A 55,816-nucleotide genomic window follows, 5' to 3' on the forward strand; every position below is an offset into this window, starting at 1 on the left:
CGTCATTGGTGACATAGACGGCCGAGACGATCATCGTCACGATCGGCAGCCAGGCCAGCGGCGAGACCGGTTTGAACACCTGGATCAGCGGGTTCAGCGCCGCGTTTGCGGTGGGCGACAGCCCCGCCGCGATGCCCAGCGGCACCGCCACGACCGTGGCGATCAGGAACCCGAAGAACACGGTTTTGATCGAGGTCCAGATCTGCTGGTAGTAGGACGGCGCGCCGGTATAGGCGACCTGCTTGACCTCGTCCGCGCGTCCGGCCTCGATCAGCTTCTGGTTCCGCTTTTCGACCATCGCCTCGAACTTGGCACGTTTGGCGGCCTTGGCCTGAGCGTCCTGATTCAGGTTGACCATTTCCTCCCAGACCTGCGCCGGGCCGGGTACCGCCCCAAGCGAGGTCTGCACCTTTGGCGCCAGCGTCGCCCACAGGAGCAAAAAGGCGCAGATCGACAGGATCGGCACGATCAGCAGCCGCCAGATCTCGGCCATCTGGGCGCGGGGATTGTCGCCGGCGGCGGCCTTCAGAACCGGGGTGGCCCAGCTGAGGCCCAGCACCTGGAACCATTTGTCGGCGGCGTTGATGCGGGTGAATAGACGGGCGCGGCGCGCGTCCCGTGCGGCGTCTGCGTTGAATTCCGGATCGACCGTTGTCATCTGATGCGTCCTTGCGATGGCGGGGCGTTTCAGGGGCCCTGCCCGACCGCAGCCGGGCAGGGCGGTTCGGGGTCAGCCTTGGATTTCGGTCCCGACGACCTTCTGGTCGCCCTTCAGGCCGATCGGCAGGCTTTCGAGATAGGCGTTCGGCGCGTGGCCATCGAAGGGAATGCCGTCGATGATGTCCTCGGCTGGGGTGGGCGCCTTGTAGCCGTCGCTGTCCCAGGGGAAATCGGCCTCGTCCGCCAGGCCTTCCTCGACCAGAAGGCGCGCGGCCTGCAGATAGATCTCGGGCTTGTAGACCGACTTGGCGACCTCGTCATACCAGCTGTCTGCCTTGGCTTCGGGGATCTGCCCCCAGCGGCGCATCTGGGTCAGGTACCAGACCGCGTCGGAATAGAACGGATAGGTCGCGTTGTAGCGGAAGAACACGTTGAAATCGGGCACCTCGCGCTTGTCGCCCTTTTCGTATTCGAACGTGCCGGTCATCGAGTTGGCGATCACCTCGTAATCGGCCCCCACATATTCCGGGCGGCTGAGGATCTCGACCGCCTCGGGACGGTTGGCATTGTCGTTCTCGTCCAGCCACATCGCCGCACGGATCAGCGCCTTGGTCACGGCCAAGGTGGTGTTCGGGTATTCCTCGGCGAATTCGGCAGTGATGCCGAACACCTTTTCAGGGTTGTTCTTCCACAGCTCGTAATCGGTGATGACCGGAACGCCGATGCCCTTGAACACCGCCTGCTGGTTCCACGGCTCGCCTACGCAATAGCCATGGATCGTGCCGGCCTCGAGCGTCGCGGGCATCTGCGGTGGCGGGGTGACCGACAGGAACACGTCCGCGCCGATCTGACCGGTCACGTTTTCAGGGCTGTAATAGCCCGGGTTCAGCCCCCCGGCGGCCAGCCAGTAGCGCAGTTCGTAATTGTGGGTCGAAACCGGGAACACCATGCCCATGTTGAAAGGCTTGCCCTCGGCCTTGTACTTCTCGACCACCGGAGCCAGTGCCTCGGCGCTGATCGGATGCTGCGGGCGGCCGTCGTCCATCACCGGGATGTTGGGTTTCATCTCCGCCCAGACCTCGTTGGATACCGTGATGCCGTTGCCGTTCAGGTCCATCGAGAAGGGCGTGATGATATGCGCCTCGGTTCCATAACCAATGGTCGCCGCCAGCGGTTGACCGGCCAGCATATGCGCACCGTCCAGCTGGCCGCCGATCACGCCGTCCAGCAGAACCTTCCAGTTGGCCTGCGCCTCGAGCGTCACGAACAGGCCCTCGTCCAGGAAATACCCCTGCTCATAGGCAACGGCCAGCGGCGCCATGTCGGTCAGCTTGATGAAGCCGAAGGTCAGTTCGTCCTTTTCCAGCTCCAGCATTTCTGCGGTGGCCGGCGCAACAAGGGCTGTCGTCGCAACAAGACTCAGAATGAGTTTTTTCATCTTTGTTCCTTTCGGTCCGGCCCAAACCGGGCTGGGTGGCGACCCGAGCAACGTTCGGGCCAAAAAAAAGCCGCCGACACACACCGCCGGAAGGAGAAGGCGGTTGGTCGAGCGGCTTTGCTCAGAAGTTTTGCCCAAGACATCGGGCGAATTCCTACGGTGGGCGACGTTGCCTGCCGTTGTCCTGATAAAGGCACCGGTGAGCAGATGAGTCATCCGAAATTGACGGCCATCAGGTGAAAATTCTGCAACGCAGCATAATTTGACGCTGCAGTGCAAAAAAATTAGGCGCACTTACTGGGAAGGCTCAAAAATCCGACTGTCGAAAAAGACGTTTTGCGGCAACATCAACTTTCCACCCGGGCCGGACACTAGCGTCGGGTCGTTGCCGGCACCCTCGGGCTTTTCAGAATCGGCGGGCATGACAACACCGATTCCCTGCAGCTCGCGCCGATACAGGTCACTTTGGAACACATCGGCTGCCGTACGCTCGGCATCTGACGGATCCAGTCCATATCTTCGCGCCATGTGGTGCGCGATCCATTTGGCCTGACTGCGCCACGGAAAACCCGTCGCGCCTTCATGAAAAGTGACAAAACGGTCGACCTGACGCTGGTCGCCGCGCGCTGAAATCGCAAATTGGCCGGTCAATGCCCGGTCGACCAGGTCCGCGGGAACATCAAGATAGAGCCTTTGCGCCAGCATCTCCGACGCCGTGGTCAGGCTTTCGGAATTTGAAAGCCATCGGCCCGCCCGCCAGATCGCCCGCAGCACCGCGCCCGTCAGATGTGGTTCCGTCTGCGCCCATTCCGTTCGCACGGCCAGCACCTTTTCAGGGGCGCAGGACCAAATCGCGTTTCCCGGGAGCAGGAGCGCACCCACCCGGTCATCGACGGAAAACGACCCCCAGGGCTCTCCCACGCAGAAAGCATCGATCTCCCCGGCGGCCAGGGCCTGGGCCATCAACGGTGGGGGAACAGTGCGGATCTCAACCTGGGTCGAGGCGAGTTCCGTGCCGCTGACCCAATATCGCAGCAGTTCCACATGCATGGAAAACGGAAACGGAACCCCGAAGGTCAGCGTTCCACCGGCCGCCTTTGCCAAGGCCGCTCCGGCCGCAAAAGCATCGCTGAAGTCGAAGGCATAGCCATTTTCGCGCAGCCGCGCCTCCAGTTGGCGGCCAACGCCGATCACGTTTCCATTGACCGACAGGACCGATACGGCCGAAAGGGGCGTGACGATCCCCCCAAGCCCCAGCGCCATGGCCACCGGGACAGGGGACAGCAGATGTGCCGCATCAACATGACCGAAGGCCAGCATGTCCCGCAACGAGGACCAGGACGGGGCGGGGCGCAGGTCCAGAGAGATGCCCTCGGCCTGATCATATCCCATCTCGTGCGCCACGATCAGGGGGGCTGCATCGACCAACGGCATATACGCCGCTCGGAGCGAGACCGCCCTCATGACAACAGCCCCGAAGCGGTCACCAAAGCCTCGGCCACATCGGCCACCCGACGATTCTGATTCATGGCGGTCTTGCGCAGCAGGGCATAGGCTTCATCTTCCTGAATGCCTTTTGCTTTCATCAACAGCCCTTTCGCGCGGTCGATCACCTTGCGCTCTTCCAATGCGCGTCTGGTTTCGGCCAACTCGGTCCGCATCTGGCGCAGTACTTGGAAACGGGCGATGGCGGTGTCGATGATGGGCTTGACCCTTTCGGGATGCAGACCGTCGACGACATAGGCCGAGACACCTGCTTCGACCGCAGCTTTGGACAGGCCGCCTGCAGCCCCGGATACGAACATGGCAACCGGCCGCTCCATCGGGCCGGAGGCGGTTGTCAGTTCTTCAAGCATGTCCCGAGATGGATTGTCGATGTCGATCAGAACGACATCGGGATTGTGGACAGCAATCTTGCGCGGCAATTCAGACACGCCATCGATCACGTGCGCCTCGACGCTCCCCGCCGCTTTCAGGGCCTCGAGGATCGCATCGGCGCGGTCCGGGTTCTGTTCGACTACAACAACGGTCAACGTTTGGTTCATAACATCGAACTGACCAAGCAGGCAGAGCGAGGCAATGCCACCCTCGGAGCGCTGCGCTCAATTCCCTGGGAAGCGCCTATCCAGATGGCAGATCGTGCGCGGATGCCGAATAATTCATCACGTTGCTGCCCCGGACATGTTTGGAGATACGACCAACCAAAAAAAGGCGCCACAGGGCGCCTTGTTTTATTGGTCGGAGTGAGAGGATTCGAACCTCCGACCCCTGCCTCCCGAAGACAGTGCTCTACCAGGCTGAGCTACACTCCGACCGTGGCGCGTGATCTATACCCAGTGGATTTGATGCGCAAGAGGGATTCTGTGTGCTTTTTGTCCGAACTGACTCTGCCGCTTGGACCCACAGGAATTGACGGGTCAGGGCAGGGCCTCGGTTTGATAGAGGCGGATCTTCGTGCCGCCATGATCGACGATCGGACCCGGCGGGAGCAACGGCAGGCGGGTGGCGCGCGCCAGAGACTGGTTGCTGGTGACGACGCCGACACGCCAGCCGGAAAACCTGGACAACATCACCTTGCCAAAGCTGCCATACAGCGACCGCAGGCGTTTTTCATCGCCGATGCGTGCCCCATACGGTGGGTTGACGATTACCAGGCCCGGCCCGCCCATGGGCGGTTTCAGGTCAGCGACTGCGCGTTTTTGGAATTGCGTCGCGCCGTCCACTCCGGCGCGGCTGGCATTTGCCTGCGCGGCCGCGATCGCCCCGTCATTCCGGTCCGAGCCATAGAACGCGGTATCTGTCTGCGTCGCGACCCAGTCGGCGCGGAGTTCCGCCCAAGCCTTGGGGTCGAATCCGGCAAATTCCTGAAAGGCAAAGGCTCTGTCGCGGCCGGGCGGCAGGCCCAGAGCGATCTGGGCGGCTTCGATCACGAAAGTGCCCGAGCCACACATAGGGTCCAGTACCGGCTCAGATCCGTCAAAGCCGCAATTGCGCAGAAACATCGCCGCCATCGTTTCGCGCATAGGGGCCTTGGCCACCGCTTCCTTGTGCCCGCGCTTGTGCAGCGCCTCTCCGGAACTGTCGAGGGAAAGTGTGCAGATGTCTTTCTCGATTCGCAGCAGAACACGGACCGTCGCCTCGGACGAGATCGGAGCCCCCAACGTGTCAGAGATTGCGCCTTCAATCCGTTGCCGTGCGGCGCCGGCATGATAGATGCGGGATTTTCGGCTAGTGGCCTCAACCCGAACCGGGACGTCGGGTTTCAGAAAATCTCCCCACGGAAACCTTCGTGCCCGCTTGTCCAGCTGAGCCAGATGCACAGCCGGGAACGAACCCACCCGAACCAATACCTTGTTGGCCCCGCGCAACTGGAGATTGGCCCGCCAGACCTCGCGCAGGTTGCCACGAACCGTGACACCACCGGGCGCCAGCCGGGCCTCAGCGAATCCGGCCTCCTGCGCTTCGGCGAGGAGGGGAGCCTCCAGACCGGGTGTCGCGACCAGAAAAATCTCAAGATCGGTATTCTCCATTCCGGCTGCTTATATCAGCAGGGCCATCCGTGCGACACGAAATTTCCTACCAAGTTTTTGGTACTCCGCCCGTGGTTTCGGGTAAAAATAGCTACACGACGCGCGATTTGGGCGGTAACAGGTTTGCGTTTGGCCGCTTCGCCGCGTAAAGGGGCCGTAATCAGAGAGACGCCCGCGGATTTCGGCCGGTCCTCGTCGTTTTTACGACGGGCTTGACGAAACTCCGCGCTATTCAGTGCCCAAAGCAAAGGGCCCTGTATGACGGGCGCAAGAAAAAGGCTTGGAAGAACGTAGCGACATGCAAACTTTCAAACTGAAAAAGGGACTGGACCTTCCGATCGAGGGATCGCCTGAACAGGTCATTCAGCCAGGGCCAGCATATTCTTCGGTTGGCGTGCTGGGTGGAGACTATATCGGTCTGAAACCCCGCATGCTGGTTCAGGAAGGGGACACCGTCCAGCGCGGCACGCCGCTGTTCTGCCACAAGGACGCGCCCGAGGCGATGATGGTTGCGCCGCTGACCGGCAAGGTCGTGGCCATCAACCGCGGTGCGCGGCGCGTGTTGCAGAGCATCGTCATCGAAGTGTCGGACCCCAACGACCCCGGCGTCGATTTCTCGGGTGTGGGCGATGCCGAGACCGCACAGGGCCTCACCGCCAAGCTGTGCGCCGCCGGCCTATGGACCGCGTTCCGCACGCGGCCCTATTCCAAGATGCCGCAACCGGGCACCGCGCCCGCCGCGATTTTCGTCACCGCCATGGACAGCGAGCCGCTGGCTGCCGATGCCGCGCTGATCATCAATGACGCGAGCGAGGCCTTTGCCGCCGGTCTGGCCGCCGTGGCCAAGCTGACCGAAGGCAAGACCTATCTGTGCCAGAAGGATGGCGACACGATCCCCGGCGCCGATCTGCCGGGCGTCGAGGCTGCGGCCTTCAGCGGCCCCCATCCGGCGGGCCTGGCCGGGACGCATATCCATTTCCTCGAACCCGTGACCGCCGCGAAAACCGTCTGGACCATCGGCTATCAGGACGTGATCGCCATCGGGCGGCTGCTGCAGTCGGGCCATCTGGACCCGAACGTGGTGGTGGCCCTGACCGGCCCCGGCGCGCGTCAGCCGCGTCTGATCCGCACCGTCATGGGGGCCTCGACCGAGGATCTGACCCGCGACGAGAAAAATGTCGACGGCGAGGCCCGCGTCATTTCCGGCTCGGTCCTGTCGGGGCGTCACGCCACCGGGCCGTTCGCTTATCTGGGACGCTTCGCGCGCCAGATCTGCATCATCCGCGAGGATCACGACCAGATCCCGATGGGCTGGATCCGTCCGATGCCGTCGAAATACGCGGTGCAGCCGGTTCTGGGTTCGGCCTTTGCCAAAAAGCTGTTCGCCTTCACGTCGAACCTGAACGGTGGCCGCCGCGCCATGGTGCCCACCGGTACCTTCGAAGAGCTCATGCCGCAGGATTACCTGCCGACGCAACTGCTGCGGGCGCTGTTGGTGATGGATACCGACACGGCGCAGGCCCTGGGCGCGCTGGAGCTGGATGAAGAGGATTTGGGCCTTGTGGGCTTTGCCTGTCCGGCCAAGTATGAATACGGGCTGGCGCTGCGCGACTGCCTGACCAAGATTGAAAAGGAGGGCTGATCCACATGGGTTTGCGCAGCTTCTTTGACCGGATCGAGCCGAACTTCACCAAGGGCGGCAAGTACGAGAAGTTCTTCCCCATCTACGAGATGGTGGAAAGCTTCATCTACACTCCGAAAACCGTAACATCCGTGGCACCGCACGCGCGGTCCTACGTGGATATGAAGCGGATCATGACCTATGTCGTGATCGCCACGATCCCCTGCATCCTGTGGGGCATGTACAATACCGGGTTCCAGGCCAACTCGGCAATCGCGACGCTGGGCCCGGAGTCGGCAACCGGTTGGCGCATCGCCGTCCTGCAGGCCTTGGGCATTTCTCTGGACCCGTCCAGCATCTTTGCCAACGTGATGCACGGGCTGATGTATTTCCTGCCGATCTACATAGTCACGCTGGTCGCGGGCGGCACCTTCGAGGTGATTTTCGCCACCGTGCGCGGGCATGAAGTGAACGAGGGCTTTCTCGTCACCTCGATGCTGTATACGCTGATCATGCCGGCCACCGCGCCGCTGTGGCAGGTGGCGCTGGGGATCATCTTTGGTGTGGTCATCGGCAAGGAAGTGTTCGGGGGCACCGGCAAGAACTTCCTCAACCCCGCGCTGGTGGGGCGCGCCTTCCTGTATTTCGCCTATCCCGCATCCATGTCGGGCGACGCGGTCTGGACCCCGGTCGACGGCTTTTCCGGCGCGACCGCGTTGGCCGTTTCGGCCGCTGACGGCTATCAGGCGCTGGCGGCCGAGGGCATCACATGGTGGAACGCCTTCTTCGGCTCGATCCAGGGCAGCTTTGGTGAGACATCGACCCTGGCATGCATGATCGGGCTGGCCTTCCTGCTGATGACCAAGATTGCCAACTACCGCCTGATCGTGGGCTGTCTGGCAGGGACCATCGGCTTTACCCTGCTGCTGAACCTGATCGGGTCGGACACCAACCCGATGTTCGCGATGCCTTGGTACTGGCACGTCGTGCTGGGCGGTTATGCGTTCGGTCTGGCCTTCATGGTGACCGAGCCGGTCTCGGCCAGCCACACCAATATGGGCCGCTATATCTATGGCGCGCTGATCGGGGTCATGGTCGTGATGATCCGGGTGGTGAACCCGGCCTTCCCCGAAGGCATGATGCTGGCCATCCTGTTCGGCAACGTCTTTGCGCCGCTGATCGACCATTTCGTCGTTCAGGCAAACATCAAACGGAGGGCGCGTCGCCATGTCTGATACGCAATCCCCTGAACCCAAAGGCGCCATCGCCCGGTTCCTGGCGGCCTCGCCGGACTCGGTAGGCAAGACGATCTTCATCGCGGTCGCCGTGTGCCTGGTCGCTTCGATGATCGTGTCGGCAGCGGCGGTCAGCCTGCGCCCGGTGCAAGAGGCCAACAAGCTCAAGGACAAGCAGATCAACGTTCTGCAGGTCGCGGGGGTCTATGAGCCGGGCATCGACGTGGCCGAGGCTTTTGCCGCTTTCGAACCGCATGTGCTGGAGCTGGCGACGGGTGAATTCGTCGACGACCAGTTCGACCCGGCCACGTTCGACGACATTGCCGCCGCCAGTGACCCCGAGTTGAGCGAGCCGCTTGCCGACGACCCTGCCGGCATCGGCCGCAAGGCGAAATACCGCGTGATCTACCTGCTGCGCGACGAAAACGGCGCGCTGGACAAGGTGATCCTGCCGGTCCACGGCTATGGGCTGTGGTCCACGCTCTATGGCTTCATCGCGCTCGAAGCGAATGGCAACGACATCTTCGGGCTGCAATTCTACCAGCACGGCGAAACGCCGGGCCTGGGGGCCGAGGTGGACAACCCGCGCTGGAAAGCCCTCTGGAGCGGCAAGAAGCTGCGTGACGATGCGGGTGATCTGCAGATCACGGTCGCCAAAACGATGCCCGCCGCAGGGCCTGACTTCTATATCGATGCGCTGGCCGGCGCGACCCTGACGACGGTCGGCGTCGACAACCTGGTGAAATTCTGGATGGGAGACGCGGGCTATGCTCCGTTCCTGGCCAAGCTGCAAGCAGGAGAGATCTGATGTCACAGACCAAGAAAGATCTGCTGGTCGACCCGCTTGTCGACAACAACCCGATCACGTTGCAGGTGCTGGGCATCTGCTCGGCGCTGGCGGTAACTTCGTCGCTGCAGGTGGCCTTCGTGATGTCGCTGGCGGTGATGTTCGTGACGGCGTTTTCGTCCTTCTTCATCTCATGCCTGCGCAACCAGATCCCTGGCTCGATCCGGATCATCGTACAGATGGTCATCATCGCGTCTCTGGTGATCCTAGTCGACCAGATCCTCAAGGCCTATGCCTTCGAGATCTCGAAGACGCTGTCGGTTTTCGTGGGCCTCATCATCACCAACTGCATCGTGATGGGCCGGGCCGAGGCCTTTGCCATGAAGAACCCGCCCGTGGCGTCCTTCATCGACGGCTTGGGCAACGGCATGGGTTATGGCCTGATCCTGATGCTGGTCGGCGTCATCCGCGAGCTGTTCGGCTCGGGCTCGTTGTTCGGGGTGACCATCCTGGAAACCGTGAACAATGGCGGCTGGTACGTCCCCAACGGCCTACTGCTGCTGCCGCCGTCGGCCTTTTTCATCATCGGCCTGATCATCTGGGCCTTCCGCACGTGGAAGCCGAACCAGGTCGAGGAACGTGAATACAAGATCCAGCAGGTAGAGGCGCACTGATGGAAGGTCTCATCTCACTGGCCGTAAAGGCCATCTTCGTCGAAAACCTCGCGCTCAGCTTTTTCCTGGGCATGTGTACCTTCATCGCCGTGTCGAAAAAAATCTCGACGGCGCTGGGGCTCGGGATCTCGGTCATGGTCGTGCAGGCCATCACCGTTCCGGCCAACAACCTGTTGCTGAACTACCTGCTCAAGCCGGGTGCGCTGGCGTGGGCCGGGTTCCCGGATGTGGACCTGACCTTTCTCGGCCTGATTTCATATATCGGCGTGATCGCGGCGATGGTGCAGATCCTCGAGATGGTTTTGGACAAGTATTTCCCGCCGCTTTACAACGCGCTGGGTATCTTCCTGCCGCTGATCACGGTGAACTGCGCCATCCTGGGCGGCTCGCTGTTCATGGTCGAGCGCGACTACAACTTTGCCGAGGCCACAACCTATGGCCTGTCCTCGGGCTTTGGTTGGGCGCTTGCGATCACCGCCATGGCGGGCGTGCGCGAAAAACTGAAATATTCCGACATTCCGGACGGACTGCAGGGCCTCGGCATCACCTTCATCACCGCAGGTCTGATGGCGATGGCCTTCATGTCCTTCTCGGGCGTCAAACTGTAAAGGGGCAGGGGCATGGAAACTTTCTCGCTCGGCGTTGTCCTTTTCACCCTGATCGTTCTGGCCCTGGTCGCGCTGATCATGGCGGCCCGGTCTCGGCTGGTTTCATCGGGCAACGTCAACATCACCATCAACGGTGAGAAAACCATCTCGGTTCCTGCCGGCGGCAAGCTGCTGCAGACGCTGGCAGCCGAAAAGCTGTTCGTTCCGTCGGCCTGTGGCGGCGGCGGTACCTGCGCGCAGTGCCGGGTGCGAGTGCTGGAGGGCGGCGGGTCGATCCTGCCAACCGAAGAAAGCCACATCACCAAGCGCGAAGCCACCTGCGGTGACCGTCTGTCGTGCCAGGTGGCCGTCAAACAGGACATGAAGATCGAAGTTCCCGAAGAGGTCTTTGGCGTCAAGAAATGGGAATGCACCGTCCGGTCGAATGACAACGTGGCGACCTTCATCAAGGAACTGGTGCTGGAACTTCCCGAAGGCGAGGATGTGAATTTCCGCGCGGGCGGGTACATCCAGATCGCCGCCCCGGCTCACAAGGTCGACTACAGCGATTTCGACGTCGCCGAGGAATACCGTGAGGATTGGGACAAGTTCAACCTGTGGCAGTACAAATCCACGGTTACCGAACCGATCGAGCGCGCCTATTCGATGGCCAACTACCCCAACGAAAAAGGCATCATCATGCTCAACGTGCGGATCGCCTCGCCCCCGCCGGGGTCCGAAGGCATTCCGCCCGGGCAGATGTCGTCCTACATCTTCAACCTGAAGCCGGGTGACAAGGTTACGATCTCGGGTCCGTTCGGGGAATTCTTCGCGTGCGACACCGACAAAGAGATGGTGTTCGTCGGTGGTGGCGCAGGTATGGCCCCGATGCGCAGCCACATCTTCGACCAGCTCAAGCGTCTGAACACCAAACGCAAGATCACCTTCTGGTATGGTGCGCGGTCGCGCCGCGAGATGTTCTATGTTGAAGATTTCGACCAGCTGGCCGCCGAGAACGAAAATTTCGAGTGGCACGTTGCTTTGTCCGACCCGCAACCGGGCGACGCTTGGGATGGCTACACAGGGTTCATCCACAACGTTCTGTTCGAGGAATACCTCAAGAACCACCCGGCGCCCGAAGACTGCGAATTCTACATGTGCGGTCCGCCAATCATGAACCAGTCAGTCATCAACATGCTGCTGGATCTGGGTGTTGATCGCGAAGACATCATGCTGGACGACTTTGGTGGCTAAGACAAAACCGGCGCAATCTTGCGCCGGTTTCATTTTGTAACATCAAAACCCAAAACGTTGCGTATTGCCGTCAGTGGGTCAACGCGGTTGTCCCGCAGGCTGCGTTCTACCAACGCCAACGTCCGTTCGACACGACGACGATACCCAAGACCCTGTAGCCGGGGAAAACGCCGCCCTTGGCGGCTATCCAAAAATCCCAGCCAGATCACGTATCGCAACAGGAAATAGGCTCCGGCCCTGAGCCCACCCGACGAGAACGTGCTGCATTCCCCATCGCAATCAGCGCGGTGGTCGCTGCGCCATTCAGCGTGGACACAAAAGCAAGGACGCAGAGCACAGCGGACCAAGCACCAGCACGCCAGTCAGAAGACTGAACAGGCCGGCGGCAACCCACAGGGCCTGGGACCTTGCGGACAGTGGTTTCACAGTCAGAAAATGTCTCTCATTTCAGTGTGCTGCGCGGGTCAGAGCCGCAGATCACTGACGCGGCGCGGCAGGCAGGATTTGACGTCGAACAGGACATTCCGGGCCTTTCCGAACGCTCGGATTTCGGCCGGATCCATCGCAAGATATGCGTCATGGGCAACGGCAAGGACGATACCGTCATAGGTGCCGGGCTTGGGCTGCTCCAGCAGGTCGATCCCATACTCGTCACGTGCGGCTTGCGGGTCGGCATGGGGATCGTGAACGTCCACGGTCACGCCGTAGCTCTGCAACTCGTGAACGATGTCCACGACCCGGGTATTTCGCAGATCAGGGCAGTTTTCCTTGAAGGTTAGCCCCATGACAAGGACCCGGGCGTCCGTCATCTCAATCCGCTCGCGGATCATCCGCTTGACCAACTGGGACACGACATATGCGCCCATTCCATCGTTCAGGCGCCGCCCCGCCAGAATGACCTGAGGATGATGGCCAACGGCCTCGGCCTTGTGGGTCAGGTAGTATGGGTCGACCCCGATGCAATGCCCACCGACAAGGCCGGGGCGGAAGGGCAGGAAATTCCATTTGGTGCCCGCCGCCCGCAGCACCGCATCGGTGTCGATGCCGAGGCGCCCGAAGATCATGGCAAGTTCGTTCACCAGGGCGATATTCAGATCGCGCTGTGTGTTCTCGATCACCTTCGCAGCCTCGGCCACGCGGATGCTTTCGACCTTGTGCGTTCCCGCCCTGATGATCCGCGCATAGAGCGCGTCCACCAAATCGGCGGCCTTAGGCGTCGATCCGGACGTCACCTTGCAGATATCGGCGATGCGATGCGCCTTGTCGCCGGGATTGATCCTTTCAGGACTGTACCCGGCAAAGAAATCCACGTTGAAACGCAAGCCGGATTCCCGCTCGAGGATCGGGACGCAGTCTTCCTCGGTCGCGCCGGGGTAGACGGTTGATTCATAGATGACCAGATCACCAGGCTTCAACACCCGTCCAACCGTTTCAGAGGCGCCTAGCAACGGTGCAAGGTCTGGCTGTCTTTGTGCCGTGATCGGTGTGGGCACCGTTACGATATACGTGTCACAGTCAGCCAGATCGGCGGGGTCAGTGGTAAACCTAAGACCCCCGGCGGCGGACAGCTCGTCTTCGCTGACCTCATGCGTGGCGTCTTTGCCCTGGCGCAACGCGTCGATGCGCGTGGGATTGATATCAAAGCCCAGAACCGGTCCGATCTTGCCAAAGGCGGCGGCCAGCGGCAGGCCGACATAGCCCAGACCGATCACGGCGATCCGACGGGAATTGGGGTTCGTTTCAAGCATACGTCAGGTCCGGGTCACTAGATCATTTGCCGTGGTATTCGCGGAACCATTCGACAAACTGAGCGATTCCATCCTTGAAATCGGTCTGCGGACGATACCCGGTCAGGCGTTGCAGCAGGTCGGTATTGGCCCATGTCGCCGGAACATCACCCATCTGCATGGGCATGTAATTCCGGATCGCCTTCTTGCCCACGGCTTCCTCGATTGCTTCGACGAAATCCATCAGACGCACCTTGTCACCATTTCCGATGTTGACCACACGATAGGGCGCGACCGGCGAAAGGCTGTCACCCTCCTCGATATCCTCAGGGCTGTCCGGACGGACGGGGACCGCATCGATCAACAACCGGATCCCGCGCACCAGGTCGTTCACATTGGTGAAGTCGCGATACATTTCGCCGTGATTGTAGATGTCGATCGGGCGCCCATCCAGAATTGCATCGACAAACTTGTACAGGGCCAGGTCTGGACGGCCCCAGGTGCCGTATACGGTGAAGAACCGGAACATGGTCGTGGGCAGATCCCAGAGATGAGCATAGGAATGTCCCATCGCTTCGTTCGCCTTCTTGGTGGCAGAATAGATCGTCAATTGGGTGTCGGCCTTTTCCACCTCGGTAAAGGGCATGTCTTCGTTTGCCCCATAAACCGAAGAGGTAGATGCCATGAGCAGGTGACCGACCTTGTGCTGACGGGCCACCTCCATCACGTTGAACGTACCCACAACGTTTGAATCGATATAGCTGCGCGGGTGTTCAAGGCTGTAACGCACACCCGCCTGGGCGGCGAGGTGAACGATAACCTCGGGCCGGAATTCGTCTGCAACCTGCATGAGGCGTTCGTGGTTTTCCAACAAATCCTCGGTTGCCGAGAAGCCGGGCGTCTGCAACAGCATCTGATGGCGGCGTTGTTTGAGAGTGACGTCGTAGTAATCCGTCATCCCGTCATAGCCATGGACCTGAAATCCTTCGGACAACAGCAGCTTGGCCAGGTGGAACCCGATGAAGCCCGCAGTGCCCGTAATCAATACCCGTTGCATGAAACCCTCGAACGCAAATCAACAATCCCGACCATCAGGGACCCTTTCGACCCGTCAAGGTCAAGGGGATTATCGGTCGGTGGGGCCTCATATCCGATGCAGGGCGGGGCGCGTCAACCATTTGCCGCGTCCAACCCCGCATTGACCAGCGAGGGCAGAAATTGATCCAGCGCCCGACCCAAGGTCGTGATCGGCTGTTCCTGGATGAAGACATTATCGTTGGGGCGCAGTTCCATACGGGTCGCGATCGACAATGCCGAGGGATTGCGCGCATCCAGGTGCCAGGCAGTGACCGCGCCGAAGCCCTCAGGCTTGGGAGAGGCACGCAGTACATAGATTTGCGACGCGTCTGCCGTTCTGGTGCTGTAACCGCCTTCGCCGAACAAAGCATCGGCCTGGCTCAGTTGCTGGCTGTAGGGCAGGGGAACACGAGCGTTCTTGCGGAACTCTCCCCCAGATAGACATAGTCGCGCTGTTCGGCACCCAGTCGGCTGCGAACCGTGAAATTGTCGCGTGTTTCCGTCAGTTCGGCGCGGCGCAGTCCGACCTCCTGTTCAAGTTCGGTCAAGGCAGCCCCCTTAGCCTGACGGTTCAGGCTGATGACTTCGATCTGATCGCGATAAAACGCAAGAGCCCGGTCCAGGTCATAGCTGGTATCGGCAAACACCGCGTCTCCGTTCAAAAGGACAAGTTGACGAAACTCCGGTCGGGCCAAATTGTCGCGCAACGGAATCTGATACAAATCCCAACTGCGGTAGATGCGGATCGTGCCCAGCTCTCGATCCCGGGTCGTCAGGCCTCCGGCCGCGGCAATCGCCTGACCGGGCGTCAATGGAGCGACGGTCAGCGGCACCACGACCGACGTTGCAACCTGCCCGCCTACCGCGACGTGTTTCGAGTTGTACGCCACCACCTCCAGCAACACGGCCGGGTTGCGCTGGCCTCTGGCCAGCGCGTCGAACACAGCCGTTTCCGCCTCACTTATCGTCCGGCCGGCGACTTGAACCCGACCGGCGCCGGGGATCGAGATCGTGCCGTCATCGCGCACGGTGAAGGTATCCCGCTGAGCGCCTGAGCCAGCAAGTTCGGCAACCCGTGCGGGGCGTATGCTCGCCACCACATCACCCGTTCCCAGGTGGAAAGGTGGAGCCTTCACACGCGGAGGCGCGCGCCACATCCGCCACCACATCGGCATCTGCAAAGACATCGTCGGAATGCAGCATTCCGATGACATCGCCCCGACAACGCCCGATCCCTCGGTTCAAGGCGTCGTACAAACCCTGATCCGGCGCAGAATGCCAGTTCAATGGGCGCTCGCCCTGCCAATTGAGGAGCACATCAAGCGTCCCGTCTATCGAGCCTCCATCCTGTTCCAGATGCTCGATCTGCGAATGGCTTTGCTCGCCAACGGATGTCAGCGCTTGGGTGAGCGTGTCAGCCCGGTTCGATACAGCCGTAACAATGGAAATCCTCATATGTTCGACCGGATGTCAGGCATCGGGCAAACGAATGTCGAACAACAACCCAAAGGAGGACCGTCTGTCGCTGACAAAACGGACACCGCTGGCTTCAAAGGCTCGCCACAATTTGCCCAGGTTCTCCTTCCGCGACCGAGGTACCCCGTCCACCTTTTCGTACCGAGTGATGGTGGCAGCACCCACACCGGACCGCTCGGCCAATTCCCGAACGGACCAATTCAGTACACCACGCGCCGCGCGCAACTGCATTCCGGTCAAGATCTCTGCGTGACTGTTCCGCACTACCGCGGCAGCCCGCATTCTGCAATGGTTTTTGTTTGGCAATAGCTACCGCACCGGAAGAGACTCCAGTCAATCTTTACGCGAGCGCAACTCATGCACCACATCTCTCAGATGAGAGATCGATTTTCAATCGCAAATGTTGTTGCTCAAAAAAACGGAGGGCACGGCATCAGTTTTTTTGACGAAATGACAACCACAAGACCGAGATCGGATCTTCATCTTAGGTGCGGCGAATAACGGTTTGTTAACCATTTCCGCTCAGTCTCCGAGGAGATTACGTAGGGCAGATCAGTGAAGCAGTGGACCGTTCTTGTTGGTGTTTGGGCCGCGGTGGCCCCTTGGCCGGTAAAGGCGCAGGATCAGTCGGCGATAGAGTCCGCGGTCTCCATTCAAGTGTTTGGATCGCGCAACGTGGTCCGAGCGCGGTGGATGCGCGATGGCGGTCTTAAAGTCAGATGCGACAGGACAAGCAGGGCGGAAACCAACCCAGAGGTTCCGCATGTCACACCTGCATCAACGAACCTTGTCGGCTTATTGGCGCCTGCGCTCGGTCTAGGAGCGGCGGTGGCAGCGATCGCGTCCGGTTCAGCTACTCCCACATCGACCAGCAGCACGGGGCGCAATTGATGGCAACCATCAATCAGAGCACTGCTGAATGCCTAAACCAATCAGTTCGCGTCCAAATACGCGGTAGTGCCCATTTTCCCGATGGCGCGCGACCTGCATGTACCCTGGTCGCAACCCGTCCGGGTAAGAACTGGCTACAACTCGGCTCCAGTATTCGAAACTGGCGTCATTCACGGGCAAGCCCCAAAAGCTGGGGCCATGAAATCCAAAGACCGTATCAGGCTCGGTACAAGCGCTCTCGGCCCCCAGATACATTATACAGGACGACAGGCAATAATGCCCGCGGATTTCCACCAGGTCGCCGCGCGCGCGCAGGTGATCCAGCTGTTCCGCGCAGCGATCAATGCGACCGCCGATATCATTCCTTGCGACAAGGACATGCAGACCCGCCCGAACAGGGACTGAGGCTAGTGGAAACGCGATCAGCGCGATGGCCAATGCACCGGCTTGCAACATCTTGCTCAGCAGAATCCGTGAATTGCCCGCCTTCATGTCGACTTCCCAAACAATCATTTCCACCTGACTGCAAAGGTGTGCCGAGAAAGATTAACAGCCTGATAAATTGTCATTTTTCAGAAAACGCGAGGCTGAAACCGTGACGACTTCGATTTCGACAGACCTTCAGAACACTGCCCGTTGCCCCGACAGCTGGTTTGCTGCGCAATTGCGCCCGAACATGAACCTGATTGCCGAACGGAACCTTGCCCGACAAGGATTTGAAACCTTCAACCCCGCAAGGCTCGAAACGCGCAGAAACCGTGGGCGCTTGCGGACCGAGGCGCGGCGATTGTTCCCCGGCTATGTCTTTGTCCGATTCAATTCGGCCGAGCCTGGATGGGAGGCCATCAACAGCACCCGCGGCGTGATTCGGCTGGTGACCGGACCAGCCGCCGTGCCACAGGCCTTGCCGCTCGCATTTATGGCCGAGTTGTTCCGCCGATGCGACGGAACCGGCTTGCTGCACCCGGATCCGTCCCTCAAGCAGGGTGATGCGGTTCGGATTTCGCACGGGCCGTTCTCGGGCATTCTAAGCCGGATCGCGGAAATGGACACTCAGGAGCGCGTGCACCTGCTGATTCACATCATGGGTCGGAAGGTCCGAACCGCCGTACCCAGATCCGCGGTACACAAGGTGACCCAAGCCGTGCCCGCATGAATTGGTCAACCGGCTGCTTCGCCCAGTCCGGCGGCTCCGACATCTGCGTACAACATCCGGATGTCGGCGATATGTCCGAGCATTCCAGACCGATGAACAAGGAACCGTTTACCAGCCGCGGCATCCCTTGGACCGGCGCATTCTCGGGCAACGACCCTGATGCAGCAATGCCGCATTCAGTTGGCGTGTGGCGGGATGCAATCGACACAGGATGGTCTCGACCCGCAACAATGACGCCCATCCCGGAAGCCACCGAAGTGGCTGTTCCACCAGCGGTTTGTTAGACCACCAGTTGCCCGGTCGTGACCGTGTCAGCCTCGACGTGGAACTCGATGCGTTCGCCTGATGGATCGGTCCAGTAAAGTAATGAGACTGGTCCTGTCCCCTGAACAATCTGCAGATTCCCTGACAGAGTGAGGGACACGACGACGGATGCACTGGGATCTGAAAGATGGCCGCAAAACATGGATAGAACATCACCCGCCCGCTGGACTGGGGTATCCTGTGTCGCGATGTATGACGAGGGGCCGTGACCTTTCTCCAAATGAGCGCCCCAGATCAGCACGTATACCGGTTGGGTCGAGCTGGTATCGTAGTCGTCCTCAGAGCTGTAAATCTCGAAGTCTGTACCTGCCGACTGGGTGGCTACTACGGTGATCGCGCAGTGATACCAACCGTTTCCAGCATTCTGGATCTGCGCGGTATGCACATAATTCACCGTGCCGGTTACCCCGTTCGTCAGATCGAAATAGGTATCCTTAAATAATCCGCGCGTTCGTTCACGTAAAAAACATAGGGCCGGTCTCCGGCCTTGGCGTAAATCGAAAACGTCAGAGTGTCGCCCGAAGTGTAGCTCACGGACTGCCGAACCGCGCCGTCGTATGTCGAGGCGGTGCTGGTCAAGCGCGTTGCCGACATTGACCCATCCGTACTGAAACCCGCGTTCGGTGTAATGCTCGACCGTGTGCGGGACCAGGCGGAATTGCCAAAATCACTTGTCCAACGCAGCAGGTTTGTCCTTGCGTGGCCCTCGATCAACAGCCCGCGGCTGAGCCATTGCCCATCCTCGAACACGTGGTCGTACCGCGGCTTTCCAATAGCCGCGGTCGACACCACACCGGACGAATTGGTGCAAGTAACGACGGTGGAGCGCAAAAAATCAAACAAGTCCGCGAACGCAACCGCTTGGCCGTTCAACCCGCGATGCAGATTGGTCCGGAAATCCGAAACCACATCTGGTACAAGACCGCCAGCTATGTAGGGGCCCCAAGGGTTGGGCAAAGACTACCTTCGACCGTTGAAGGCAAGCCAGCCTCTTTTGAAACGTCCTCCTGGTTTCATGGCTTATCCAACCAAAACAGTTCCAACCAAAACAGTTGCCTTGGCATTGTCACCGACCAGCCATAGACGCTCGCCAGCTTTCATCTGCATCGCAAAAGACCGCCCCGATTGAACCGTGTGACTCAAAGCCGCTTCCAATTCAGGGATGGCATCGTCAGCGGTGATTTCAAACCGGATCGATGCACCACCGACGTTGCTGAGAAGAATATCCTGGTCCGCGGCCGCATCGTGGCGGTTTTAGACAGACCACTGCGCGGCCGGTTTGTAAGTCATCGACAGCATGGAAAGCTCCTGTTGTTTTTCGGCGGCCACTCTAATGCCGAGGACCCTTGCGTTACCCGCCCGCCTCAATAACCTGTTGTTCAAAACTACGGCGGTGGCGTCAGCCGGCCCTGTCCGCCATTGCTGCCTGGGCCACAGCGCGATAGGGAACAGGTCTGATGATAGGATCGTGGATCAAAAAACTCAGGCGAGGCACGGACGAGCCTGAGCAGGAATCGCTGCTGGAGACCCTCGCACCCGATCAGCGGTTCTATGTCGTTGGTGACATACACGGGCGACTGGACCTGTTGCAGCAACTGCTGACCCGGCTCGATCCAGACATTCCTCTGGTATTTGTCGGGGACTATGTCGACCGTGGAGATTACAGCGCTCAGGTTTTGCATCACCTGCGGCATCTTTCGGAAAACGGCGAGCGTGAAGTGATTTGTCTGCTGGGCAATCATGAAGAGATGCTGCTTCGATTTATCGAGGAACCCAAGCGGACCAGTCGCTTGTGGCTGGGAAACGGTGGGCTTCAGACACTCGCGTCGTTCGGCCTGACGGGAATAACCGAAGCGACAATGGGCGAAGATGCTGTCCAAATCTCGCATCAGTTGCGGTCTGTGATTGGCGACCCGGTTCTGACTTGGCTCGAGAACCGGCCACTGACCTGGTCAAGCGGGAATGTCTCGATCGTCCACGCGGCCCTTGATCCGGCTCTGCCAATCGATGACCAACCGCGCCATGTCTGTTTGTGGGGGCACCCCAATTTCCTGCCCACCGCTCGATTGGATGGCCAATGGGTCGTGCACGGGCATACCATCGTCCCAGATCCAAAAGTCAGTGGGCGGGTGATTTCGATCGATACCGGCGCGTTTGCGACCGGTCGGCTCACGGCGGCAGACATCAGCCCGGGCATCGTCAATTTCGTATCAACCGGCCCCGGCAATGAAGCCTCGGACACCGCCGGTCGGGCATGATGGCCATGGTCAAATGATGATCTCTAAATACTCTATTAACATTAGCTCGGTATTTACCATTCCGCAGCGAAACTCTCGCTGAGCCTACGCGATATCAGACGCTCAGGGTGGGATGGATGAGCATCGATATTGTTAGTTCCCAGGCAGCTTTTTCCGGTTTTGCCGCGCCGCGCGTAGGTCTGACATTCAGTATCACCAAACGCTTCATGGATGTTGCTGTTTCTCTGGCCCTGTTGCCACTCCTGGCGGTTTGCGCAGTCCTGTTGCTCGTCATGAACCACATTCTAAACCGAGGGCCCTTGTTGTTTTGCCAGATCCGCACGGGCAGAGGAGGAAGAGCGTTTGTCGCCTACAAATTCCGTTCAATGAAGCCTGGTCACGGTAAGATCAGGGGGCCCCTATGGCCCGGTTACCGCGCCCGGCTTGGCGTCCGCCCCGGAATCAGCGGCTATGCCCAGACCGAAGTCGGGCACGCACAAAGTCTTGAAGATATTCGGAAAAATTTTGGACCGACCACTACTACATCAATAATCCGAGCCTTGCATTCGAATTTTGGATTATTTGGCGGACGCTGCAGGCGGTTGCAGAGTTCAAGGGCAATTGACGCCAAGAAACGGTGACAGAACACAAGCACATGCAAAGGCCTAACACGACCGACGAAAAACCTCATGGCGCGAACAGGCGCGAGAAAACCGTGGACGGTTTGGTTCTGCTGGCCTTTGCCCGGCTGTGATGGCCGGACAGATACACAATCGCCGGCTGCGCGGGTCTCGGTCTTTTGCTGGGATTGGGGATCTCGCCCTTTGCGATAGAACCCCGCTTCCGGTCCGAAACGACGTTGGTTCTGACACGCTCTGCGGGCTATTCCGACGTGCCGTCGCAAGCCATGACGGGCTAGGTGTCGACATCTCCGCCATCAATACCCAAGTCGAAATCCTTGGCTCTGCTCGTTTGATGCATAGCCCGGCGCTGGAGCTAAACCTCCAGGATGATCCATGGTTCAATCCAGCCATCCTCGCATCGCGTTGGACCGTATTTTGGCAAAATCCGGCGAACCGGTCGGATAGCGAAGCCCTGGGCATTGTCGCGGAAAACGTCACAAAGGCGGTATCTATCGAAAACGTCCTCAATTCAGATGTCATACGATCAGCGCAACAACCAACGACCCTCAGAAGTCGGCTCAGATTACGGATACCTTGGCCATGCTTTTCGTTCGGGATCAGATCAACGCAGAAAGCCGAATGGCCGGCCGAAACTGTTTCATGGTTTTCGGATCCGGTGACCGGGCTGGAGCAGGAAATCGCCCGGCAGGAGGACGCCATCAAGGTCCTGCGGTCGCCAGCCCCGAAGCACTGGCCGCGCACCTTTTCGAAACCCGAACAAGGTTGGCCAATCTGCAAAGCCGTCTTCAAGAGCTTGACCAACTGGACCAGACACTTGTTGACTTGGACCCCGAACCCTTCAAAGGCGAGGTTCAGGAAGTCATTCATGGTCGCCTTCCCACCAGCCTTTCAAGGCAGGTAGCCACGAGGGACGCAGCAGCAAGGATAGCTCTCGCCGAATGTGTTTCAGAATTGATCGCCCAGAATGCCAGTGTGACAGCCGAACTGCGCCAGTTCGAGCGCGACGCCCGTGTAACCCGGTTGCTGCACGAAACCTTTATTTCCAGACTGGAGGAAGCCGCCGTCCAACAGGGCGCACAAACGCCGGACAGCCGCATAATTTCGACAGCCACTCCGGGTAAACAAGTTGCACCGCGTTCTGGTCTGATCATGTTTCTTGGGGTGATCGCCGGGGTGGCTTTGGGGCTGGGCATCATTCTTGTCCAGCAAATCCGGCAATCCGCGGTTCCGGCTGGGGCCGATCTGGAGATGGCCACCAGCGTACCGGTTCTGGGGCATTTGCGATTGGCACCGACCCGCCAGCACAGTCGGTTGGTCGGGTACCTATCGACAAATTCGACGTCGCCGCTATCGGAAGCGGCCAGAAACCTGCGAACGTCTGTACTGTCACCAAATTCGGACGCTCAACCACAGGTCATTCTGTGCACCTCGTCGGTACCGGATGAGGGTAAGATCACGATGTCGATTGCCCTCGCGCAAAGCCTGGCGGGGCTCGGTCGATCTGTTCTGCTGGTCGAAGCCGACATCCGGAGCCTGTCTTTCAGGGAGTATTTTCCAGACAACCCGAACGGTGGGCTGGTCACAGCGCTGACCGGAGGGACACCCTTGGGCAACCTTCTACGTACCGACACCCGGTTGTCGGTCAATGTTCTGATGGGCGAGCGCAGCACACGCAGCGCCGCGGATATTTTTTGTCTTCGCGCTTTCATGACCTCACGCAGAGGTTGCGGGCAGACTACGACAATATTCTGATCGACAGCCCGCCGGTTTTGGCCGTTTCTGACGTCCGGGCAATCGGGCAGGCCTGTGACGCGATCCTTCTGTCGGTTGCACCGGCCACCACGTCCCGCGCCCAGTTGGCACAAGCGCTGCGCGAGTTTTCCAGCGTGAACTTGCAGGTCACCGTGCTGGTCATCTCGGACCTGGGGTCTGCCCGAAAGCAGACCAAGGCAGGCGGTCAGTCCTATGGGGCATATGCCCGTTACTACAACGTGCGACTATCTAGCCGACGATCATCTGCTTCATGCGCAGGGCTTCGTATTCCAGCTCTTTCAGGCGGAAATGCACGACATCGCCGATGGTGATCATGCCGCAAAGCTTGCCGTCGCGAAGAACCGGCATGTGGCGGAATCGCCCCTCGGTCATCGTCTTCAGCACATCCATCAGCAGATTGTCCGGCGTGCAGGTCCGCACCTCGCGTGTCATCAGCGCCTCGACCGACTGTGGCAGCGTCTGACCCGGAGTATCCGCCATGCGGCGAACGATATCCCGCTCGGAAAGGATTCCCTGGAGTGCGCCGTTCTGATCGGTGACGACAACCGCCCCGATGCGTTTCTCCTTTAAAATTTCGACCACCGAATGGATGGTGTCATTCGGCCGAACCGAAAACACCGCATCACCTTTTCCTTCCAGCAATTTGGCGACAGTGGTCTGAGTATGTGACAAATTCGACTCGGCGGATTGGCTGTAAGTGCTTGACCCGGCCTTGTCGCCACGTGTCGGGGGCTGGTAAGAGCTTGGGGCCATGGGCGGTCTCCTCCTTCAACGCTACAGGCTGTCCTCACCACCTTATCGCAGCAGAGAAACCTGTATAGGGTGCAAATTCAAAAACCGGTGCAACCGCGCCGGGTCGCAAGGAAAAACCGGACCCCGTGACCCAACTCCATCTCTCTCCTGCGGTTGCCGCCCTGATCTTCCTTCTGGTCGTGATCTGCGGGCATAATTTCCGCAAACTGTGGAAAGAACAGCCCCCGGGTTGGCAGAAACATGCGTGGCTGTTTGGAGTGCCCGCTGCGGTCGGGCTGCTGGTCCTTGGCTTCCTGCCGCTGGCGCCCTGACGCAGGTTTGACTCTGGGTGGGGCCGCTGGCATATGCCGGGCAACACATTTCCAGGAGATCGCCCCATGCGCCGACTGCTTGCTCTGGCCCTGCCGCTTGTTGTTTCTGGCTGTCTGTTCGACGAGGAGCCCGAGATTGTCCGTCTGTCCGGCGAAACTATGGGCACGACCTATCACATCACCGCAATCGGCGAGGATCTGGACGAGGCTGCTCTGTCCGCCGACGTCGAGGAAACGCTGGCGCAGGTGAACGCCAAGATGTCCAACTGGGACCCGAACTCCGAGGTCTCGGTCTTTTCCGCCTCAGCCAGCACCGACCCGATGCCGGTGTCAAAGGAATTCGCCTACGTGATCGAGGCGGCCAACCAGGTGCACGACCAAAGCGGCGGCGTGTTCGACGTGACGCTTGGCCCGTTGATCGAGCTGTGGGGCTTCGGCCCGCGCAAGCCCGAAGACCCAGTACCTTCGGACACCGAGATCGCGGCGGCACTGGAACAGGTGGGCCAGGCGCGCCTGTTGACGCTGGATGCGCAGACCGGGACGCTGGCCAAGGCGCAGCCGGGCGTTGGGATCAACCTGTCGGCCATCGCCAAGGGGTACGGGATCGACGCTGTGGCTGAGACGCTGCGTGAGGCCGGCATCGAGAACTACATGGTCGAGATCGGCGGCGATCTGGTGGCCCGTGGTCAGAACGATAAGGGCGAGGCCTGGCGCATCGGCATCGAAAAGCCCGAAACCGGGTCGCAGACCGTGCAGTTCATCGTGCCGCTGGACAACCGCGGCATGGCGACCTCGGGCGATTACAAGAACTTTTTCGAACAGGACGGGGTGCGGTATTCGCATATCATCGACCCGACCACCGGACGCCCGATCACTCATCGGACGACCTCGAGTACGGTTCTGGCTGAAAATGCGATGCTGGCCGATGCCTGGGCCACCGCGATGCTAGCACTGGGGCAGGAGCGGGGGCTGAAACTGGCCGATCAGCTGGGTTTGGCGGTGTTTTTCATCTCGAGGGATGTGACAGGCGGCGAAGATGCCTATATCACGGTACAAAGCAGCGCGTTCAAGGATGCGCTGGGATCGAACTGAAGGGCGGGCCGACCGATGAGCACCTTTATCCTCGCGTTTGTTCTACTGCTGATCATCATGGTCGGCATGTCGCTGGGCGTGATGCTGATGGGCAAGACCATCAAGGGCAGCTGCGGCGGGCTGAACGCGATCTCGGGCGCCGACAAATGCGTGGTTTGCCAAAAGGACGTGGACCCCAACAGCCCCCTGCGTGACAAGCTGCAATGCAAGCGCGCCCGCCGGATGGTGGAACAGATGGAAAGCCAGGACGCGCAGCACTGAATGGCCAAGGCCCGCAACATCCTGTTCATCATGTTCGACCAGCTGCGCTGGGATTACCTGAGCTGTTACGGCCATCCACATCTGCACACGCCCAATATCGACCGGCTGGCCGCGCGCGGCGTGCAGTTCTCGCGGGCCTATATCCAGTCGCCGATCTGCGGCAGCTCGCGCATGTCCACCTATACCGGGCGCTATGTGCAGTCGCACGGCGCCTCGTGGAACGGCATCCCGCTGAAGGTTGGCGAGCTGACCATGGGCGACCACCTGCGCAAGGCGGGGATGGACTGCTGGCTGGTCGGCAAGACCCATATGCGCGCCGACGCCGAAGGCATGGCGCGGCTGGGCCTGGAGTCCGATAGCCTGATCGGCGCCCGCGTGGCCGAATGCGGTTTCGACGTGTACGAGCGCGACGACGGGATGCGTCCCGAAGGCCCCGACGGGTTCTATGACCCTGATGGAGCTAGGGCCTACAACGCTTGGTTGGCCGACAAGGGCTATGACGGCGACAACCCCTGGCACGACTTTGCCAATTCCGGCCTGGATGCCGATGGAAACGTGTTGTCGGGCTGGTTCCTTAAGAACGCGCCGCAGGCCGCGAACATTGCCGAGGAAGATAGCGAGACCCCCTATCTGACCACGCGCGGCATGGAATTCATGGAAACCCATGACGGCCCATGGTGCTGCCACCTGAGCTACATCAAGCCGCACTGGCCCTATATCGTCCCCGAGCCCTATGCCTCGATGTACGGGCCCGAGCATGTTCTGCCGCCCAATCGGTCTGAGGCCGAACGGGCCGACGCGCACCTCGTGCTGAGCGCCTTCATGCATACCAAGATCGGCCAGACCTTCTGGCGGCAGGATGTGCGCGAAGCCGTGATCCCCGCCTATATGGGCCTGATCAAGCAGGCCGACGACCAGATCGGGCGACTGCTGGACTGGATGGAGCAGACCGGCCGCATGGACGACACGATGATTGTGCTGACCTCGGACCATGGCGATTTTCTGGGCGATCACTGGATGGGCGAAAAGACGTTCTTCCACGACGCTTCGACCAAGGTGCCGCTGATCATCTACGACCCGTCCGAACAGGCCGATGCCACGCGCGGCACCACCTGCGACGCGCTGGTCGAGTCGATCGACCTGGCCCCGACATTCGTCGAGGTCGCGGGCGGTGCGGTGCCTGATCATATCCTGGAAGGCCACTCGCTGCTGCCCATCCTGCACGGGCAGGCGGCCGAGACCCCGCGCCAATTCGTGATCTGCGAATACGACTATTCGGCCTCGCCCATCGCGGAAACGCTGGGCGTGTCGGTGCGTGATGCGGCGATGTTCATGGTGGCCACGAAAAAGTGGAAGCTGATCCATTGCGAAGGCGGGTTCCGCCCGATCCTGTTCGATCTGGAAAACGACCCAGGCGAGCTAACCGATCTGGGCGACAGCGCGGCTCATGCTGATGTGATCGCGCAGATGTATGACCATCTGTTCGCCTGGGCCCGGCGCCCGTCGCAGCGCACCACGCGCTCGGCGGCCGAGCTGGTCGAGATGCGCACCAAAAGTCGCGGCAAGGGCGTGGTCCTTGGGGCCTATGACGAAAGCGACGCCCCGCCTGAATTGACGGTCAAGTATCGCGGCCGCAAGGCGCGGCCCTGGCAGCAGATCAGGAAATAGTCCCGCGCGGGGCGCATCGCCGCAAAAGGCGGTTCACGATGCGGCGGGCAGGGGATAGAAGAACGGACAAGAGCAGTTACCGGAGACCCGACATGAGCGCACCCAAACCCGTCGTCCTGTGTATCCTTGATGGTTGGGGTCTGTCCGACGACACGCAGGCCAATGCGCCCTATCTGGCCCACACGCCCACCTTCGACGCGATCATGTCCAAGGGTCCGCACGCGCGGCTGATCACCCATGGCCCGGATGTGGGTCTACCCAGCGGCCAGATGGGGAATTCCGAGGTCGGGCACACCAATATCGGGGCCGGGCGGGTCGTGGCCATGGATCTGGGCCAGATCGATCTTGCGATCGAGGATGGCTCGTTCTTTGAAAACGCTGCGCTGCAGGACTTTGTCGCCAAGGTGAAGGCGGCGGGCGGAATCGCGCATCTGATGGGGCTGGTCTCGGATGGCGGGGTGCATGGGCACCTGAACCATATCGTCGCCGCCGCGACAGCGATCACCGAGGCGGGCGTGCCGGTGGCGCTGCACGCCATCACCGACGGACGCGACGTGGCCCCGAAATCGGCGCTGGACTTCCTGGCCGAGCTGGAGCGCCGCCTGCCTGCGAACGCGCGCGTCGTCACCGTCTCGGGGCGGTATTATGCCATGGACCGCGACAACCGGTGGGAACGGGTCGGTCGCGCCTATGACGCGATCATCAAAGGTGAAGGCGCGCGGGCTGATACCGCAAGCGCTGCGATTCAGGCCGCCTACGACCGGGGCGAAACGGACGAGTTCATCGCGCCCACAGTTCTGCCCGGCTACGAGGGCGTCCGCGACGGCGACGGCTTCTTCTGCCTCAATTTCCGCGCCGACCGTGCACGCGAGATCCTGCGCGCCATCGGCGAACCGGGATTTTCCGAATTCGACACCGGCCCGCGCCCGCACCTGTCGGCGCTGCTGGGCATGGTGAAATATTCCGACGGCCACAATGCCTACATGACGACCGTTTTCCCCAAGCGCGAGATCGTGAACACGCTGGGCGAATGGGTTGCCAAGCAGGGCCTGCGCCAGTTCCGCCTGGCCGAAACCGAGAAATACCCCCATGTCACGTTCTTCCTGAACGGCGGCAAGGAAACCCCCGAGCCCGGCGAGGATCGCTATATGGCCCCGTCGCCCAAGGTGGCGACCTATGATCTGCAGCCCGAGATGTCGGCCGGAGAGGTGACGGACAATTTCGTCGAGGCGATCGAGGGCGGCTATGACCTGATCGTCACCAACTATGCCAACCCCGACATGGTGGGCCATACCGGTGACCTGCAGGCCGCGATCAAGGCCTGCGAGGCCGTTGACCAAGGCCTGTCCCGCGTGGTCGCCGCGCTTGAAAAGGCAGGCGGTGCCATGATCGTGACGGCCGATCACGGCAACTGCGAAACCATGATCGACCCCGAAACAGGCGGGCCGCATACCGCTCACACCCTGAACCCGGTACCCGTGGCGCTGGTTGGCGGACCCGAGGGCGCAACCCTGCGCGAAGGTCGCCTGTCCGATCTGGCGCCTACGGTGCTGGACCTGATGGGCCTGCCCAAGCCGCCGGAAATGACGGGTCAGAGCCTGCTGTCATGAGGCTGCGCGCGCTTCTTCTGGCGGCCCTGATGGCGGGGCAGGCGGTCCGGGCCGCGCCGGACCCCGCGCAGGCGGCACTGGAGGCAGCGCAGATGCTGGAACAGGCCTCGATCGCGCTGACCGAGGCCGAAACCGCCCGCGACCGCGTGCGTGCCCTGACCGAGACGATCCAGGCCTACGAGGCCGGGCTGGCCGCCATGCGCGACGGGCTGCGCCGAGCGGCTTTGCGCGAAAGCCAGCTGACCGCCGAGTTGAACGCGCGCGAACGCGAAATCCGCCAGTTGCTGGGCGTGCTGCAAACCATCGAAACCACGGCGCCACCGGTTCTGATGCTGCACCCGGCCGGGCCGCTGGGGGCGGCGCGCACCGGGATGATGCTGTCCGAAGTCACCCCTGGCCTGAACACCAGAGCCCAGGCGCTGGCCCGGGATCTGGACGAGGTGCAGACCCTGCGCCGCTTGCAACAAAGCGCTGCGGACACGCTGACCGAAGGGTTGGAAGGCGTGCAGAACGCCAGGACGAAGCTGAGCGAGGCCATAGCGGATCGTACCGACCTGCCGCGCCGCTTCATTGAAGACCCGGTACGGACAGCCATCCTGATCTCATCAACGGAGACTCTGGATGGTTTCGCCAACGGTCTATCTGAGATATCGGATGGAGAAATCATAGCCTCGAACGCGGATGTGTCCCAACTGAAAGGACAAATTCCGCTGCCGACCCAAGGCGTCATACTCCATCGTTCCGGCGAAACGGACGCCGCAGGGGTCACGCGTCCGGGGCTTGTACTGGGAACCAGACCACGTGCATTGGTGCTGTCGCCGACAGCGGCCACGATCCGATACAGAGGGCCGCTTCTGGACCTTGGAAACCTTGTGATCCTGGAACCGCAGCCCGGTTTGCTTTTTGTCTTCTCCGGCCTTCAGGAGGTGTATGGGGACCCCGGTCAGGTGATCCCCGAAGGAACACCAGTGGGCCTGATGCCCGGTCAAACACCAGAAATCGGCGCGATTTTGTCAACAAGCGGTGATGGCACTGGAACTGATCGTCCAGAAACGCTCTATATAGAGGTAAGAGAGAACAATAGCCCCGTGGATCCGGAATCATGGTTCCGGCCTGACAAGGATGGATAGACGAGTATGAAGAGATTTGTGATGGCCGGTCTGGCCGGCACCGTGGCAGGGATTATTGCGACTACCCAGATCGCCGGGCCACTGCTGGCGCAAGAGGCCGAAAACAAGGCCGGAGTGTATGAACAACTTGACCTGTTCGGAGATATCTTCGAACGGATCCGCGCCCAGTATGTTGAGGAAGTCGCCCCCGAAGAACTGATCGAGGCTGCGATCGACGGCATGTTGACGTCGCTGGATCCGCATTCAAGCTATCTTTCCCCGGACGACGCCGAGCAGATGCGCGTGCAGACGCGCGGTGAATTCGGTGGGCTGGGCATCGAGGTCACCCAAGAGGATGGCTTCGTCAAAGTCGTCTCGCCGATTGACGGCACGCCTGCGGACGAAGCGGGCATCGAGGCCGGCGATTTCATTACTCATGTGGACGGCGAAAGCATCCTGGGTCTGACGCTGGACAAAGCAGTCGACCTGATGCGCGGCCCGGTCGGTTCGGAAATCGTCATCACCGTCGTGCGGGAAGGCGAACCCGACCCATTCGATGTGACCATCATCCGCGACACGATCAAACTGACCGCCGTTCGCGCCCGCACCGAAGGAGCCAGCGTGGTGCTTCGTGTGACCACCTTCAACGATCAGACCTTCCCGAACCTGAAAGAGGGCTTGGAAAAGCAGATCGCCGAAGCTGGCGGCATCGACAAGGTGAACGGCTTTGTTCTGGACCTGCGCAACAACCCCGGCGGGCTGTTGACCCAAGCCATCAAGGTATCGGACGCATTCCTGAACGAAGGCGAGATCGTCTCGACCCGTGGGCGCAATCCCGAAGATGGTGAACGCTTCAACGCAACCCCGGGTGATCTTGCCCAAGGCAAGCCGATCGTAGTGCTGATCAACGGCGGATCGGCGTCGGCTTCCGAAATTGTTGCAGGTGCATTGAAGGATCACCACCGCGCGATCGTCGTCGGCACCAAAAGCTTCGGCAAAGGATCGGTTCAAACCGTGATGCCGCTGCGTGGCGACGGGGCGATGCGTCTGACCACCTCGCGCTACTACACCCCGTCGGGTCGGTCGATCCAGGCTTTGGGTGTCAGCCCCGACATCATCGTGGAACAGCCCCGCGTCCGTCCCGAGGCTGAGGAAGAGGAAGAAAGCAACGCCCGCACCCGGTCCGAGGCCGACCTGCGGGGCAGCCTGAACAATGACAGTTTGACCGAGGATGAAATCCGCCAGATCGAGGAAGACCGCACCAAAGCGGAAGAAACCGCCGAACTGCGCAACGAGGACTACCAGCTGGCCTATGCGATCGACATTCTCAAAGGCCTGTCCGCCTTCAATCCGACAGAGCGGGCATCGCAGTAAGCTGCGCAAACAATGACCGAAGGGCCGCGGTTTTCCGCGGCCTTTTCTTTTGGCTCAGCTCTCGATTTTGTGCAGTTTCTTTTCGTCCAGCATCAGCGCCAGAACCAGGCCGATCGACACCGACAGCGTTGAAAACACAAAAGCCATGTCCATCCCGCTGTCAAAAGCCATCGACAACGCGGATTTGATCTTTTCGGCCTCGGGCGCGCTGAATTTCTGCATGACAGCGTGCGCGGTCTTGGTCGTCAATGTACCGCCATTGATGGCTTTTTGATCGGCCAGGGACATGTCGATGCTGGCCTTGGCAAGGTGCTCGCGAAAGCTGGACAGGCTGACCATGTACATGATGGCCGTCGCGCAGGCGACCGAAATGGCGCCATAGACCAAGTGCACCATGAAGCTCAGACCGCCAACCAGGCCAGCGCGTTCGGGCTTGACGGCGCAAACGGCGGCGGTGCCCGACGGGCCAACCGTCAGTGTCGCTCCCAATCCGATCAGAGCCATCCCCGGAAGAATTTGGAAATACCCCAGCCCGGCCGGCATCACGACGACACTGGCCGCGCCTATCGTAGCGCAGAGATACCCCCAGAACAGCAGGCGCTTGGGTCCGAAATCATTGTACAAGGTGCCAGAGACGATCGACCCGACCGCCAAAAGAACGGTCAGCGGCGCAAGGCCCAGAGCGGATTCAAACACTGACCAACCAAGAACCTTTTGCATATATTGCGGAAAATACAGCAATCCCACAAAGGCCGCCGAGACGTTGAACATGTTCAGCCCCAAGGTGATGCGAAATTGCGGATTTTGCATCATCTGCGGCAGCAATAGCGGTTCTTTCACCCGTTTTTCCACGCGTGGGAACAACAGAAACAGCGACGCGCTGAGGAAAAACAGAAACATCAGCGGAACCGACAGCCAGCCCCAGTCCGACCCGACATCAAGCGCGTACAGCAGCAGCAGGACAGCAAAAGAAAGGACACCCATTCCGGCAAAGTCGATGTGCTCACCCGTCTTGTGGGTCTGGTCACGCTGCATCAGCAGGACTGCCGTGGCCATCGAGATGCACGAGAAGACGACATTCGCCAGAAAGAACAGGCGCCAATCCCCAAGATTGACGACAAACCCGCTGATCATCGGACCAAATACGTTGCCCGTCGTGACACCGGCAAGGATCAACCCCATGACCATCGCACGGTGTTCCTCACGGGATACCCTCGTTGCCCCGAAGGCCAGCGTGCACGGCCACACGCATCCCGCGCCGATACCTTGAAGCGCGCGTGCGCCGATCAGGAAATCAAGGCTGGGAGATACGAAACACATGACCGAGGCGAAAAGAAACAGCGACAATCCGATGATCATGATCTTGCGATGACCGTACATATCGCCCAGCCGGCCGCCTGCGACCATCGTCATGGCGAAGAACAGCGCGTAGATGTTCAACACCCACTGAGTACTCGTGATATCGGCATCAAACGAGTTTTCGATCGCCGGAACCAGCATCAGCGCACCGGTAAAGTCTATGCCGATGCCAAACGCCGTTACCATCAGCGCTATGACCTTGATAATGCTGTCACGTTCCATTCGGCCCCCTGAGTTTCCTTGGCGGCTCAATCATGCATGAATTCAGCAAAAAAGATAGGAATGCGTCCAAGCAGGTTTCGATTACGTAGATCCTGCAGGCTTTTGGCCGATCAACCCTGACCAGCGCTCAACCGACGCACCACGCGCTTCAGAAGATCAAGTTCGGCGCGCAGCAGGTCCATCTCGGCTCGGATATCGCCTACGGCCGGCGCGCCCGCGATTACGGTGATGTCGCCCACTTTTTCCTGTGAAGCGCTGTCGAGGATAATCACACTGTGGACACCTTCGGACAACAGGGCCATTGGTACGGGAACCCGAACATGCCAGCCACCTTCGGCCTCGGAAACCTCGATACCTTGCAGGACCTGATCCCGGTACCGGGCTTCAAGTTGGGGTGCGGTACTTCCTGAAAAGTGGCCTTCCCATACGCCGTCTTCGAACCGGATCGGGACGAGTTTTGTTTCCACCATGGCCTTTCCTTTCACAAGTCAGCGCGATGATGGCGGCACAGGGTCAAATCCCGCAGCACCACACGGTTCATACCAGGATCCTGGATGATAAGGTCCAGCCACATCTTCTCGATGCGACGTTCGTTCAAGGACAGATGCGCAAGATCAAAATCGATGTCGGATGTCGCATCTTTCGGTTCCAGCTTTCGCAGCACCTGCTCGGTATTCGGTCCATTCTGGATATTCAGCCTGGCAAAGACCTCGGCCGGGCGTTCACTGTCGACCGTCACATGGGTCCGGACCAGGTGTTGCCGCGTCAGACCCTCGGCGGCGCTGCCCGGAATCTCGACAGACACGGAGAGGAACGAGCCTTGAAAGCTGAATACGTCGATCGCCAGGCTGAAAGGCGCCAGGTCCTTTTCCCCGCTGTTGCGGATTTGCCGGACTGCAATCTCGGCCAGCGGACAGTCATGGAAAAGCGCCACGCTGTCATCAAGCTGCGCCTTGCGGGACACTGATACCAGGCCCGTAACGGGCAGGGGGCTGCCCCACAAATCCGGGCGCCATGCCCAATCCGTGCCAAGCGGTCTGGGGAAATTCTGGGTGCCGATATGCGGGCGGGTCAGGCGCCCGTCCGCAATCTGGATCAGCCGATCAAGTTGGGCGCGAAGCACTCGCGCCTGATCACGCTGCTGGCGAAGCAGGGGCAGGTCTTCGTGCGGCGCGTTCTGCGCCGTCCGTTTCCAGTGCCCAACTGCCTTGCGGCTGAAATACCGATCCAGAAGTCTGCTCATGTGCCCAGTGCTTGAAACTGCACCTCTTTAGTCGGATTCCGCGGGCGGAATAAACCCGCCTTCGACAGATAGCACTGCAAAATTCCCGAATTGTGAACGACGCCGGTCCTGCCGGCCGGATTTTTGCAAGATCACGCCGGGGCACGTTCTTGAAATAGCACGGGGCAAAGCTTACCGTCAGGCACCCGGTCGCCGTGGATCCTCCGCAACGGGCCGCAGTCCAAAAAACAAGACGAGGCCGGGGCATGGAACCCACCCTATTCGCGTTCATCTGGAAACATTCCAAGAAACAGCAATTCATTCTGCTGCTGTTGACCGTACTTTCGTTTCCGTTTCTCTATGCCTCGCTTGAACTGCCAAAGCAGATCATCAACGACGCCATCGGCGCGACCGGAAACACGGTAACGCTGTTCGGCACGAAGGTGACCCAGGTCCAATACCTGCTGATCCTGTGTTTTGCCTTCTTGGGAACCGTCCTCGCTGGCGGCCTCATGAAGATGCGCATCAACACCATGAAGGGGATCCTGGCCGAACGCATGTTGCGTCGGCTCAGATTCACCCTGATCAGCCGGATGCTGCGCTTCCCCAAACCGTATTTCTCGACCACAAGCCAGGGCGAGCTGGTGTCGATGATATCGTCCGAAGCGGAACCGATGGGTGGACTGATGGGCGACGCGATCGCCCAGCCGGTTTTTCAGTTCGGTCAGATGATGACGATTGTCACTTTCTTGTTCATGCAGAGCGTCTGGTTCGGGCTGGCCTCGATCGCGCTGATTCCGCTGCAAGCCTGGCTGATCCCGCGCCTGCAGCGTCAGATCAACCTTTTGAACAAGGACCGTATTCAGGAGATCCGTCACCTGAGCACCGAGATCGGCGAAACCGCCGCCGGTATCAGCGACCTGCGCGCGAACGGTGGTTGGCGCTATCGGCTGGCGCAGTTCAGTCATCGTCTGGGAACCTTGTTCGATATCCGGGTCCGGATCTACAACAAGAAATTCTTCATGAAGTTCCTCAACAACCTGATCACGCAGATGACGCCGTTTCTGTTCTATTCGGTCGGCGGCTATCTCGCGATCACGGGCGAAGTGACAGTCGGTGCGCTGGTTGCGGCGCTGGGGGCGTACAAGGACCTCAGCGGCCCTTGGCGCGATCTGCTGACCTATTACAATCAGGTTCAGGACATGTCGTTGCGCTGGCAGGTCGTCACCGAACGGTTTGCACCCGAGAACATGATCCCCGAAGAACTGTTCTATGGCGAACCGGAGAGCATCCCGCACCTGCAGGGCGACATCGAATTGCGCAATGTCACGGTGCGCGACGAGGACGGCAAGCTGATCCTTGAAGACATCGACCTGACGATCCCAAAGGGCGCTCGGGTCGCCATCAAGGCCTCGCACGACTCGGAAAGACAGGCGCTGGCCCAGTTGCTGATCCGCGAGATCCTGCCGGTTCAGGGCGAGGTCCTTCTGTCTGGGCACAACCTTCGCGAACTCCATCAGGCGGTGATCGCCGCCCGTGTCGGCTATGCCCACTCGCGACCCTACTTGTTCAACGGCACGCTTGGGGACAACCTGCTGATGCCTTTGCGTCCCCATCCCCAGCACGAGACCGAAGCTCTGAAGGCTCCATCACGTTATCAGGTCGAAGCCGTGCGCGCCGGCAACTCCCCGGACCTGCTGGAGGACGAATGGGTCGACCCACGCCTTGCCGGGCTACAGAGCATCGACGAGATCCGGGATTGGTGGTTCGAACTGGTCGAGGCGATGGGCATCGACGAATTCATGTTCCGGAGGACGTTGCGGTCGCAATTCGATCCCGAACTGCACCCCCATCTGGCCAAGGCGATCGTGGATGCGCGCGACAAGGTTGCAGCGCGTCTCAAGGAAAAGGGCTTGGACAAATACGTTTACCGGTTCGATCCGGACCGGTTCAACCCAGCCGTACCTTTGGGGGGCAACCTTCTGTTTGCCTCACCGTCGCGCAACATCTCACCGGACATCCTAGCCGGGGACGCTCGATTTCTTGCCATGCTGCGGGCCCATGATCTGGACAAGGACGCCCTAAGCATCGCGACGGCGGTCCTCAGCACGCTGCGGAAAACATTCGGCCGAGAAGGGACGGATCACCCGCTGTTCCTGCGTTTGGGCATGTCCAAGGACATGTACCATCGACTGCTCGACATCGACGAACGCCGCATGTCGAAAGGTGAGGCAACCCTGTCCGAACGTGAAATGGCACTGTTGCTGACGGTGCCGTTCATGCTGACCGCCGAACAGATCGGCCCCAGTTTCCCCGAGGAGTACAAGGAAAAGATCCTTTCGATCCGGCGCACGCAGGCCCAAAACCTGCACGCATCTTTCGACGGGCTGTTCATTCCCGTGGCACCCGAAACCTATGTTCCGCGCCTGACCGTCATGGAAAATGCCCTGTATGGCCGCGTGTCGCTGATGGCCGGGGCACATGCCGAAGAGATCGAGGATGCCGTAGCCGAAGTCCTGATCGAGGCCGGTCTCACCCGTCGCCTGGCGGCTATCATCTACGATCTGCCGACCGGTCTTGGCGGGGCCAACCTGCCCACGGTTTTCCAGGAACGTGCCGCGTTTTCACGGGCAGCGATCAAGCGGCCCGACATCCTGATCCTGGACAAGGTCCTTGCCAGCCACGATTCGGAAAGCCGTCTGCGTACGCGCCTCAAGCTGCGTGAGTTGCTTCCTGACTCGGTCATGATCTTCATGGAAGATCATTTTGGCCATCCCGAAGCCTATGACATGTACGTGGAAATCAAGGACGGCCGAATCGACGGTGTATCGCGTTCCAAGGTCGAGGCGGATGACGAACAACCCGAAGACTTCAGCCGAAAACTCAAGATCATTTCGGCAACCGAACTGTTTTCGAGGCTTGACGGAAAACACCAGCGTCTGCTGGCCTTTTCGGCGCAATGGTACGACGCGGCGGCGGGGCAGACCATATTCTCGCGCGGGCAAACGCCCGACGCTGCCTATCTGTGCATCTCCGGGCAGGCGAGCCTGGAATGGACGATGCCGGACGGCGAAAAGCGCAACATCTCCGTCGTCGAGCCAGGCCGTCTGATCGGCGACCTGTCGATCATCACCGGCGCGCCTCGGCAACTTGACCTCGTTGCGATGACCGACTGTTCGTTCCTGCGGATCGGCGCGGAAGAGCTGCGCGCCGTGGTAGAGGGTGACGCGGCTGTTTCGATGCGCCTTCTCGAAACGGTGGCCGGGTATCTGACAACTGTCTCGGAACGACTGTTGCTGTCTAATACCCCGTTGACACCCGAAGCCGAGACCGGGGCGGGCGGTTAGGATGCGCGACCCGCAGCCACACCCGGCCTATGCCCCGCACGAAATCCTGGTGGCGCCGGCCAGGGCTTATCCCGAACTCTGGCGGCTGCTGCTCGGGTTCGCGATCATCACGGTCGTCGTGCTGGCACTGAATCTGGTTCTCCTGGCCGCTGTAACCGCCTTTGGTTCGGCCGAACTGGTGTCCGGTTTCGAAGACGGGTCCTCGGCCCTGGCGCTGCTGGTCATCCTTTCCAGTTTTGCCTTTGCCACATTGGGCGTCGGATTGGCCGTGCGACAGGTGCAGCACCGGAAACTGATCTCCGTGGTTGGGGCGCCGATTCTGACTGTACGGCAATTCTGGCGGGTTCTGCGGGCGCTGGTCGTGCTGGGTGCCTTGCTTTTTGTTCTGCCCCCATACGATATGGGACCGCCCTTGGAGCCAAACCTGCCGGTTTTCAGGTGGCTGCTGCTGTTGCCGCTGGCGCTGGTGGCTGTCCTTATTCAGGTCAGCGCCGAAGAGATTCTATTCCGCGGGTTCCTGCAACAATCGCTGGCCGCGCGGTTCAGGGCCCCGTGGATTTGGATGGGTGTACCCTCCCTGATTTTTGCTGCCGGGCACTACGCACCTCTTGCCGCCGGTGACAATGCTATCCTGATCGCAGTTTGGGCCTTTGTCTTTGGCCTTCTTAGTGCAGACATCACCGCCAGAGCAGGAACGCTGGGACCCGCAATCGCCATGCATTTTGCCAACAATGTAACGGCTCTGCTGATCGTATCGTTGCCTGACGGCCTGGGTGGGCTGGCCCTCTATCATCTTCCGTTCGAAACATCGGACACCGGTATCCTGCGCCAGTGGCTTGTCGTGGATTTCGCGGTGATGATCGTCAGCTGGCTGGTTGCGCGACTTGCGCTCAGGCGCTGATTGCATTTCCTTCCGTAGCGTCTTATTTGACTGCAACCCGCATCAGCAAGGTTCCGACATGAACTGGATCACAAACTACGTCCGCCCCCGGATCAACTCGATCTTCTCCCGCCGTGAGGTGCCCGAGAATCTCTGGCACAAATGCGACGAGTGCGGAACGATGCTGTTCCACCGTGAACTGGCGGACAACCAGAACGTTTGTACCCAGTGCGGACACCACATGCTGATCACCCCGCGCGAGCGGTTCAAGCACCTGTTCGACGGCGGCATCTTCACCGAGGTCGCAGTGCCCGCGCCCAAGGAAGATCCGCTGCAGTTCCGCGATCAGAAGAAATACCCCGACCGGATGAAGGCGGCGCAGAAAAAGACCGGCGAGAAAGAGGCGATGCTGGTCGCCACCGGCGAGATCGGCCGCACCCCCATCGTGGCCGCGGCGCAGGACTTCTCGTTCATGGGCGGTTCGATGGGCATGTATGTCGGCAACGCCATCATCGCCGCCGCGCAAGAGGCGGTGAAACTCAAGCGCCCGCTGATCCTGTTTTCCGCCGCCGGCGGCGCCCGGATGCAGGAAGGCATCCTCAGCCTGATGCAGATGCCGCGCACCACGGTCGCGGTGGAGATGCTGAAAGAGGCCGGCCTGCCTTACATCGTCGTTCTGACCCATCCCACCACCGGCGGCGTCACCGCCTCCTACGCGATGCTCGGCGACGTGCATATTGCCGAGCCGAACGCGCTGATCTGTTTCGCCGGCCCCCGCGTGATCGAGCAGACGATCCGTGAAAAACTGCCCGACGGCTTCCAGCGCGCCGAATACCTGCTGGATCACGGCATGCTGGACCGCGTCGCCAAACGGACCGAGTTGCGGGACGAGTTGATCACGATCATCCGGATGCTGATGGGTCTGCCCCCGGCGGTCAAAGGCGATCTGCCCGCCCCGAACGAGGACGCGGCCGAACAGCCTGACGCGCAGGCCAAGCCTGCCGAAGACCAGCCCAAGAAATGACCGCACCCACATCCGACGTCATCCTCGACCGGATGATGGCGCTGCACCCCAAGATCATCGACCTGACCTTGGACCGTGTCTGGCGTCTGCTCGAAGCTTTGGGTAATCCGCAGGACAAGCTGCCGCCGGTGATCCATATCGCCGGTACCAACGGCAAAGGCTCGACCCAGGCGATGATCCGCGCCGGGCTGGAAGGGGCCGGGCTGACGGCCCATGCCTACACCTCGCCGCATCTGGCACGCTTTCACGAGCGCATCCGCCTGGCGGGCAAGCTGATCTCGGAACCCGACCTGACCGCCGTTCTGGATGAGTGCTACACCGCCAATGGCGGCGAGAACATCACCTATTTCGAGATCACCACCTGCGCGGCCCTGCTGGCCTTTTCCCGCGTGCCCGCCGACTACACGCTGCTCGAGGTGGGGCTTGGCGGGCGGCTCGACGCCACCAACGTAATCGCAAAGCCCGCGGTCACGGTCATCACCCCGGTCTCGATCGACCATGAACAGTTCCTGGGCAACACGCTGGCCAAGATCGCCGCCGAAAAGGCCGGCATCATCAAGCGCGGCGTGCCCTGCATCGTCGGCCCGCAGCCGGAAGAGGCGATGGAGGTCATCGAGGCCACCGCCGCCCGCCTCGGCGCACCGCTGCTGGCCCACGGCCAGCACTGGCACGTCCACGAGGAGCATGGCCGCCTGATCTACCAGGACGAAAACGGCTTGCGCGACCTGCCGCTGCCGAACCTGCTGGGCGCCCACCAGATCCAGAACGCCGGCGCCGCACTGGCGGTCCTGCGCCACCTCGACCTGGGCGACGAGGCCTACGAGGCCGCAGTCACCCGTGCCGAATGGCCCGCCCGGATGCAGCGCCTGAAAACCGGCCCGCTCGTCGAACAGGCGCCCCAGGCCGAACTCTGGCTAGACGGCGGCCACAACGCCGCCGCCGGCGTCGCGTTGGCGGACGTCTTGGCCAAGCTGCCCCCGCGACCCACACACCTGATTTGCGGCATGCTCAACACCAAGGACGTAACCGGCTACCTCTCCCCGCTGGCCCAGAAAGCTGCCAGCCTGACCGCCGTTTCCATCCCGGGCGAGACCAATACGCTGAGCGCCGAAGAAACCGCTGCCGCCGCCAAATCGGTGAACCTGCCCGCGACGACCGCCAGCAGTGTGTCCCAAGCCCTCGACACCATCATCAAAGCCGACCCACAGGCGCGCGTGCTGATCTGTGGCTCGCTCTACCTCGCGGGCAACATCCTGCGCGAAAACGGCTGACCATTCATTGAGTCACAGCTACGCCAGCGGCAACGCTCGCTATTGTCCCCAGTCCTGCGCCTGCATCTCCCGCAGGCGCGAGGCTGTGCGCTCGAACTCGAAAACACCTTCCCCCTCGACATACAGCATCTCAGGCTCGGCGGCCGCTGAACAGATCAACCGCACCTTCGCCTCGTACAGCGCATCGATCAACGTGACGAACCGCTTCGCCTCGTTGAAGTTGTTGCGCGACAGGCGCGGTATGTCCTCGAGCACCAGCACTTTTACCGCATCAGCAATGGTCAAATAGTCCCCCGGCCCCAACATCCGGCCGCACAGATCATAGAACGAGGCCCGTGCCACACCATTGCGAAAAGCGGGCAACACTACCTCGCGCCCCTTGACATGCAGGGTCAGGGGTTCGGCCGGCCCACCGGACAGGTCGGCCCACACGGCCCGGATCTTCTCTCGCGCCTCGGGTCCGATGGGTGTGAAATAGACCGGCGAGCCCTCGAGCCGGTTCTGCCGGTAATCCGTGGGCGAGGTCAGTTCCCACACTTCGAGCTGCTGCTTGATGTGGTGGATGAAGGGCAGGAACAGCTGCCGGTTCAGGCCATCCTTGTACAGATCGTCGGGATGACGGTTGGAGGTGGTCACAACGACGACGCCACCCGCATGCAGCATGTCGAACAGCCGCCCGACGATCATCGCGTCGGTGATGTCGGTGATCTGCATCTCGTCAAAGGCCAGCAGGCGCACGGATTTCACGACCGAGGCCGCCACCGGCGCCAGTGCATCCTGCACGCCGGTTTCGCGCGCCTCATGCATGCCAGCGTGGATTTCCTGCATGAAGGCATGGAAATGGACGCGCCGGGCCGGAACTTCGCCCAGCGTTTCGACGAACATGTCCATCAACATGGACTTGCCGCGCCCCACGCCGCCCCACAGGTACAAACCCTTGGGCGGCGGCGGTGCCTTGCGGAACAGCCCGCGTTTCACCGGCGCGGCCAGAGCCGCCCGGATGCGCTCGAACTGGGGCAGAACGGCCTCTTGCGCGTCGTCGCGGTTCAGGGTGCCATCGGCAACGCGGGCCTCGTACAACGAGATCATGTCGGTCATGGCCCGAGCCATAGCGCCCGCCCGCGCCATTGAAAAGAAGGCATCCTCCGGCACGCATCAATTTTGGTTAATCGTGACCGCAAAACTCCTGAATTGACGAGCGAGCCCAAGCGGATACTGTCGGCGGGCTGAACCCGGAGGCCCAATGACCCCAACCGCCCGTCTGCTCAACCCGGTGCTGATCGTCGGATGCGTGATCATCACGGTCAGCTTCGCCGTGCGCGCCTCGTTCGGAGTGTTCCAGATTCCGATCGCCGAGGAGTTCGGCTGGCTGCGCACCGATTTCTCGCTGGCCATCGCGATCCAGAACCTGGCCTGGGGCATCGGCCAGCCGATCTTTGCCGCCATCGCCGAAAAGATGGGCGACCGGCGGGCGATCATTCTTGGTGCGCTGACCTATGCGGCGGGGATGGTACTGTCGGCTTGGTCCGTTACGCCCTTCGGGCATCAGCTTTATGCCTGGCTGGTGGGCTTCGGTATCGCAGGCACGGGCTTTGGCGTCGTGCTGGCGGTGGTCGGGCGGGCCTCGACGGATCAGAACCGCTCGATGTCGCTGGCGATCGTAACGGCAGCGGGCAGCTTCGGGCAGGTGATCGGTGCGCCGACAGCTGAATGGATGCTGACCTTTCTGCCGTGGCAGCAGGTGTTCATCATCTTCGCCATTGCCATTCTGGCCCTTGTGCTGACACTGCCCTTCATGCGCGCACCCGCGCAGGTCAGCAAGGCCGAATTGGAAGAAAGCATGGGCAAGATCCTGGGCCGCGCCTTCCGCGACCCGTCCTATGCGCTGATATTCTTGGGTTTTTTCAGCTGCGGCTATCAACTGGGCTTCGTCACCGCGCATTTCCCGGCCTTCGTGACCGAGATGTGCGGCCCGATCCAACCTGGCGGTGTCTTGCATGCGATGGGCATCACCACAACGTCTGCTTTGGGTGCGCTGGCGATCTCGTTGATCGGGCTTGCCAATATCGGAGGCACCCTTCTGGCCGGATGGGCGGGCAATCACTTCCCCAAGAAATACCTTCTGGCAGCAGTCTACACCGGGCGCACGATCGCCGCCGCGGCGTTCATCCTGTTTCCCATCACGCCTCTGACCGTGATCCTGTTCTCGCTGGTCATGGGCTCACTGTGGCTGGCGACGATCCCGTTGACCTCGGGCCTCGTCGCGCATCTTTACGGCTTGCGCTACATGGGCACGCTGTATGGCATCATCTTCTTCAGCCATCAGGTCGGCAGTTTCCTGGGCATCTGGCTGGGCGGCCGAATGTATGACCTTTATGGCGATTACACCATGGTCTGGTGGATCGGCGTGGCCATCGGCGCCTTCAGCGCGATCGTACACCTGCCGATCCGCGAAAATCGCCCCGCGCAGCCCGCTGCCGCATAGGATCAGGCGGCCTCGTCCGGGGAGAGCAGACCTTCGGCCACCAGCCTTTCGGCCCAGCCCTGCGGACCGTCGAAATGGTGGGTCTGCCAACCACGGCCACGGGCGGTTTCGATGTTGTCGATCCGGTCGTCTGTGAACAGCAGCGTCTCGGGCGGCAGGCCGCAATCCTGTTCGACCATCTGGTAGATCGGGGCATGCGGTTTCACCATCTTCATCCGCCCCGAGACATAATGCCGGTCGAACTCGTTCAGGAACGGATAGACGGTGGTCGCATAGTCGAAATTCTGCACCCCGAAATTGGTCAGCGCAAAGACCGGCACGCCCTTGGCTCGCAGCGCGCGCTGCAGCCGGACCGAATGCGGGATCTCGGGCGCGGCCAGTTCGATCCAGTTGTCGTGCCACATGCGGATCTCATTGCGCCATTCGGGGTATTTTTCGGCCCAGGCATAGATCGTTTCGGTGAAGTGATGCCCCTGATCGACCAAGTCGTTCATGTCGTGCAGGTCGACGGTCGAGAACATTTCACGCCGCCGGTCCTCGCCGATCACGCGGTCATAATACCGCTCGGGCTGCCATTCGATCAGAACGTTGCCGATGTCAAAAACGACCGCTTCTACGGGCATGGGATTTCCTGTTCGCTTGTGTTGCGTTCGGGGCCGACTGAACCAACCCGCCGGGCGGGATGCAAGGCCAATCTCAGGCCCGCAGGGCGGCGCGCGTCTCGCGCTCGAGCGCGTCCAGAAACCGCGACCGGTCGGCCTTGGAAAACGGTTTGCCACCGCCCCCGGTGCCCAGCGGATTGGCGGCGCGCAGGTCCGCCATCAGATCGCGCATCGCCAGTTGCTGGCCGATATTGGCGGCGGTGAAGGCCTCGCCATTGGGGCGCAGCACCCGCGCGCCGGCCTCGACGCATTTGGCGGCCAACGGGATGTCCGAGGTGATGACGATGTCGCCCGGGCCACTCCGCTCGGCGATCCACTTGTCGGCCTCGTCCGCGCCTTGCGCAACGGTCACGATCTGAACCAGCGGGTTGGCCGAGGGGCGCAGCCCGCCATTTGCGACCACGACCATCGGCACCTTGTGCCGTGTGGCGACGCGTTCGGCCTCGGCCTTCACCGGGCAGGCGTCGCCATCGACATACAGGGTCGTCACGCCTGCTTGGCCTTCTTGGGCGCCAACTTCGCTGGCTCGGGCGCATCGGATTTGCGCACCTTGAACTCGTCCGGGATCGGCATCCGGTTGAAGGCGTCGAGCCCGGCGATCTTGTAGGCCTCAGCCAGGGTCGGATAGTTGAAGGTGTTCTGCACGAAATAGTCCACCGTGCCCTTCAGGTTCAGCACCGCCTGGGCGATGTGGATCAGCTCGGTCGCGCCTTCGCCGACGATCTGCACGCCCAGCACCCGGCGGGTTTTAAGCGAGAACAGCATCTTCAGCATCCCGTGCTCGAGCCCCATGATATGCCCGCGAGAGGTCTCGCGGAACCGGGCCACGCCCACCTCGTAGGGAATGCCACGTTCCTGCAGCTCTTCCTCGGACATGCCGCAGGTCGAGATTTCGGGCACCGAGTAGATGCCATAAGGGAACCAAGGGCTTTCGGGCAGGGTGGGGGTCTCGAGCGCGTGGCAGGCGGCCACGCGGCCCTGCTGCATCGACGTCGAGGCCAGCGATGGATGCCCGATCACGTCGCCGGTGGCATAGATATGCGGCACCGAGGTCTGATAGGTCTTGCGGTCCACCGAAATGCGGTTGCGGTGGTCGGTTTCGATCCCAACCGCACCCAGATTCAGCGCCGAGGTGTTGCCCATGCGGCCCGCCGCGAACAGCAGCATCTCGGCCCGAACATGGCGGCCGTTTGACATGGTGATCTCGACATGCTTGCCGGCGTCCTCGATCTTTTCCACGGCCGAGCCCAGCCGCAGGTCCACCCCGTTTTCGCGGATCTGGTGTGTGAATTCCTGGATCAGGGTCTTGTCGATGAAATCCAGGAAGGTCTCGCGCGGTTCGATCAGCGTCACCCGCACATCCAGCGCCGAGAACATCGTGGCATACTCGACCCCGATCACGCCCGCGCCGATCACGCAGAGCGAACGCGGAATCTCGGCCATTTCCAGGAACTCGTCGCCATCGACGATGGTCTTGCCGTTAAAGGGCACGTAATCGGGGCGATAGGTTTTCGTCCCGGTCGAGATCAGGAATTTCGCGGCCGTCAGGCGGGTGGTGTCGCCCGCATCGGCAGTGACCTCGATCTCGTGCGGGCCCACGAAACGGGCTACACCGTCCATGGTTTCAACGTGGTTGCGGTTGAACTGGTGTTCCAGCACGTCAACCTCATAGTCCAGCGTCATGTGCAGCCGGGCCTTGAGGTCCTCGGCGCGGATCTGGTCCTTGACCCGGTACGAACGGCCGTAAAAGCTGCGCTCGCGCCAGCCAGACAGGTTCAGCACCGTTTCGCGCAGGGTCTTCGACGGGATCGTGCCCGTGTGCACCGACACGCCGCCCAACCGGTCACGGCGGTCAACTACCAGAACCTTGCGTTTCAGCTTGCCCGCCTGAATCGCCGCCGCGCGGCCCGATGGACCCGAGCCGATGATGATCAGGTCATAGTCGTATTTGCTCATCCCTCAGTCTCCGTACAGGGCTTCGGCGTGGAAGGTGACGTGGTCCTCCATGAAGGTGGACACGAAAAAGTAGGAATGGTCATAGCCGGGCTGCAACCGGTTCGTGGCCTGTTGACGGCGCTCGGCGATGGCCTGTGCCAAGGCCTCGGGGCGCAGCAGGTCGATGAACTGGTCGTTGGTGCCGGTGTCGACCAGGATCGGGCCGTCAAAGCCCTTTTCCTTCATCATCAGAGTCGCGTCATGTTTGGCCCAGGCGGTCGGGTCATCGCCCAGATAGGCACTCAGCTGCTTGCGGCCCCAGTCGCTGGCCGTCGGGTTCGAGATCGGCGCAAAGGCCGAGACCGAGCGGAACCGGCCCGGCAGGTTCATCGCCAGCGTCAGCGCCCCGTGGCCGCCCATCGAATGGCCGGTGATGGCCTGCCGGTCGCCATCGATGGCGAAGTTTTCGACCAGCAGCGCGGGCAGCTCGTCAGCCACATAGTCCCACATGTTGAAATGCGGCGCCCAGGGGGCCTGAGTGGCGTTCACATAGAACCCGGCACCCTGGCCTAGGTCGTAATCCTCGTGATCGGCGACCCCTTCGCCGCGCGGCGAGGTGTCGGGAAAGACCAGTGCGATGCCTTGTTCGGCAGCCCAAGCCTGCGCGCCCGCCTTGACCATCGCGTTTTCATGGGTGCAGGTCAGGCCCGACAGATACCAAAGGACCGGAACCGGGCCGTCCTTGGCCTCGGCCGGCAGGAACAGGCCAAAGGTCATGTCGCACTGGCACGCCGCCGAGGCGTGGCGGTACACGCCCTGCACGCCACCGAAACAGGCGTTTTCGGAAAGGGTTTCCATCTGGCATCATCCTTACGTTGGGTTCGTGCCATGGCTAACGGGCGAAGGCCCCGGCGTAAAGTCCGGGCACCAATGTTCGCACGCATTTTGAAGTCGCCGCGTCAGAATGCGGCAACCCACGCGATGACCACCGGCACGGTCAGAATGCTGACAATGGTCGACAGCAGAATGGCGGCAGATGCCCGGTGCGGCGCCACCCCATAGTGGGCCGCCAGCATATAGACATTGCCGGCCACTGGCAGGGCGGCGGCGGAGATCGCCACCGCCGCGGCAAAAGGATCAGTCGGCAGCAGCCACAGCAGCACCACGGCCACACAGGCTGGGTGCACGGCCAGTTTGCAAAAGCTGAGCCACAGCGCGATCTGAACCCGCTCGGCTGATTTGGTGGCCAGCGAAGCGCCAATGGCAAACAGCGCGCCCGGCGTGGCGGCGCCACCCAGAATGGTCAGAAAATCGTTCAACGGGTCAGGCACCGGCATCTGCAGGGCCGACCAGATCAACCCGGCCGAGATCGAGACGATCATGGGGTTTTTCAGCAGCCCGACTCCGATGAGCCGCAGCGTCCCAACTGTCAGCTTTCCATCCCGCCCGCCGTTGATCAGGATCACGATCAGAGAGGAAAACACCACCAGATCGACCGTCAGAACCAGCATGACCGGCCCGATTGCGGCTTCGGAAAACAGCAGGGCCAACATTGGCAGACCCAAAAAGCCCACATTTCCGATGGCGGCGCATTGCGCCTCGACCGCGGCGGTGGGGATGTCGAGCCCGCGCAGATAGGCGACCAACGTGGCCAGCGCGTATACGCCCGCCGTGCCGATCAGATAGCCCAGCATCAGCCGCGCGTTGAAGATCTCGGCAAAGGGCAGCGTGGCGGCAAAGCGGAACAGCATCGCCGACAACGCGAAATAGAACACGAACTTGGTCAGATAGGCCGTGGCGTCTTCGGTGAAGAACCGGCTGCGCCCGGCCCAGTATCCCAGGCCGATGATCGCAAAGAAGGGCAGGGTGCGCAGAAAGATATCGACCATGCGCAGATTGGTAACATAGAATTACCACATCGCAAGCAGGGTCATCACCCGCTGCCGATCAATATCCCGGCTGCCAGCACCAGCGCTCCGCCCAAAACGACCTGAAAAGCGGCACGGAAGAACGGAGTTTCCATATAGCGATTCTGAATCCACGCGATCGCCCACAATTCGAAAAACACCACGATGAAGGCAATGATCGTGGCCGTCCAGAACTCCGGGATCAGATAGGGCAGGGCGTGGCCCAATCCGCCGACCGTGGTCATCACGCCGGACGCCAAACCCCGCTTGACCGGTGATCCACGGCCCGACAACTCGCCATCGTCCGATGCCGCTTCGGTGAAGCCCATGGAAATACCTGCGCCCACTGACGCTGCAAGGCCCACAAGAAAGGTCGTCCAAGGGTCGTGCGTGGCAAAGGCCGTCGCGAAGATCGGCGCCAAGGTCGACACCGACCCGTCCATCAGCCCGGCCAATCCCGGCTGGACCCAGGTCAGGATGAATTGCCGGTGTGAAATCACCTTTTCGGCTTCTTTTTCATCGTGATCCAGGTGAGCTTCTTCCAATTCGGCGGCCGCGGCTTGATGTCCCGCTTCGGCCGCAGCCAGGTCGCCCAGAAGTTTGCGTGTTGCTGCATCGGTCGTACGACCAGCAGCCGCCAGATAGAACCGTTCCGCGTCGCGCTCCATCATCTCGGCTTCTTCGCGGATTCGCTCGATTCCGAGATTCTCGACCAGCCAGATCGGACGGCGGGCGTAGTAACCGGCGACATGCTCGCGCCGGATCAGAGGGATCACCGGGCCGAACCGATCCTCGTGCAGAGCGATCAGGCGACGGCGGTGCTCGTCTTCCTCGGCAGCCATGCCATCGAAGATTTTGGCCGTCGCCGGATAGTCGGGGCGTAGCATTTCGGCATATGACCTATAGATCCGCGCGTCATCTTCCTCGGACGAAATCGCAAGTGCGATAACTTCCTGCTCGGTCAGATCCCTGAAGTGTTTGCGCTGAGTGAAAAACCGCATAGCCACCCTCGTTTTAGAATTATTCTAATCTACGCCGCGTAACGAAACTTTCAAGCCGAATTGAAAACCGTTGAAACTGAACTGACTGGTTTATAGATTTGTCGCAGCACCCAGCCAAGGAGACACCATGACCCAAGCCGCAACCATCGTGCGTACCGGACGGAAATTCGACCAGGTTCTGAACGGCGCCCGAGAGGTTTTCATGGCGGATGGGTTCGAAGGCGCCAGCGTCGATGACATCGCGCGTGCGGCGGGTGTGTCGAAGGCGACACTCTACAGCTATTTCCCGGACAAACGACTTCTGTTCTCCGAAGTGGCGCAGACCGAGTGTTGCCGCATGGCGGAAAACGTGCTGGCCATGATCGATGAAACCAAGCCGGTACGCGAGGCGTTGATGATCACCGCCACGCATCTGACCCGGTTTCTGGTATCGGATTTTGCGCAGCAGGTGTTCCGCATCTGCGTGGCCGAGCGTGACAGGTTCCCGGAATTGGGCAAGGCGTTCTACGAAGCCGGCCCCGCCAACGGTCAGCGCCAGATGGCCGAGTATCTGGAAAAAGCCGTGGCCAAAGGTGAGCTGGCGATTGACGACGTGCATTTTGCCGCCGAACAGTTCTCGGAATTGTGCAAGGTGCGCCTGTGGACGCTGGCGGCTTTGGGGATCCAAACCCGGTTCTCGGACGAGGAAATCGACGAAGTGGCCACCAACGCCGTTGACATGTTCATGGCGCGTTACGGCACTTGACGGACCGGCTCAGCCCGAAAGTCCAACCAGCGCCACGCCCCCCGCCATCAGGATGGCGGCCCCCAGCCTGCGCACCCAATAGCCTTCGTGCAGGAAGACGAACCCGATCAGGGCCGCAAAAATCACTGAGGTTTCCCGCAACGCCGAGACCGCCCCCAGCGGCGCGAAATTCTTGGCATAGAGCACCAGCCCATAAGCCAGCATCGACACGAAACCGCCCAGGATGCCGATCGCCCAGGTGCGCGCCGGAAGCTGTGTCAGAACCCGCCGCCGTCGCAGGCCCACGAAGCCGGCGATGAACAGGTGCAGAAACGCCCCCCAAGCCCAGTAGCTGACCGTGTTTCCAGACAGCCGCACCCCCATGCCGTCCACAACCGAATAGACCGAGATGCAAAGCCCGGTACCCACCGCAAACCCCAGCGCCGCGCCGCCGACGCCTTGCCGGAGCGAGCTCCAACTGCTGAGCTGGATGCCGAACGCGATAAGGCCGATGCCGATCCAGGCTTGCAGGGGCAGAACCTCATCCAGCAACAGATAGGCCCAAAGCGCCACCAGCGCCGGAACGATACCTCGGGCAATCGGGTAGACCACGCTGAGGTCGCCATGCTGATAGGCTTTGCCCAGCATGAAGTAATATCCGAAATGCACCACGGTGGACAAAAGGATGTAGACAAAGCTGTCGCCGCCCGGAAAGGGCAGGACAAGGATCATGACGCTGGCTGGGATCACATGCCCGAAGGCCACTAGGCCCAGAGTCGTCGTCCGGTCGCCCGCGGTTTTGACGATGGCGTTCCAGACGGCGTGCAGGATGGCAGCCGACAGAATGATCGCGACGACGAATGGGCTCACCGGCGGTCCTCAGGTGATGGGGCGGCCCCAAGAAGGGTCGGCCCGGCTGCAACTTTCTCGCACCGGGCTATCGCAAGGACAGCGTCGGTGGTCGAATCCGGTTACATCGGATTACCCGGCAGGCGCAAGGTTCCAAATTCTGGAACCGGAAACGCCCATTGTCGTGTTGTGGGTCTTACGCCGTTGCACGCCGTCCGGCGTCGATGCCGGCAATCTTGTCCAACAGATCGATGATTTCACTTGTTCCGCTACCGCTCCGCAGGTTGGTGAATACGAATGGACGATCGCCGCGCATCCGGGCCGCATCGCGCTGCATCACCGACAGGTCCGCTCCAACATGCGGAGCAAGATCGACCTTGTTGATGATCAGGATGTCAGAACGGGTGATCGCGGGGCCGCCCTTGCGGGGGATCTCTTCGCCCGCGGCCACGTCGATCACGTAGATCGTCACATCCGCCAGTTCCGGGCTGAAGGTGGCCGACAGGTTGTCACCGCCGGATTCGATCAGAACGATCTCGACCTCGGGGTGACGGCGCACCATCTCGGCCACAGCAGCCAGATTGATCGAGGCATCCTCTCGGATCGCGGTATGAGGACAACCTCCGGTTTCCACGCCGATCACCCGGTCCTGCGGCAGGATCTGCATGCGCATCAGCGCCTCGGCGTCTTCCTGCGTGTAGATGTCATTGGTAATCACCCCGATCGAATGGGTGTCGCGCAGCGCGCGGGCGAGGGCGGCGGTCAGGCTGGTCTTGCCCGCACCGACCGGGCCGCCGATGCCCACCCGCAGAGGGCCGTTCATGCTGCTCATGTGCGGAAAATCCTTGGTTGTTGGGTTTCATGTTGCATGGCCGCGATCTCGGCCAGAAAGGCGGTGCCGGACAGGGCCGACAGATCGGCCTGCACCGCTGCGTGCGCCTGAAGTGCGCACAAGGGCGCCATGTCTCGGACCACCCCTTGGGCAGCGGTCTGGCCCAGGGGCATCAGCCGCTGCGCGGCCGAAACAAGATTGCTGATGAGCGCATGCAGATACAGTCGCGCGGTCGGTTCCACCGGCAAACCGGCCTGGCGCGCCGCGCAGCCGACGGCGACGGGATAAGTCAGATCCGCCAGTTCGATGCCCCAGACTGCAGCCGTCACACCGCTGAAGGCCGCACCCTGTTGCGCGGCCTCGAATCTGCGCTCGAAGGGGCCGGCGAAGGCGCGGGCCATATCGTCAAGTTCGGCCACGGCCAGCTCGGATTTGGCGCGCCAAGCGGCGGTCAGAAATAGGGCATCCGACCATCCGGCACCGTGTTCCAGCACATCGTGCAGCCAGTCCCGCAGGCTGGCCGCATCGTGCACCGCGCCCGATTGAACCAGACGTTCCAGCCCGTGCGAATAGGCAAAAGCCCCCACCGGATAGGCGGGCGACAGCCATTGCGTCAGCGTAAGCAGATCAAAGTCAGTGGCTGTGGCCATGGGTCCGTCCGTGCCCATAGGCGCCGCCTTCGGGGCTGAAGGGCGCGCGGATGTCCTGGACCGTCGCGCCAAGCTTCAACAGCATGTCGCGGATCACATGGTCGCGGCGGATCACCAGCCGGTCGGGCTCGATCTGGCAGGGGGTGTGACGGTTGCCGATATGCCAGGCCAGCCGGGTCAGATCTGGGCCGGTGACCGCGAACAGATCCTCTTCGGCGGCGACCACCTCGATCAGGCGGCCATCGGCCAGTTCGAATGCGTCCCCCCCGTCCAGCGAGGTCGTCTGCGACAGATCCACCAGGAACTCCTCGTTCTGGGCGGTGCGCAGCATCCGGCGGCGCAGAAAGCGGTCTTCGTAGTTCAGCGTCACGGTGCCATGGGTTTCGTCCCACTGACCGTTGCGGCGGATTTTCTGTGATGTGGCAAGCATCGGGGGCGTCCCTTCTCAGAACAGGAAATAGCGTTGCGCCATGGGCAGGGTTTCGGCGGGCTGGCAGGTCAGCAATTCGCCGTCGGCGCGCACCTCGTAGGTTTCGGGGTTCACCTCGATCTCGGGCAGGGCATCGTTCAGCCGCAGATCACGCTTGCCGATCGCGCGGGTGTTGCGCACCGCAACGGTCTGCTTGGCCAGGCCCAGACGCGCGGCGATGCCGTCCTCTTGCGCGGCTTCCGACACGAAGGTCACCGCGCCCTGTTCGACCGAGCGGCCATAGGCCCCCCACATCGGCCGGGAATAGACCGGCTGAGGTGTGGGGATCGAGGCGTTCGGGTCGCCCATCTGCGCACAGGCGATGGTGCCGCCCAGCAGCACCATCTCGGGCTTCACGCCGAAAAAGGCGGGGTTCCACAGCACCAGATCGGCGCGTTTGCCCTCCTCGATGCTGCCGATATGGGTGCCGAGCCCGTGCGCGATGGCCGGGTTGATCGTGTATTTCGCGATATAACGGCGCACGCGGAAGTTGTCGTTTTCGCCCGTTTCTTCCGGCAGGCGCCCGCGTTGTTTCTTCATCTTGTCGGCGGTCTGCCAGGTGCGGATCAGAACCTCGCCCACGCGGCCCATCGCCTGGCTGTCGGAGGCGATGATGCTGAAGGCGCCCATGTCGTGCAGAATGTCCTCGGCCGCGATGGTCTCGCGCCGGATGCGGCTTTCGGCAAAGGCCACGTCCTCGGGGATGGATTTGTCGAGGTGATGGCAGACCATCAGCATGTCCAGATGCTCTTCGACCGTGTTCACGGTAAAAGGCCGGGTCGGGTTGGTCGAGGAGGGCAGCACATGCGCCTCGCCGCATATCTTGATGATGTCGGGGGCGTGGCCGCCGCCTGCGCCCTCGGTGTGGAAGGCGTGGATCGTGCGGCCTTTCATGGCGGCCACGGTGTTTTCGACGAACCCGCTTTCGTTCAGCGTGTCGGTGTGGATCATCACCTGCACGTCCATCTCATCGGCCACCGTCAGGCAGCAATCGATGGCTGCAGGGGTGGTGCCCCAGTCCTCGTGCAGTTTCAGGGCGCAGGCCCCGGCCAGGACCTGTTCGCGCAGGGCCGCCGGTTGCGAGGCGTTGCCCTTGCCCGCAAAGGCCAGGTTCATCGGAAAGGCGTCGGCCGCCTGCAGCATGCGCCCGATATGCCAGGGGCCGGGCGTACAGGTGGTGGCCAGCGTGCCATGCGCCGGGCCAGTGCCGCCGCCCAGCATGGTGGTCAGGCCGGAATGCAGCGCATCCTCGATCTGTTGCGGGCAGATAAAATGGATGTGGCTGTCGAACCCGCCGGCGGTCAGGATGCGGCCCTCGCCGGCGATGGCCTCGGTACCGGGGCCGACTATGATATCCACGCCGGGCTGCGTGTCGGGGTTGCCCGCCTTGCCGATCTTGGCGATGCGCCCGTCCTTGAGGCCCACATCCGCCTTGTAGATGCCCGTCCAGTCGACGATCAGCGCATTGGTGATGACGGTGTCCACCGCCCCTTCAGCGCGGGTGGCCTGAGACTGGCCCATGCCGTCGCGGATCACCTTGCCGCCGCCGAACTTGACCTCTTCGCCATAGGTGGTCAGGTCGCGCTCGACCTCGATGATCAGGTCAGTATCGGCCAGCCGCACCTTGTCACCCGTGGTGGGGCCGTACATCGCGGCATAGTCGGATCGCTTGATCTGGGCTGGCATCAGAGGTCCCCCATGACTGCGCCGTTAAACCCGAAGACGCGCCGCGCGCCGGCGATCGGGATCAGCTGCACCTCGCGCCTTTGGCCGGGCTCGAACCGCACGGCGGTTCCCGCGGCGATGTCCAGCCGCATGCCTTGGGCGGCGGCCCGGTCGAAATCCAGCGCCGGGTTGGTTTCGGCGAAATGATAGTGCGAGCCCACCTGCACGGGCCGGTCACCGGTATTGGCCACCATCAGGGTGATCGCCGTCGCGCCCGCGTTCAGCTCGATCTCGCCGGGGGCGGTGATGACCTCTCCGGGGATCATTTGCGCGCCTTCAGCCAGATCGCGACGCCGCCGATCGCCAGCAGCAGGACCAGCACCAGCCAGGTGCCCGAGTCATGCGGGTGCAGGTGCGGCCCGTCATGCGCCAGCGCGGGGGCGGCCATCATGGCGAAGGGCAGGGAAGCCAGGTTTCTCATCGTCATCTCCTTCAGCGGATGGGGTTGTGGACGGTGACCAGCTTGGTGCCGTCGGGGAACGTCGCCTCGACCTGCACCTCGTGGATCATCTCGGGGATGCCGTCCATGCACTGGTCGCGGGTGATGACCTGTGCGCCGGCCTCCATCATGTCGGCGACCGAGCGGCCGTCGCGGGCGCCCTCGACCACGGCATCGGTGATCAGCGCGATGGCCTCGGGGTAGTTCAGGCGCACGCCCCGGGCCAGGCGCTTGCGCGCCACCTCGGCGGCCATGGCGATCAGCAGTTTGTCTTTTTCACGCGGCGAGAGTTGCATGTCAGATCATCCAGGGTCTTGGTAGGGAGTTGCGGGTCAGCCGGTTCAGGATCGGCACAAGGGTCTGGCGCAGCGCGAAACCGTCGGGCGCCAGCAGGCGCATCAACAGCATTTCCTCACCCACAAGGCTGACGCCGCCGGTGTCAGGCAAGGCCGCGCGGATCGGGTCCAGATGCGCGGCGGCATCCGGCCGGATCAGTATCAGGCTGCTGAGTGCGCCGGCGCCGTCGCCAACGCCCGGCCGGGCCATTTCCGCCGCCAGATCACCGGTCAGACGCAGCGCGTCCAGATGGGCCACCCGGCCCGCGCGCCAGATTTCAATGCGGTCGTGGAAGTGGGCCGCGGTAATTCGCTCGCCCATTGCGGCGCGTCCGAAGATCAGCGATTCCACCAGCAGCAGGCCGGCGTCGGGGGCCAGATCGACACGCAGGCGGCGGTCGATCGCGCAACCATCAAAAAGGATCGTCTCCTGCGGCAGCCAGTTCAACTGGGCGCCTGCCGCCACGGTCAGATGTGTCCGAATACGGCCCGGAACTGCTCCGGACGCGCGATAGGCGCGCTCGGCGGCCTGCGTGGTCAGGGTCAGATGTGCATCTGGCTGAGCGGTGGCGGAAAGGTCAAAACTGTCTCCGCCGGTGACGCCGCCGGCGGTATTGACCAGAACGGCCTGGATGTCCGAGCCATCACGCCGAGGAAACAGCAGCTTCAGCGACCCTTGCTGGCGCAGGTCCTGCAACTCGGTCCGGCCAGCGCGGCCAACCACGGACACAACACCCCGCCCAACAGCACGTGGAGGCGTGGCGATCGCTTGCGCGGGAGTTATTGCGGACAAAGAGGTAATTGGTGGCTCCGGGCGAAAGGACTGTCGGATGCGAAAGCACCACAGCCTTTTCCTCGAGTCAGCGCAGCCCGGCAGAGGCAATTGGGCCAGAATACTCGTTCGCCCATTTCCTGGGCATTAATTCCCCTATCGCCTGAAAAATAAGCGCCACACCAATGCTCGTGATAATCGGCCCTCCGCCACAAATCAAAAGAAAAGGGCGGCCAGTCTGGCCGCCCGAGCCGGTGTCTGTCGCCGGTCAGAGCGTGATGCGGAAGGCCGCGAAACCGTCGGCCCCGTCGCCTGCGTCTTCCAGCGCCAAACCTTTGACGTCGCTGATGTAATCGCGCGCCTTGGGACCGGTTTCGAACAGAACCGTGGTGTCGCCCAGCGGTGCGAAGGACCAGTTGCCGTCGGCCTTGGGGTCG

General features: G+C 61.4%; 58 protein-coding genes and 1 tRNA gene (1 of these 59 cut by a window edge). 23 read left to right on the plus strand and 36 right to left on the minus strand.

Features of this window, described 5'->3' with window-relative positions:
• The 6 genes from ACR0DA_RS13385 to ACR0DA_RS13410 form a co-directional block, all read right to left on the minus strand.
• On the minus strand, positions 1–658 hold a 658-nt coding region (locus ACR0DA_RS13385), incomplete at its 3' end, for an ABC transporter permease (protein WP_480754418.1).
• A 72-nt stretch (positions 659–730) separates the two neighbouring features.
• Positions 731–2,098 (minus strand): CmpA/NrtA family ABC transporter substrate-binding protein, encoded by a 1,368-nt coding sequence (locus ACR0DA_RS13390; protein ID WP_170359409.1) that lies wholly within the window; start codon positions 2,096–2,098, stop codon positions 731–733.
• 294 nt (positions 2,099–2,392) lie between these two features.
• On the minus strand, positions 2,393–3,562 hold the full coding sequence (locus ACR0DA_RS13395; RefSeq protein ID WP_480754419.1) for an ABC transporter substrate-binding protein: 1,170 nt from the start codon (positions 3,560–3,562) through the stop codon (positions 2,393–2,395).
• Positions 3,559–4,143, minus strand: coding sequence for an ANTAR domain-containing response regulator (locus ACR0DA_RS13400; protein WP_170341425.1), 585 nt, complete (start codon positions 4,141–4,143; stop codon positions 3,559–3,561). Before ACR0DA_RS13400 ends, ACR0DA_RS13395 begins: the two co-directional genes overlap by 4 nt.
• Before the next feature lie 190 nt (positions 4,144–4,333).
• Positions 4,334–4,410 (minus strand) — tRNA-Pro (locus ACR0DA_RS13405).
• Between the two features lie 105 nt (positions 4,411–4,515).
• Entirely contained in the window at positions 4,516–5,628 is a 1,113-nt protein-coding gene (locus tag ACR0DA_RS13410; protein ID WP_170599994.1) for a THUMP domain-containing class I SAM-dependent RNA methyltransferase, read from the minus strand.
• Positions 5,629–5,926: 298 nt separating this feature from the next.
• On the opposite strand from ACR0DA_RS13410, the gene ACR0DA_RS13415 reads away from it, so the two are divergent.
• Genes ACR0DA_RS13415 through nqrF form a run of 6 tightly spaced genes read left to right on the plus strand, consistent with a single transcriptional unit; the run spans position 5,927 to position 11,786 of the window.
• Positions 5,927–7,270 carry a Na(+)-translocating NADH-quinone reductase subunit A gene (locus ACR0DA_RS13415; protein ID WP_480754421.1) on the plus strand — a complete coding sequence of 448 codons (1,344 nt, stop codon included), beginning with the start codon at positions 5,927–5,929 and terminating at the stop codon, positions 7,268–7,270.
• Between the two features lie 5 nt (positions 7,271–7,275).
• Positions 7,276–8,484 (plus strand): NADH:ubiquinone reductase (Na(+)-transporting) subunit B, encoded by a 1,209-nt coding sequence (locus ACR0DA_RS13420; protein WP_170367306.1) that lies wholly within the window; start codon positions 7,276–7,278, stop codon positions 8,482–8,484.
• On the plus strand, positions 8,477–9,292 hold the full coding sequence (locus tag ACR0DA_RS13425; protein WP_170359420.1) for a Na(+)-translocating NADH-quinone reductase subunit C: 816 nt from the start codon (positions 8,477–8,479) through the stop codon (positions 9,290–9,292). The genes ACR0DA_RS13420 and ACR0DA_RS13425 overlap by 8 nt, the downstream gene beginning before the upstream one ends.
• Positions 9,292–9,945, plus strand: coding sequence for an NADH:ubiquinone reductase (Na(+)-transporting) subunit D (locus ACR0DA_RS13430; protein WP_170341481.1), 654 nt, complete (start codon positions 9,292–9,294; stop codon positions 9,943–9,945). The genes ACR0DA_RS13425 and ACR0DA_RS13430 overlap by 1 nt, the downstream gene beginning before the upstream one ends.
• Positions 9,945–10,553, plus strand: coding sequence for an NADH:ubiquinone reductase (Na(+)-transporting) subunit E (gene nqrE / locus ACR0DA_RS13435; RefSeq protein WP_039526851.1), 609 nt, complete (start codon positions 9,945–9,947; stop codon positions 10,551–10,553). The genes ACR0DA_RS13430 and nqrE overlap by 1 nt, the downstream gene beginning before the upstream one ends.
• A 12-nt stretch (positions 10,554–10,565) precedes the next feature.
• Positions 10,566–11,786 (plus strand): NADH:ubiquinone reductase (Na(+)-transporting) subunit F, encoded by a 1,221-nt coding sequence (gene nqrF, locus ACR0DA_RS13440; protein ID WP_480754423.1) that lies wholly within the window; start codon positions 10,566–10,568, stop codon positions 11,784–11,786.
• A 464-nt stretch (positions 11,787–12,250) separates the two neighbouring features.
• Here nqrF and tviB read toward each other — a convergent pair whose 3' ends face one another.
• The 6 genes from tviB to ACR0DA_RS13470 form a co-directional block, all read right to left on the minus strand.
• A complete protein-coding gene (gene tviB, locus ACR0DA_RS13445; protein WP_480754425.1) occupies positions 12,251–13,534 on the minus strand; it encodes a Vi polysaccharide biosynthesis UDP-N-acetylglucosamine C-6 dehydrogenase TviB in 1,284 nt (427 codons plus the stop codon).
• A gap of 22 nt (positions 13,535–13,556) precedes the next feature.
• The gene (locus tag ACR0DA_RS13450) at positions 13,557–14,570 is read right to left on the minus strand and encodes a GDP-mannose 4,6-dehydratase (RefSeq protein ID WP_170599989.1); all 1,014 of its coding nucleotides are present in this window, start codon (positions 14,568–14,570) and stop codon (positions 13,557–13,559) included.
• Positions 14,571–14,683: 113 nt separating this feature from the next.
• The gene (locus ACR0DA_RS13455) at positions 14,684–14,956 is read right to left on the minus strand and encodes a hypothetical protein (protein WP_480754427.1); all 273 of its coding nucleotides are present in this window, start codon (positions 14,954–14,956) and stop codon (positions 14,684–14,686) included.
• A 14-nt stretch (positions 14,957–14,970) separates the two neighbouring features.
• The gene (locus ACR0DA_RS13460) at positions 14,971–15,804 is read right to left on the minus strand and encodes a polysaccharide biosynthesis/export family protein (protein WP_480754429.1); all 834 of its coding nucleotides are present in this window, start codon (positions 15,802–15,804) and stop codon (positions 14,971–14,973) included.
• Positions 15,692–16,045 carry a glycosyltransferase gene (locus ACR0DA_RS13465; RefSeq protein WP_480754430.1) on the minus strand — a complete coding sequence of 118 codons (354 nt, stop codon included), beginning with the start codon at positions 16,043–16,045 and terminating at the stop codon, positions 15,692–15,694. Before ACR0DA_RS13465 ends, ACR0DA_RS13460 begins: the two co-directional genes overlap by 113 nt.
• A gap of 921 nt (positions 16,046–16,966) precedes the next feature.
• Positions 16,967–17,470: a hypothetical protein gene (locus ACR0DA_RS13470; RefSeq protein ID WP_480754432.1), complete on the minus strand. Its 504-nt coding sequence runs from the start codon at positions 17,468–17,470 to the stop codon at positions 16,967–16,969.
• An 82-nt stretch (positions 17,471–17,552) separates the two neighbouring features.
• Here ACR0DA_RS13470 and nusG point away from each other — a divergent pair, with 82 nt between their 5' ends.
• Positions 17,553–18,113: a transcription termination/antitermination protein NusG gene (gene nusG, locus ACR0DA_RS13475; protein ID WP_480754434.1), complete on the plus strand. Its 561-nt coding sequence runs from the start codon at positions 17,553–17,555 to the stop codon at positions 18,111–18,113.
• Positions 18,114–18,393: 280 nt separating this feature from the next.
• Here the strand turns inward: nusG and ACR0DA_RS13480 are convergent, their stop codons facing one another.
• Complete coding sequence (locus tag ACR0DA_RS13480; RefSeq protein ID WP_480754436.1) at positions 18,394–18,822, minus strand: phage head spike fiber domain-containing protein; 429 nt, start codon at positions 18,820–18,822, stop codon at positions 18,394–18,396.
• 29 nt (positions 18,823–18,851) lie between these two features.
• Positions 18,852–19,346 (minus strand): phage head spike fiber domain-containing protein, encoded by a 495-nt coding sequence (locus ACR0DA_RS13485; RefSeq protein ID WP_480754713.1) that lies wholly within the window; start codon positions 19,344–19,346, stop codon positions 18,852–18,854.
• 548 nt (positions 19,347–19,894) lie between these two features.
• On the opposite strand from ACR0DA_RS13485, the gene ACR0DA_RS13490 reads away from it, so the two are divergent.
• From ACR0DA_RS13490 to ACR0DA_RS13500, 3 genes are all read left to right on the plus strand, one after another.
• On the plus strand, positions 19,895–20,695 hold the full coding sequence (locus ACR0DA_RS13490) for a metallophosphoesterase family protein (protein ID WP_170599974.1): 801 nt from the start codon (positions 19,895–19,897) through the stop codon (positions 20,693–20,695).
• A gap of 116 nt (positions 20,696–20,811) precedes the next feature.
• The gene (locus tag ACR0DA_RS13495) at positions 20,812–21,315 is read left to right on the plus strand and encodes a sugar transferase (protein ID WP_480754438.1); all 504 of its coding nucleotides are present in this window, start codon (positions 20,812–20,814) and stop codon (positions 21,313–21,315) included.
• A 765-nt stretch (positions 21,316–22,080) separates the two neighbouring features.
• On the plus strand, positions 22,081–23,070 hold the full coding sequence (locus ACR0DA_RS13500; RefSeq protein WP_480754439.1) for a GNVR domain-containing protein: 990 nt from the start codon (positions 22,081–22,083) through the stop codon (positions 23,068–23,070).
• Here ACR0DA_RS13500 and ACR0DA_RS13505 read toward each other — a convergent pair.
• Together ACR0DA_RS13505 and ACR0DA_RS13510 are read right to left on the minus strand one after the other, a co-directional pair.
• Complete coding sequence (locus ACR0DA_RS13505; protein WP_170367297.1) at positions 23,054–23,233, minus strand: hypothetical protein; 180 nt, start codon at positions 23,231–23,233, stop codon at positions 23,054–23,056. The two genes, ACR0DA_RS13500 and ACR0DA_RS13505, sit on opposite strands and share 17 nt — an antisense overlap.
• A gap of 86 nt (positions 23,234–23,319) precedes the next feature.
• Entirely contained in the window at positions 23,320–23,844 is a 525-nt protein-coding gene (locus ACR0DA_RS13510; RefSeq protein ID WP_480754441.1) for a CBS domain-containing protein, read from the minus strand.
• A gap of 125 nt (positions 23,845–23,969) precedes the next feature.
• Between ACR0DA_RS13510 and ACR0DA_RS13515 the strand changes: the two genes are divergently transcribed.
• From ACR0DA_RS13515 to ACR0DA_RS13545, 7 genes are all read left to right on the plus strand, one after another.
• The gene (locus ACR0DA_RS13515; RefSeq protein WP_480754443.1) at positions 23,970–24,155 is read left to right on the plus strand and encodes a hypothetical protein; all 186 of its coding nucleotides are present in this window, start codon (positions 23,970–23,972) and stop codon (positions 24,153–24,155) included.
• A 66-nt stretch (positions 24,156–24,221) separates the two neighbouring features.
• Positions 24,222–25,247 carry an FAD:protein FMN transferase gene (locus ACR0DA_RS13520; protein WP_480754445.1) on the plus strand — a complete coding sequence of 342 codons (1,026 nt, stop codon included), beginning with the start codon at positions 24,222–24,224 and terminating at the stop codon, positions 25,245–25,247.
• 15 nt (positions 25,248–25,262) lie between these two features.
• Positions 25,263–25,508 carry a (Na+)-NQR maturation NqrM gene (gene nqrM / locus ACR0DA_RS13525; RefSeq protein WP_480754446.1) on the plus strand — a complete coding sequence of 82 codons (246 nt, stop codon included), beginning with the start codon at positions 25,263–25,265 and terminating at the stop codon, positions 25,506–25,508.
• Positions 25,509–27,176, plus strand: a complete 1,668-nt coding sequence (locus ACR0DA_RS13530; protein ID WP_480754448.1) for a sulfatase-like hydrolase/transferase — start codon at positions 25,509–25,511, stop codon at positions 27,174–27,176.
• Between the two features lie 92 nt (positions 27,177–27,268).
• A complete protein-coding gene (gene gpmI / locus ACR0DA_RS13535; RefSeq protein WP_480754450.1) occupies positions 27,269–28,786 on the plus strand; it encodes a 2,3-bisphosphoglycerate-independent phosphoglycerate mutase in 1,518 nt (505 codons plus the stop codon).
• Positions 28,783–29,916, plus strand: a complete 1,134-nt coding sequence (locus ACR0DA_RS13540; RefSeq protein WP_480754451.1) for a murein hydrolase activator EnvC family protein — start codon at positions 28,783–28,785, stop codon at positions 29,914–29,916. Before gpmI ends, ACR0DA_RS13540 begins: the two co-directional genes overlap by 4 nt.
• Before the next feature lie 6 nt (positions 29,917–29,922).
• The gene (locus ACR0DA_RS13545; protein ID WP_170525885.1) at positions 29,923–31,269 is read left to right on the plus strand and encodes a S41 family peptidase; all 1,347 of its coding nucleotides are present in this window, start codon (positions 29,923–29,925) and stop codon (positions 31,267–31,269) included.
• A 54-nt stretch (positions 31,270–31,323) separates the two neighbouring features.
• Here ACR0DA_RS13545 and ACR0DA_RS13550 read toward each other — a convergent pair whose 3' ends face one another.
• The 3 genes from ACR0DA_RS13550 to ACR0DA_RS13560 form a co-directional block, all read right to left on the minus strand.
• Positions 31,324–32,850, minus strand: a complete 1,527-nt coding sequence (locus ACR0DA_RS13550) for an MFS transporter (protein WP_480754452.1) — start codon at positions 32,848–32,850, stop codon at positions 31,324–31,326.
• Between the two features lie 110 nt (positions 32,851–32,960).
• Positions 32,961–33,320, minus strand: a complete 360-nt coding sequence (locus ACR0DA_RS13555) for a hypothetical protein (RefSeq protein WP_480643320.1) — start codon at positions 33,318–33,320, stop codon at positions 32,961–32,963.
• A gap of 11 nt (positions 33,321–33,331) precedes the next feature.
• Entirely contained in the window at positions 33,332–34,093 is a 762-nt protein-coding gene (locus tag ACR0DA_RS13560) for a DUF6478 family protein (protein ID WP_480754453.1), read from the minus strand.
• A gap of 245 nt (positions 34,094–34,338) precedes the next feature.
• On the opposite strand from ACR0DA_RS13560, the gene ACR0DA_RS13565 reads away from it, so the two are divergent.
• Genes ACR0DA_RS13565 through ACR0DA_RS13580 form a run of 4 tightly spaced genes read left to right on the plus strand, consistent with a single transcriptional unit; the run spans position 34,339 to position 40,594 of the window.
• Positions 34,339–37,419: an ABC transporter transmembrane domain-containing protein gene (locus ACR0DA_RS13565; RefSeq protein ID WP_170391501.1), complete on the plus strand. Its 3,081-nt coding sequence runs from the start codon at positions 34,339–34,341 to the stop codon at positions 37,417–37,419.
• A 1-nt stretch (position 37,420) separates the two neighbouring features.
• On the plus strand, positions 37,421–38,320 hold the full coding sequence (locus tag ACR0DA_RS13570; RefSeq protein WP_170391502.1) for a CPBP family intramembrane glutamic endopeptidase: 900 nt from the start codon (positions 37,421–37,423) through the stop codon (positions 38,318–38,320).
• Positions 38,321–38,378: 58 nt separating this feature from the next.
• Positions 38,379–39,323, plus strand: a complete 945-nt coding sequence (gene accD / locus ACR0DA_RS13575; RefSeq protein WP_170452524.1) for an acetyl-CoA carboxylase, carboxyltransferase subunit beta — start codon at positions 38,379–38,381, stop codon at positions 39,321–39,323.
• Complete coding sequence (locus ACR0DA_RS13580) at positions 39,320–40,594, plus strand: bifunctional folylpolyglutamate synthase/dihydrofolate synthase (RefSeq protein ID WP_170452526.1); 1,275 nt, start codon at positions 39,320–39,322, stop codon at positions 40,592–40,594. Before accD ends, ACR0DA_RS13580 begins: the two co-directional genes overlap by 4 nt.
• A 39-nt stretch (positions 40,595–40,633) precedes the next feature.
• On the opposite strand, the gene zapE is transcribed toward ACR0DA_RS13580, so the two are convergent.
• On the minus strand, positions 40,634–41,692 hold the full coding sequence (gene zapE / locus ACR0DA_RS13585) for a cell division protein ZapE (protein ID WP_170367286.1): 1,059 nt from the start codon (positions 41,690–41,692) through the stop codon (positions 40,634–40,636).
• Positions 41,693–41,837: 145 nt separating this feature from the next.
• Here zapE and ACR0DA_RS13590 point away from each other — a divergent pair, with 145 nt between their 5' ends.
• Complete coding sequence (locus tag ACR0DA_RS13590; protein ID WP_170448115.1) at positions 41,838–43,079, plus strand: MFS transporter; 1,242 nt, start codon at positions 41,838–41,840, stop codon at positions 43,077–43,079.
• A gap of 2 nt (positions 43,080–43,081) precedes the next feature.
• Here ACR0DA_RS13590 and ACR0DA_RS13595 read toward each other — a convergent pair whose 3' ends face one another.
• The 6 genes from ACR0DA_RS13595 to mbfA form a co-directional block, all read right to left on the minus strand.
• On the minus strand, positions 43,082–43,702 hold the full coding sequence (locus tag ACR0DA_RS13595) for an HAD family hydrolase (protein ID WP_170448113.1): 621 nt from the start codon (positions 43,700–43,702) through the stop codon (positions 43,082–43,084).
• 73 nt (positions 43,703–43,775) lie between these two features.
• A complete protein-coding gene (locus tag ACR0DA_RS13600) occupies positions 43,776–44,231 on the minus strand; it encodes a YaiI/YqxD family protein (RefSeq protein WP_480754456.1) in 456 nt (151 codons plus the stop codon).
• Complete coding sequence (sthA, locus tag ACR0DA_RS13605) at positions 44,228–45,697, minus strand: Si-specific NAD(P)(+) transhydrogenase (RefSeq protein WP_093963338.1); 1,470 nt, start codon at positions 45,695–45,697, stop codon at positions 44,228–44,230. Before sthA ends, ACR0DA_RS13600 begins: the two co-directional genes overlap by 4 nt.
• A gap of 3 nt (positions 45,698–45,700) precedes the next feature.
• A complete protein-coding gene (gene fghA / locus ACR0DA_RS13610) occupies positions 45,701–46,534 on the minus strand; it encodes an S-formylglutathione hydrolase (RefSeq protein WP_170391507.1) in 834 nt (277 codons plus the stop codon).
• 101 nt (positions 46,535–46,635) lie between these two features.
• Complete coding sequence (locus ACR0DA_RS13615; RefSeq protein WP_170371717.1) at positions 46,636–47,565, minus strand: AEC family transporter; 930 nt, start codon at positions 47,563–47,565, stop codon at positions 46,636–46,638.
• A 44-nt stretch (positions 47,566–47,609) separates the two neighbouring features.
• Positions 47,610–48,584, minus strand: a complete 975-nt coding sequence (gene mbfA / locus ACR0DA_RS13620) for an iron exporter MbfA (RefSeq protein WP_170365821.1) — start codon at positions 48,582–48,584, stop codon at positions 47,610–47,612.
• A 127-nt stretch (positions 48,585–48,711) separates the two neighbouring features.
• Here mbfA and ACR0DA_RS13625 point away from each other — a divergent pair, with 127 nt between their 5' ends.
• Positions 48,712–49,329, plus strand: a complete 618-nt coding sequence (locus tag ACR0DA_RS13625; protein ID WP_170435732.1) for a TetR/AcrR family transcriptional regulator — start codon at positions 48,712–48,714, stop codon at positions 49,327–49,329.
• Positions 49,330–49,338: 9 nt separating this feature from the next.
• On the opposite strand, the gene ACR0DA_RS13630 is transcribed toward ACR0DA_RS13625, so the two are convergent.
• From ACR0DA_RS13630 to ACR0DA_RS13675, 10 genes are all read right to left on the minus strand, one after another.
• Entirely contained in the window at positions 49,339–50,178 is an 840-nt protein-coding gene (locus ACR0DA_RS13630; RefSeq protein ID WP_480754459.1) for an EamA family transporter, read from the minus strand.
• Positions 50,179–50,353: 175 nt separating this feature from the next.
• On the minus strand, positions 50,354–50,989 hold the full coding sequence (gene ureG / locus ACR0DA_RS13635) for an urease accessory protein UreG (protein WP_480754461.1): 636 nt from the start codon (positions 50,987–50,989) through the stop codon (positions 50,354–50,356).
• Positions 50,986–51,639, minus strand: a complete 654-nt coding sequence (locus ACR0DA_RS13640; protein WP_480754462.1) for an urease accessory protein UreF — start codon at positions 51,637–51,639, stop codon at positions 50,986–50,988. The genes ureG and ACR0DA_RS13640 overlap by 4 nt, the downstream gene beginning before the upstream one ends.
• Entirely contained in the window at positions 51,623–52,069 is a 447-nt protein-coding gene (locus ACR0DA_RS13645; RefSeq protein ID WP_170509874.1) for an urease accessory protein UreE, read from the minus strand. The genes ACR0DA_RS13640 and ACR0DA_RS13645 overlap by 17 nt, the downstream gene beginning before the upstream one ends.
• Positions 52,070–52,084: 15 nt before the next feature.
• Complete coding sequence (gene ureC, locus ACR0DA_RS13650) at positions 52,085–53,794, minus strand: urease subunit alpha (protein ID WP_480754464.1); 1,710 nt, start codon at positions 53,792–53,794, stop codon at positions 52,085–52,087.
• The gene (locus tag ACR0DA_RS13655; RefSeq protein ID WP_480754466.1) at positions 53,794–54,099 is read right to left on the minus strand and encodes an urease subunit beta; all 306 of its coding nucleotides are present in this window, start codon (positions 54,097–54,099) and stop codon (positions 53,794–53,796) included. Before ACR0DA_RS13655 ends, ureC begins: the two co-directional genes overlap by 1 nt.
• Positions 54,096–54,254 carry a hypothetical protein gene (locus tag ACR0DA_RS13660; protein WP_170341557.1) on the minus strand — a complete coding sequence of 53 codons (159 nt, stop codon included), beginning with the start codon at positions 54,252–54,254 and terminating at the stop codon, positions 54,096–54,098. Before ACR0DA_RS13660 ends, ACR0DA_RS13655 begins: the two co-directional genes overlap by 4 nt.
• Positions 54,255–54,265: 11 nt before the next feature.
• Entirely contained in the window at positions 54,266–54,568 is a 303-nt protein-coding gene (locus tag ACR0DA_RS13665) for an urease subunit gamma (RefSeq protein WP_005976933.1), read from the minus strand.
• A gap of 1 nt (position 54,569) precedes the next feature.
• The gene (locus ACR0DA_RS13670) at positions 54,570–55,331 is read right to left on the minus strand and encodes an urease accessory protein UreD (protein WP_480754467.1); all 762 of its coding nucleotides are present in this window, start codon (positions 55,329–55,331) and stop codon (positions 54,570–54,572) included.
• Between the two features lie 316 nt (positions 55,332–55,647).
• Positions 55,648–55,816, minus strand: the end of a protein-coding gene (locus ACR0DA_RS13675) for a bifunctional 2',3'-cyclic-nucleotide 2'-phosphodiesterase/3'-nucleotidase (protein ID WP_480754468.1). 1,811 nt of this gene lie beyond the right edge of the window; the window shows 169 of its 1,980 coding nt (coding positions 1,812–1,980); the start codon falls outside the window, past its right edge; it ends in the stop codon at positions 55,648–55,650.

The sequence above is a fragment of the Ruegeria sp. CI8 genome, from assembly GCF_056536865.1.

What these genes read in the sequence shown, in the direction of transcription:
- ACR0DA_RS13390 (WP_170359409.1), bottom strand. Translation starts at nt 2,098, where the DNA reads ATGAAAAAACTCATTCTGAGTCTTGTTGCGACGACAGCCCTTGTTGCG.
- ACR0DA_RS13395 (WP_480754419.1), bottom strand. Translation starts at nt 3,562, where the DNA reads ATGAGGGCGGTCTCGCTCCGAGCGGCGTATATGCCGTTGGTCGATGCA.
- ACR0DA_RS13400 (WP_170341425.1), bottom strand. Translation starts at nt 4,143, where the DNA reads ATGAACCAAACGTTGACCGTTGTTGTAGTCGAACAGAACCCGGACCGC.
- ACR0DA_RS13410 (WP_170599994.1), bottom strand. Translation starts at nt 5,628, where the DNA reads ATGGAGAATACCGATCTTGAGATTTTTCTGGTCGCGACACCCGGTCTG.
- ACR0DA_RS13415 (WP_480754421.1), top strand. Translation starts at nt 5,927, where the DNA reads ATGCAAACTTTCAAACTGAAAAAGGGACTGGACCTTCCGATCGAGGGA.
- ACR0DA_RS13420 (WP_170367306.1), top strand. Translation starts at nt 7,276, where the DNA reads ATGGGTTTGCGCAGCTTCTTTGACCGGATCGAGCCGAACTTCACCAAG.
- ACR0DA_RS13425 (WP_170359420.1), top strand. Translation starts at nt 8,477, where the DNA reads ATGTCTGATACGCAATCCCCTGAACCCAAAGGCGCCATCGCCCGGTTC.
- ACR0DA_RS13430 (WP_170341481.1), top strand. Translation starts at nt 9,292, where the DNA reads ATGTCACAGACCAAGAAAGATCTGCTGGTCGACCCGCTTGTCGACAAC.
- nqrE (WP_039526851.1), top strand. Translation starts at nt 9,945, where the DNA reads ATGGAAGGTCTCATCTCACTGGCCGTAAAGGCCATCTTCGTCGAAAAC.
- nqrF (WP_480754423.1), top strand. Translation starts at nt 10,566, where the DNA reads ATGGAAACTTTCTCGCTCGGCGTTGTCCTTTTCACCCTGATCGTTCTG.
- tviB (WP_480754425.1), bottom strand. Translation starts at nt 13,534, where the DNA reads ATGCTTGAAACGAACCCCAATTCCCGTCGGATCGCCGTGATCGGTCTG.
- ACR0DA_RS13450 (WP_170599989.1), bottom strand. Translation starts at nt 14,570, where the DNA reads ATGCAACGGGTATTGATTACGGGCACTGCGGGCTTCATCGGGTTCCAC.
- ACR0DA_RS13460 (WP_480754429.1), bottom strand. Translation starts at nt 15,804, where the DNA reads ATGTCATCGGAATGCTGCATTCCGACGATGTCTTTGCAGATGCCGATG.
- ACR0DA_RS13465 (WP_480754430.1), bottom strand. Translation starts at nt 16,045, where the DNA reads ATGAGGATTTCCATTGTTACGGCTGTATCGAACCGGGCTGACACGCTC.
- ACR0DA_RS13470 (WP_480754432.1), bottom strand. Translation starts at nt 17,470, where the DNA reads ATGATTGTTTGGGAAGTCGACATGAAGGCGGGCAATTCACGGATTCTG.
- ACR0DA_RS13490 (WP_170599974.1), top strand. Translation starts at nt 19,895, where the DNA reads ATGATAGGATCGTGGATCAAAAAACTCAGGCGAGGCACGGACGAGCCT.
- ACR0DA_RS13495 (WP_480754438.1), top strand. Translation starts at nt 20,812, where the DNA reads ATGAGCATCGATATTGTTAGTTCCCAGGCAGCTTTTTCCGGTTTTGCC.
- ACR0DA_RS13505 (WP_170367297.1), bottom strand. Translation starts at nt 23,233, where the DNA reads ATGACCAGCACGGTGACCTGCAAGTTCACGCTGGAAAACTCGCGCAGC.
- ACR0DA_RS13510 (WP_480754441.1), bottom strand. Translation starts at nt 23,844, where the DNA reads ATGGCCCCAAGCTCTTACCAGCCCCCGACACGTGGCGACAAGGCCGGG.
- ACR0DA_RS13520 (WP_480754445.1), top strand. Translation starts at nt 24,222, where the DNA reads ATGCGCCGACTGCTTGCTCTGGCCCTGCCGCTTGTTGTTTCTGGCTGT.
- nqrM (WP_480754446.1), top strand. Translation starts at nt 25,263, where the DNA reads ATGAGCACCTTTATCCTCGCGTTTGTTCTACTGCTGATCATCATGGTC.
- ACR0DA_RS13530 (WP_480754448.1), top strand. Translation starts at nt 25,509, where the DNA reads ATGGCCAAGGCCCGCAACATCCTGTTCATCATGTTCGACCAGCTGCGC.
- gpmI (WP_480754450.1), top strand. Translation starts at nt 27,269, where the DNA reads ATGAGCGCACCCAAACCCGTCGTCCTGTGTATCCTTGATGGTTGGGGT.
- ACR0DA_RS13540 (WP_480754451.1), top strand. Translation starts at nt 28,783, where the DNA reads ATGAGGCTGCGCGCGCTTCTTCTGGCGGCCCTGATGGCGGGGCAGGCG.
- ACR0DA_RS13545 (WP_170525885.1), top strand. Translation starts at nt 29,923, where the DNA reads ATGAAGAGATTTGTGATGGCCGGTCTGGCCGGCACCGTGGCAGGGATT.
- ACR0DA_RS13550 (WP_480754452.1), bottom strand. Translation starts at nt 32,850, where the DNA reads ATGGAACGTGACAGCATTATCAAGGTCATAGCGCTGATGGTAACGGCG.
- ACR0DA_RS13555 (WP_480643320.1), bottom strand. Translation starts at nt 33,320, where the DNA reads ATGGTGGAAACAAAACTCGTCCCGATCCGGTTCGAAGACGGCGTATGG.
- ACR0DA_RS13560 (WP_480754453.1), bottom strand. Translation starts at nt 34,093, where the DNA reads ATGAGCAGACTTCTGGATCGGTATTTCAGCCGCAAGGCAGTTGGGCAC.
- ACR0DA_RS13565 (WP_170391501.1), top strand. Translation starts at nt 34,339, where the DNA reads ATGGAACCCACCCTATTCGCGTTCATCTGGAAACATTCCAAGAAACAG.
- ACR0DA_RS13570 (WP_170391502.1), top strand. Translation starts at nt 37,421, where the DNA reads ATGCGCGACCCGCAGCCACACCCGGCCTATGCCCCGCACGAAATCCTG.
- accD (WP_170452524.1), top strand. Translation starts at nt 38,379, where the DNA reads ATGAACTGGATCACAAACTACGTCCGCCCCCGGATCAACTCGATCTTC.
- ACR0DA_RS13580 (WP_170452526.1), top strand. Translation starts at nt 39,320, where the DNA reads ATGACCGCACCCACATCCGACGTCATCCTCGACCGGATGATGGCGCTG.
- zapE (WP_170367286.1), bottom strand. Translation starts at nt 41,692, where the DNA reads ATGACCGACATGATCTCGTTGTACGAGGCCCGCGTTGCCGATGGCACC.
- ACR0DA_RS13590 (WP_170448115.1), top strand. Translation starts at nt 41,838, where the DNA reads ATGACCCCAACCGCCCGTCTGCTCAACCCGGTGCTGATCGTCGGATGC.
- ACR0DA_RS13595 (WP_170448113.1), bottom strand. Translation starts at nt 43,702, where the DNA reads ATGCCCGTAGAAGCGGTCGTTTTTGACATCGGCAACGTTCTGATCGAA.
- sthA (WP_093963338.1), bottom strand. Translation starts at nt 45,697, where the DNA reads ATGAGCAAATACGACTATGACCTGATCATCATCGGCTCGGGTCCATCG.
- fghA (WP_170391507.1), bottom strand. Translation starts at nt 46,534, where the DNA reads ATGGAAACCCTTTCCGAAAACGCCTGTTTCGGTGGCGTGCAGGGCGTG.
- ACR0DA_RS13615 (WP_170371717.1), bottom strand. Translation starts at nt 47,565, where the DNA reads ATGGTCGATATCTTTCTGCGCACCCTGCCCTTCTTTGCGATCATCGGC.
- mbfA (WP_170365821.1), bottom strand. Translation starts at nt 48,584, where the DNA reads ATGCGGTTTTTCACTCAGCGCAAACACTTCAGGGATCTGACCGAGCAG.
- ACR0DA_RS13625 (WP_170435732.1), top strand. Translation starts at nt 48,712, where the DNA reads ATGACCCAAGCCGCAACCATCGTGCGTACCGGACGGAAATTCGACCAG.
- ureG (WP_480754461.1), bottom strand. Translation starts at nt 50,989, where the DNA reads ATGAGCAGCATGAACGGCCCTCTGCGGGTGGGCATCGGCGGCCCGGTC.
- ACR0DA_RS13640 (WP_480754462.1), bottom strand. Translation starts at nt 51,639, where the DNA reads ATGGCCACAGCCACTGACTTTGATCTGCTTACGCTGACGCAATGGCTG.
- ACR0DA_RS13645 (WP_170509874.1), bottom strand. Translation starts at nt 52,069, where the DNA reads ATGCTTGCCACATCACAGAAAATCCGCCGCAACGGTCAGTGGGACGAA.
- ureC (WP_480754464.1), bottom strand. Translation starts at nt 53,794, where the DNA reads ATGCCAGCCCAGATCAAGCGATCCGACTATGCCGCGATGTACGGCCCC.
- ACR0DA_RS13655 (WP_480754466.1), bottom strand. Translation starts at nt 54,099, where the DNA reads ATGATCCCCGGAGAGGTCATCACCGCCCCCGGCGAGATCGAGCTGAAC.
- ACR0DA_RS13660 (WP_170341557.1), bottom strand. Translation starts at nt 54,254, where the DNA reads ATGAGAAACCTGGCTTCCCTGCCCTTCGCCATGATGGCCGCCCCCGCG.
- ACR0DA_RS13665 (WP_005976933.1), bottom strand. Translation starts at nt 54,568, where the DNA reads ATGCAACTCTCGCCGCGTGAAAAAGACAAACTGCTGATCGCCATGGCC.